Consider the following 56975-nt stretch of genomic DNA (forward strand, 5'->3'; position numbering starts at 1 on the left):
TCACCGTTCACCGTTCACCGTTCACCGTTCACCGTTCACCGTTCACCGTTCACCGCGACACAAGTGGCGCCGGGCACGGGCCATTCGCGTTCACTTTGCCGGTGCCTTAGGCGGCATTGACCATTGACGAGATAGAGCTCGAAATGATCGGGCCGGTCGCGCCAACTGCCCTGAGCCCCTGCCGCCTCCATACTGCGGGGCCGACTGGCGGCGTCGATGATTAGCAGTGGCTCCTGAGTCAGCACTTGCTGCGACAAGGCGACTTCGGTGTTCAGGGCGTTACTGACAATCCCTTTTAATTCTGCCCGAACCTGGTCGTTTGGCTCTAGCAGTAGCGCCGGTTTTGGCGCCACGGAGGTGCTTTGGCAGCCGCCCAGTGCGAGCGCCAGCAGCGCCCCCACACCGAGGCGAGCGCGCAACGTTGCGCTAACCGGATTCGTCATAAAGTGCTCCCGCTGGTAGGTTGGCGCAGCAGCATATCGCCAAGCCCGGGCGGTTGCCGGATGGTCGGCTCGTTGCTACCAATGCTCGACTTTTGCGGGCCCGCCTGAGTTTTGTTGGCACTGCTTGCGGGGCAGCTGCCGGTGTTGCGGTAGTGCAATGCGGCGGCCAGGCGCGCCTCGTTACTGTCGCCTAAGCCGTGTCCGTAATCGTCGGGTACCCAGCAGCCCGGTAGCTCGGCGGGGTTAGCGCTATTGCTGGTGCCGGGGAAGAAACCGTCGCTGTACTCGCCAAACCCTTTGGCGTTAACCGACTTAAACTGTGTCGAAAAATAGCTGGTGCCGCAGTTACCCACCACATAAGCGCCGTAGGGTTTGCCGCAGGTGGCGGCGCCAATTTGTACTACTTCGACATCGATACCAATCAGGCCGTTAATAATAGCCTCGGAGGCCGAGCAAGTGTCGGCACTGGTGAGCACATACACACGGTCCAGATCCAGAGCGGGTAATGCCTGACCGCCAATTTCGGAAAAACCCTGAGTGGAAGTGTGAAATTCCATAGGCTCCAGTGGCTCGCCGGTGAACGGATCGACATTAGGATACTTGTCGTTAAATTCAGTCGAGTTAAAGGTTTTACCGGACGCATTGCTGCCGGCAATCATGTAGGCCAGCTGGTTGGCGATGTCCAGATAGCCGCCCCCGTTGTAGCGTAGATCCAGTACTAAGTCGCTGATGCTCGCGCTGCGCAATTGCTCGACGGCGTTAATCAGGGCTGTCTCTGCGGTGGCGATGTGGGTATTAAATAAGATATAACCCACCTCGCCGGTTGCGGTGCTCAGAGTTTTCACCGTGGGCGCTGGCGCAATAGTGATCTCGATAGAGTTGAGTTCAACCGTGCGCTCATCTGTGGCGTTTAGGTCGCGCACGGTAAAGCTGTGAGTTTTATTGAGCTCGGAGGGGAACAGCCCGGCGTTAAGCGCATCGACACCGGCATTACTGGTGTCGTAAATTGCATCGACGCCGTCAATTTCTAATACCTGTGCACCGCGACTCAGGCCGGCTTCGGCGGCAGGAGAGTTAGGCTGCACGTACGACACCAGAATTTCCCGGGGCGGCACGGGAGACAGTATCGCCCACACGGCGCCAAAGCCGGCTTCAACTCCAGACTCGGTGCGCTGCAGGTATTCGTCGGTGGGCGCACTCCAGTGGAATTGATCTTTGGGCGTTCCGGTGGGCGTTAGCTGCGTGGTTTTCATCAGCTGAAAGTACTCGGTGGTACTGTAAAGCGCGGGGTTACGATCTTCTACCTCGTCATACCAGAGGTAGAGCTCATTGGTCAGCGAGCGTAAAAAGAAGTTTTCTTCGAGGGTGCTACCGGCCATGTCTGGATAGGGCTGATCGTTGTAGGGCGCAATGCCGGTGCGGGGGTTCTCGCAAAGGCTCCAATAGTCGTCCGCCGGCTCGTAACTACCCTCAACCCAGGTAAGGTTTGAGGTGCTGGAAACGCTGCTCGAGCTGCTCGTGACTGTGGCGCTCGAACTTGAGCGGGTCGCAATGGGGTCGGGGCCTCCGCCACTGCTGCCGCCGCCGCAGGCGGTTAAGCTTAAAAGAGCGGTGGCCAGCAGGGTGCCAGTGGCGTGTGGTAGTTGTCGCTTAAAGCTCATAGTTGCACATATCCTTTGTACTGAATGATTGATGATTGCTCGCGCTTTTATTGTGACTCGACGTTTAGCGCCCGGCGATTATGGCTACCGTGGCGGTTGCCAGCAAGACCCAAAGGCCCGCCGGTAATTGGCTTAGCTCAAGGCTCGGCAGCTGCGCATTTGCCTCGCTTAAGGCCAGATACCCGGCACCGCCGAGGCTGAGCAGCGCGGCGAAGTTGGCGTAGCGCCGGCGCCGCCGGGCTTTTTCTTGCCGGGCCAGTTGCGCGCGGGTGAGCGCCAGCTCCTGGCTCCACTCACCGATGTTTTGCACTTGCTGCAAACCGTTAAACACTAAGTGCGGCACCTCGGGGAATTTTTCCAGCCACTCGGGGGCGTAGCGTTTTAACTCGCCCCACAGAGTGCGCGGGTCAAACCTGTTTTTTAACCAGCGCTCTAAAAAGGGGTGCGCGGTTTTCCATAAATCTAAATCGGGGTACAGCTGTCGGCCCAGCCCTTCAATATTGAGCAGGGTTTTTTGCAGCAACACCAGTTGTGGCTGTACCTCCATATTAAAGCGGCGCGCCGTGCGAAACAGGCTTAATAGTACATGACCAAACGATATGTCTTTGAGAGGTTTTTCAAAGATTGGTTCACACACGGTGCGCACGGCGGCCTCTAACTCTTCGATGCGGGTGTCCTCGGGTACCCAGCCGCTTTGAATATGCAGCTCGGCCACCTGGCGGTAGTCGCGGCGGAACATCGCCAGCATATTGCGCGCTAAATAGTACTGATCGGCCCGGGTGAGTGAGCCGACGATGGCCATATCGACGGCGATGTACTGCGGCTGCTCGGGGTGTTCGCGGGAGACAAAAATATTGCCCGGGTGCATATCGGCGTGAAAAAAGTTGTGCTCAAACACCTGGGTAAAAAAGATCTCGACACCGCGCTCGGCGAGCTTTTTCATGTCTGTGTGCTGGGCTTTTAGCGCGTCGATCTGAGTGACCGGAATGCCCGAGATGCGCTCCATAACCAGTACTTTATTGCGGGTGTAATCCCACATGATTTCGGGGATGTACAGCAGTGGCGAGTGTAAAAAATTGCGCCGCAACTGCGAGGCATTGGCCGCTTCGCGCTGTAAGTCCAGCTCGTCGAAAATCGTTGTGCGATAATCCTCGACCACCTCGACCGGGCGCAGGCGTTTACCGTCGGCGCTGTAGCGCTCGAGACCGCGGGCCAGCAGATGTAGCAGGCGGGTGTCCTGGCTGATTACGCGCTCGATACCCGGGCGCACCACTTTGACTACTACCTCGCGGCCGTCGTGAAGCACCGCGGCGTGCACCTGTGCCACCGAGGCCGAGGCCAGTGGCTCGCGATCAAACTGCGCGAATATGGCATCGACGCTGTCGCCCAGCGAGTTCTCTACCAGCTGGCAAAAGGTCTCTTTGGCGAAGGGCGGTACATTGTCTTGCAGGTTGCTCAGGGCTTCGACGATATCTCCGGGAATTAAGTCTGGCCGGGTTGATAACAGTTGGCCAAATTTGACGAAGATGGGCCCCAGTTGTTCGCACGCCAAGCGCAGCCTTTCGCCACGGCTGAGCTTGCCGGCGGGAATCAGCCGCAGCGGGCTCAGCAGCAGTCGCAGCCACCAGGGTATATTGTGGCGCGGCAGCAGCAAGTCGAGCCGAAATCGGGCAAAGGTAAACATGATTCGGCACAGGCGAAGCAGAGAGTACATCAGTAGTCCTTATTATCGTGGCGCGCCTGCAAGCGGGCTATTCGGGCACCGAGTCGGTCCACGGCAAAACGAGTGTCGTCGATATCGGCAACAAAGGCGGCAAACTCGGAGCGGCCCAATACCGCGCCGGACTCTTCGGCCAAATACTCTCGCACCAGCCGCTCGGCGCTTTGCGCGCGATCGCGGCCCCAGCGGCCAGCACCGCGCAACGATTGCGCCAGGGTGTGAGCGGGTAGGGTGCCAATAATATCGGCGAGCGCAAGCTCCCAGTCGATATCTAACTGCCCTGTTAGCCCTTGCAGCTGCGCCAACACCCCGGCGTTGCCGCTAATGCTAACGCCGCTGCCGTACAGGCTGTGTTGATCGCCAAACAGCAACCTGGCCATATCGGCGCCGCTGCCGCTAAGCGTCGCCGAGAGCTCGCCCTCATAATGCCCGCTTAGGGCAAGGCCGTTGGGAGTAAATTGCAGGTAGATTGTTTGCGCCGGCTGCGTGCAGTCGAGCAGCAAAGTCTGGCCCGCCAGCTTGGCCAGCTGCGCCCGGGTGCCGGGATCATATTCAAGCGCTTTTGCAGCGGCTTGTTCCAGTGCCGCGAGCACAGCGGTGATGGCGGTTGGGTCGGCCATTAGGGTTTAACACCCATGTGCAGTGCAACAATGCCGCCGGTCATGTTTTGAAACTCCGTCATCACAAAACCGGCGTTGTCCATCATGCCCTGCAGCGTTTTTTGGTCCGGGTGCATGCGGATCGACTCGGCCAAATAGCGGTAGCTGTCGGCGTCGTTGGTAATTAATTTGCCCATTAACGGCAGCAGCGAGAACGAGTAGGTGTCGTAGGCTTTTTCCAGCAGCGGATTGGCGGGCTTGGAAAACTCCAGAATCAGCAATCGGCCGCCGGGTTTTAGTACCCGCAGCATCGCCGCCAGCGCGAGGTCTTTGTCGGTGACGTTGCGCAGGCCAAAGGCGATGGTGATGCAGTCGAAGGTGTTGTCCGGAAAGGGCAAGTACTGGGCGTCGGCCTGGGCGCAGGTCAGGTTGCCGGCTACCCCGCGATCGGTTAACCGGTCGCGCCCGACATTGAGCATCGAGGCGTTAATGTCGGCCAGCACCACCAAGCCCTCGGGGCCTACTTTTTGCGCAAACTGATAGGATAAATCGCCGGTGCCCCCGGCAATATCCAGCACTTTGTGGCCGGCGCGTACGGCGGATTTTTCGATTGTGTAACGCTTCCATAAGCGGTGCACGCCGCCCGACATTAAGTCGTTCATCAGGTCGTATTTGCCGGCGACCGAGTGAAACACATCGGCGACGCGTTCGGCCTTTTTGTCGACCTCGACCTGCTCAAAACCGAAGTGAGTGGTTTTTTTCTCGCTCATAGCACACCTTGCCTGTCGCCGGATTTCGGGCCGCTATTGTAACCGAGCCGGCTCTGGTGCGCGACCGGCAACGGCGGGCTATTGCGCCGCGGTGCGGATAACGACGGTGTGGGCGAGCTTGTCGTGCCAGCCTTGTTTGCGCGGGTCCCAGAGTATCCATAAAAACCCCAGCCCCAGCGGCAGTAACGAGACGTAGTAGCCAAGGTAGCGCACCAACAGCTGCCACGGGGCCGGCTTCTTGAGGCTAGTGGCGTCGACGATGGTGGCCCGAACCACCAGTTTGCCGGGTGTTGCGGCTTTAATCAGCCAAAACACCAGAGTAAACGCGGCGGGAATACCGTAATTGACCCAGAGGTCGTCGCCCCCGGCCAGCAGCATGTCAAGGCCGCTGCCGAGGTGGCGATAGGCAATGACAATTGCCATAATCAGCAGGGGTAAAAGCACAATAGAGTCGATGACAGAGGCGCCCAGGCGCGGGCCAAAGCCCACATACTCTGGCGCGGGCGGGGTTTGGCTGGCTGTTTTAGCTGATGTAGGCATAGGGTGAATTTACTATGTTAGCGACTGCAAGTATGGGTAAAGATTACTCGCCCGGCGCGGGTGAATGGCTATACTGATGCCCGGTTCGAGCGTTTGCTCGTAGCTTTTGACGTAGCGGCCAGGCCGCAGTTCCAGCCCTATAACAAATAACGAACGGAGTGCCATTATGCATGGTTTTAAACGATTTTTGGCGTCTTGCCTACTGACAGTAACGGCTTTGAGTGGCGCGGCTAACGCGGCAGAGCCCGAGCTTAGCGTTCAGCTATGGTCGGTGAAAGACGATTTAACGCAAGACTTTAAAGGAACACTGGAGTCTCTGGCCGATATGGGCTTCGACGCGGTGGAATTTGCCGGCAACTTTGGCCCCTATGCCAATGACCCGGCGGGGTTAAAGGCGTATTTGGCCAGTATTGGTTTGCAGGCCTCGGGCGCCCACGTGGGGTTTGATCAGCTGAGCGGCGATAAGCTTTATCAAACCGCCGCGTTTTACTTGGCTCTGGGCGCTGATTATTTGGTCGTGCCCTGGGACGAACGCGCCTTTAGCGCCGATGGTGTAAAAGCGCTGGCGGCTGAGTTAAACGAGGTGGCCGGTAAGCTCGCGCCTTACGGCTTGGTGACTGGTTATCACAACCACGCGCCCGAGTTTGAGCCTTATAAAGACACGACTTTTTGGGATTATATCGCCTCTCATACCGATGACCGGGTGGTGATGCAGCTGGACGCGGGCTGGGCGACGGTCGCGGGTAAAGACGCCGCCGCTTACATTCGCAAATACCCGGGGCGCACCCTGGCGACCCATATCAAAGCGGGCCTGCCCGAAGGCACAACCGGTAAAAAGACCATTTTAGGTCAGGACGTAGCCGACTGGGCTGCCGTGGTAACCGCTGCGCGCGAAGTGGGCGGCACCGAGTGGTTGGTGGTCGAGCAGGAGGAATACCCCGAGGGTATGTCGCCGCTGGAGTCAGTGGAGGCCTCGGTAAATGGTCTGCGCGAGATTATGGCCAATATGTAACGCCACCCTGCGACTACCGATTGGGCGCCACAAGGCGCCCTTTTTATTGGTCGGTAGGTTAAGCAGAATGCTAAACTAGCGAAGCTCCACTCCGGCTATAGAGGGGGCGAGCTGGCCTCGTGTTGCAACTTCCGGCAGGGATGGCTTGTCTGAAAGGTTGCTCACATTGATTTTAGTATGGACCTTATGTCGCCAAACACCCCGCGCCTGCTGTTAGTTGGTGCCCTTATTCAGACACCTCTGGCGCTTGCCGTCGAGCCCAAGCTTGAATTAGTGGGCGGCTCCGATGCGCTGCGAGACAATATCCGCGCTTACCTTGATCTGGGCAGCCAGTCTTGCCGGCTGGCACGCTGGCACATGCGCGCGCTGGGGCGCGAGCTTGATACCAAAGTGGATGAAGCCGCGCGCGCGCTGGGTTACTACCACCTCACGAGCCAAAAAGAATTTACCCGCGAAAACGACTGCTGGCGCTTAACCCTGAATATTACGCCGGGGCCGGCGGTTGCCTACGAAGAGGTGAATGTTTATATCAGCGGCGAGGGCAAAGACAATCGCCGTCTGCTTAAGGCGCGCTCCAACAATCCGCTACGCGCCGGCAGCCAACTCGATCACGGCCGCTACGAGGCTTACAAAAACAGCCTGTTAAAAGCCGCCAACACCCAGGGCTACTTTGACGCCGACTTTCGTCGCGCCGAGGTGCTGGTGAGTCAGGAGCGCAACACTGCCCGGGTTAATATCGAACTGGATACAGGTGACCGTTACCGCCTGGGCGATATTAAGATTACCCACGATATTCTGAACGATGACCTTATCGATCGCTACGTCACCTTGGAAGAAGGTGACGAGTACAACGCCGACGATTTAGTGCGCTTAAAAAGCGAGTTGCAAGCCAGTAATTATTTTGGTGGCGTGAACGTCGTGCCGCAAATGCAATCGCTAAACGATGGCACCGTGCCGGTTAATATCGATTTAAATGCCGGCCCCAAACACAGCTATTCGGCGGGTATTGGTTACGCCTCGGATACCGGGCCGCGCATTTTGCTGGGGTATGAAAACCGCTACCTAAACGATCGCGGTCACAAGCTTGACGTTAACATCAACGCCTCGGAAGTGATCACCACTTATATGGTGAGCTACTCCATTCCTATGGGGCGCCCGGCGTATCAGGTGTTGCGCGGCTATACGGGGTTTACGCAAGAAAAAATCAACGACTCTACCAGCAACCGCTTAGCGACCGGGGTAAATTATTCCAGCTGGGAAAACAGTGCCTGGCTGAATAATTATGGCCTCAGCTATGAAAAAGAAGATTACTCTTTTGGGGATGACCCGGCGAAACACTCGGAGTTGATTATCCCGTTGTACAGCACCTCTTATTCAAGCGCTAAAGATGTGAATTATCCCCGTCGCGGTTGGAATGTCACCATGCGCCTAAAAGGCGCCAGCGAATCGCTTATTTCCAGTACCGATTTTTTGCAGGCCTATGGCCGGCTAAAAGTAATTTTGCCGCTAGGCGACGATAGCCGCTTACTGTTGCGTGGCGAAGCCGGGGTTACCGAAATTGATGACTTTGACAAGCTGCCGATCTCGCTGCGCTTTTTTGCCGGCGGCGACTCAAGCGTGCGTGGTTACGGCTATAAAACTCTGGGCCCCACCAACGATGACAATATTGTGATTGGTGGCTCGCGTCTGTTAACCGGCAGTGTCGAGTACGATTACCGCATTTTTGGCGACTTTAGTGTGGCAACCTTTTACGACGAGGGCACCGCCTTTAATAAAGGCTATCTCGATCGCTACCGCGGTGTCGGTGTCGGGGTGCGCTGGATTTCGCCGGTGGGGCCGGTGCGCGCGGATATTGCCCGGGCGCTCGATGGCGATGAAGGCTGGCGCCTGCATTTAAGTGTGGGGCCCGATCTGTGATTAAGCGCGTGCTGCTGCGGGGGCTGTTGTCGGTCGTCGTACTATTGATGACGCTGATCAGCGTGGCAACGCTGGTGCTGGTGACCGAGCCTGGCACGCGCTGGCTGTTAGATCAGGTGCGCGGTGCCACCGCCCTCGAGTATCAGCGCCTGGATGGCAACCTAATGACCGGTGTGCGTCTTGAGCAGGTGCAATATACGATGCCGGGTGGCGAATATCGCGCCGAAGCGCTCGAGTTAAGTTGGCACCCCGCGGGCGTTATCTGGGGCGCGCTGGTGGTGGATACCCTGGCGGTCACGGGCTTAGACATAAACATAACCACCAGTACTGAGGCGCAAAACCCCGAGCCGCAAAAGGCTTTTAGCTGGCCGGAGCTCAACCTGCCCATTGCGATTGTGGTGCGCAACTTAACGCTCGATCGCGGTTACGTGGCGGTTAATGATCAAGCGTATTATGTGGATGCGATTACCGCGAGTGCCCGCTATGGCCCGGGTAGCTTAGTGTTTGACGCTTTGCAGGTGCGCACTGCCGCGAGCGAGGCGAGCTTAAGCGGGAGCGCCGATCTTAGTTACCCCTATCAATTCGATGTGCAGTTAGATTGGGATTTACAGCCCCTGCCGGGCGATGCTCACACGGCCGATGTCATGCACTTTGTGCCCGCTGCAGTGTTAGATCGTGCACCCGCCGGGCAGTTGGCGTTGCAGGGCGATATCGCCGACTTAACGGTAGACGCATCGCTTGCGCGCCCGGTCGAGCTGTCACTGACGGGCCATTACCTTACCGGCCTGGATGAGCGGCCCGCCGCAGTGGATGCCGAGGTGTCCTGGTCGCGCCAACCTCTTGCGGCGCTAGGCGTTGAGCTTGAAGCGCTGTCGGGCAGCGATATCGCAGGCACTTTGACGGTAAAAGGGTGGCTCGATCAGTATCAGGCCAAGCTGCGGGGGGAGTTTATTCACCCCAGTTACCCCAGCTTGTCACTGGCGGCCGATGTGACTGGCGATACCGAGCATCTGGTGTTAAATGAGTCGGCGTTTGGTGCGTCTGGCTCTAGGCTGGAGGCGAGCGGCCGGCTCGATTGGGCGCAGGGGCTGGGCTGGGATTTAGCCATCAGTGCCGAGCATTTAGACCCCCAGATGTTACTTGCCGGTTGGCCGGGAGATATTCAGGCCGAGGTGGTGACTAAGGGTTTTCAGCGCGAAGGTGACCTGGATATAACCGTGGATATCAACACGCTGGCCGGGCAGTTGCGTGGGCTGGCGCTGAATGGTCGGGGCGCGGTGGGCTATAACGGCGAGCGCTGGCAATTTACCGATGTGGCGGCATCACTTGGGGCAAACCGGCTGGCCGTTAGCGGCAATTTGAGCGACCAGTACAATATTGGCTGGGACATTCAGGCGCCCATATTAGCTCAGATCGACCCGAGCCTGGGAGGCAGCCTTACCGCCACGGGCAAGCTAAGCGGTAGTATCGCGACGCCTAAAATTGAGCTAAACGCTACGGGTGAAGCGCTGCATTGGCAGGACTACCAGGTGGGTAACTTGAGCTTGCGCACCAGCTCCGACGATATTAAAAGTGGCCGCCTGACGCTTACCGCCGAGGCGCGTGAGCTACTGTTGGGCGGGGTCGAGCTGGCCGCCACCACCGCTGTGATTGATGGCGGTGCCGAGCAGCACACCTTATCGCTGGACGTGGTGCAGGACGGCCAAAATGATCTGCAGTTGAGCTTGGACGGTGGCTGGGATGGCGAGCAGTGGCGCGGTGATCTTGAGCAGCTGCAAGTGCGCTCGGCCTACGCGCGCACGATGAATTTACGCGAACCGGCCGCCTTGGTATTGGCCGCTAACGCGGCCGAGCTGCAATCGCTTTGTCTTATTAATCAGCGCGGCGCGGCCCGCGCAACAAACAATGACGCCGCCAATACACCCGCTGCGCTGGATGCGCGCAGCGCTCGCCCCGGCGACGTCCCGCAGGATGTAGCCCCGCCGCGTAACGCCGGCACCGATTTGTGTGTTGCGGCGCAGTGGCGCGCCGAGGGGTTAACCGAAGCGACGGTAACGATTAATCGTCTGCCGTTAGCGTTGCTGCGCCGCTGGCTAAAAGATGACGTTGATGTTGAAGGCTTTGTGCAAGGTAAAGGTACGCTGCATTGGCCCGCCGGCGAATCGCAAACGGCAACCCTCGAGTTGGCGGCGCAAGAGGCCGCGTTTACCTATCATGTAGGTGAGGACGATCTCGATCGCTATCCGCTGGATAATTTGCAGCTAACGGCGGATTACCGGGATCAGCAATTAAGCGCTGAGGTGGGCCTGAGGTTTGTCGATTACGGTCAATTGCAGGGGACGCTTAACGCGCGTACCGATGATCGCTCGCTGGGCGGCAAACTCAATATTGCGCTCGATAACCTCTCGCCGCTGGAAGCGCTTGTGCCCGCGATCAGCAATATCCAGGGCTCGCTTAACGGCGCGGTTACGGTTGCCGGCTCGCTCGATGCACCCAGCGCGAGCGTCGATTTAGCGCTGGCCGGCGCGGCACTCGAGCTGCCCTCGCTTGGGGTCGATTTAACCGAGCTCAACGCCACCGTCACGGGCGATCACAACAAGCTGGAGCTTGAGGCACAGGCGGCCGCGGCTGATGGCTCGCTCAATGTATCGGCCCAGGGGCGTGATTTGTTGACGCCCGACTGGAACATTGATGCCGGGGTAAAAGGTGAGCGGGCAAAAGTGATGGCGATTCCCGCGCTGACGCTATGGTTAACCCCCGATATTGACATCAAGGTAAACGCGGGCGCCTTTGATATCTCGGGCAGCGCAACCGTACCCGAGGCACACGCGGTGATCAGTACCCTGCCGGTAACGGCGACCAAAGTGTCTGACGATGTGGTGGTGATCGATGCCGAGCAAGATACAGCGCAGGGCAAAGGCATGGCCATGCACTTGAATTTGGACGTTACCTTGGGCGATAAAGTCACCTTGGATGCGGCTGGTTTTAAAGCGCGTATCGGCGGCAATATGTCGCTCAATAAAGTGCCCGAGCGGGCCATGTACGCGGTGGGCAACATTGAGATTATCGACGGGCGCTATCAATCGTTTGGGCAAAACCTCACGATCGAGCGGGGCATTTTGTCGTTTCAGGGGCCGCTGGATGATCCGGGGTTAAATGTCACCGCCACACGCGAGGTAGAAGAAACCACTGTGGGGCTAATGATTGGCGGTACCCTGCAACAGCCGGTGACTGAAATTTTCTCGCGGCCACAGGTGAGTGACAGTAACGCCATGTCGATGCTGTTTACCGGCAAGCCACTCGACGGCGCCTCGTCGGGCGAGGGGGCTATATTGGTGAGCGCCATCGCTAAGTTGGGTATTAAGCGTGGCCAGTTTTTGGCCGATGATATCGCCGGTCGTTTTGGTTTAGATGAGCTGACCATTAAGGCCGACGATGACGTTAAAGACAGCCGCCTGTGGTTGGGTAAATACATCACCGAAGATTTGTACGTGCACTATGCCATCGGTTTATTCGACAGTTTGTCGAGCGTGGGGTTAACCTACTTTTTAAACGATAACTTCCGCATCGAGGCCGAATCCGGCGAGGTGCAAAGCGCTGATTTGATTTTCCGTATGGAGCGCTAACATCCTCTGACGCTCCATTTCGGTGCGCGCGCACAGGGGTATTCTTTATGGGCTCCATTTCGGTGCGTTAAATTTGCCGCTGGCGCGGGCGCTTTACTTTTGTAAGCACCAATGCGGTGCGCTTTGTTTGCTCGCAATCGTGACTTTTTAAGCTCTCACAACAATAATTATATTGTTTTTCAATGAGTTAGTGCTGTTCGAGCGCGTTGGCATAATGCTTGCCATAGCTCCTTTAACTGTCCTACTACTGTTAAAGGAAAACCCATGGCTTATATCGAACCCTCCGAGTTTGTGACCAAAATGGTCGACGCTGGTGAGCAGAAAGTTTACATGTCCACCAAAGATACCCTTATTCGCGCTTTTATGGCCGGCGCCATTCTGGGCCTGGCGGCCATGTTCGCCATTACCGTAATGGTTAAAACCGGCAGCCCCTTGATTGGTGCGATACTCTTCCCGGTCGGTTTTATCATGTTGTATTTGATGAAGTTTGACCTGTTGACCGGTGTGTTTACGCTGGTGCCTCTGGCGCTATTGGATAAGCGCCCGGGGGTTACCTTTGGTCAGGTGATGCGCAACTGGGGTTTAGTGTTTTGCGGTAACTTTGGTGGGGCCCTTACCGTCGCCTTTTTGATGTCGTTTATTTTGACCTACGGTTACAACGTTGATGGCGGCGCTTTGGCGGCCAAAGTTAGCAGCATTGGCGAGTCGCGTACGGTGGGCTACCAGGCGCACGGCTTAGATGGCTGGTTGACGATTTTCATCCGTGGCATGCTGTGTAACTGGATGGTTTCTATGGGCGTTGTGGGGGCGATGATTTCGACCTCGGCCACCGGCAAAATGGCGGCCATGTGGATGCCCGTGATGCTCTTCTTCTTTATGGGCTTTGAGCACTCGATTGTTAATATGTTCTTGTTCCCGTTCTCAATGATTATGGGTGGTGACTTTACCGTAGCCGATTATTTGGTGTGGAACGAGCTGCCTACCGTTTTGGGTAATTTAGCCGGTGGCTTGTTACTGGTTGGTTTGCCTCTTTATATGACCCATGTTCGCACTAGCCCCGAGCGTAAAGTTGGTCGCTAGTTATCTATCGGGTTGTTCCGCCCGGTAACGGGCGGAGTTTTTTATGGCACAGACATTAAAAGTTCGCGTCGGGCAATGCACCGATAAAGGCCGCAAAGCGGTCAATCAGGATTTTATCGGAGCCTGTATACCCAAAGAGCCACTGCTGAGTAGTAAAGGGGTTGTGTTGGCCCTCGCCGATGGCATCAGCAGCAGCAATGTTAGCCAAATCGCCAGCGAGACGGCGGTATCGAGCTTTGTCGACGATTACTACTGCACGTCTGAGTCCTGGTCGGTAAAAAATGCCGCACGCAAAGTGCTGCAGGCAACCAACTCCTGGCTTTACTCGCAAACCCGCAACAGCCCCTACCGCTATGAGCGCGACAAAGGTTACATCTGCACCTTTTGTGCGCTCATTATTAAATCCCATACCGCGCATTTATTTCACAGTGGCGATAGTCGTATTTACCGGCTGGCCGGGAGCGCGCTTGAGCCACTCACCGAGGATCATCGCACCCGGGTAAGCCCGGAGGTGAGTTATTTGACTCGGGCGCTGGGTGTGCAGCAAGCGTTAGAGGTGGATTACCGCGAGCAGCCGCTGGAAGAGGGCGACCGCTTTATGTTGGCCACCGACGGTGTTTATGAGTTTGTCTCTGGCGCCGAGATTTTTAAGGCGCTTAGTAAGCACAGCGATAACCTGGATCGCGCCGCTCAGGATATTGTCGCTACCGCACTGGCCAATGGCAGTGACGATAACCTCAGCGTTCAGTTGTTGCATATCGAGCAGCTGCCCGCGCAACAAATACATGAAGTGCAGCGGCAGTTGCACAGCTTGCCGTTCCCGCCGCGCTTGCAACCGCGCATGGAGTTTGATGGTTTTACGATTGTGCGCGACATTTATATCAGTAGCCGCAGTCATGTGTTTTTGGCCGAGGATCAACAAACCGGGCAAAAAGTGGTGATTAAAACCCCCTCGGTGGAGGCGCGCGGTAATCAGGATTACCTCGAGCGCTTTTTGATGGAGGAGTGGATTGCCCGGCGTATTGATAACGTGCACGTATTAAAGGCGCCGTTGGTAGAGCGCAAGCGGCGTTACCTGTACGTGGTGACCGAGTACATCGAGGGGCAAACACTGGTGCAGTGGATGCGCGACAACCCTCAGCCAAGTCTTGAGCAAGTGCGCGATATTATCGAGCAACTCGCGCGGGGCTTACAGGCGTTTCACCGCCAGGAGATGATCCATCAGGATTTGCGCCCCAATAACATCATGATTGATGCCAGCGGCACGGTTAAGATTATTGATTTTGGTGCGACCAAAGTGGCGGGTGTGACGGAGATGACGCGGGACGATCGCAGTATTCAAGGCACCGCGCAATTTACCGCGCCGGAGTATTTTAGTGGCGACGAGACGGGCTTTTATTCGGATATTTTTTCGGTGGGGGTAATTGCCTATCAAATGCTCTGTGGCGATTTGCCCTACGGCACTGCTGTGGCAAAGGCCAATAACCGTCGTGCTCAGCAAGCGCTGAGCTATCGCTCGTTATTGCTCAGGCGCAAAGGGTTGCCCGTGTGGGTAGATGAGGCGCTGCGCAAAGCGGTGGCGATAAAACCGCACAAGCGCTATCAGGAGTTAAGTGAGCTGGTGGCCGATTTGCGCAAGCCCAACCGGGCGTTTAGTCAAAAGGCCCGGGCGCCATTAATCGAGCGCAACCCTGTGCAGTTTTGGCAAGGCGTGTCGCTGATTTTATTGTGCCTGTTGGTGTGGCAGCTTTTGCCCTAGCGCCAACTGCTCGCTATTTTCCCTCCTACTTTTATCCCCCAACAACGGCCACTCGCCAGGCGTTAGCGGTGCGCTAGCGCTTTTACGCTAGATTAGTTAGCCTCTATAGGTCGATCGACTGAAGATAGATTTACACTATTGGCCGAATAGACGCAATTGCGTGGAGCTTATTGTTGGGAGTGATTATTATTTACCTGTAGCAACAAACTAATCACTAACCGGAGGCGGTCATGTTAAAAACTCTATCTTTTGCCGTATTGCACTTCACCGTCGCGTTCACGGTGACCTACTTATTAACCGGGGATATTTTAATCGGCAGTGCCGTTGCCCTGATCGAGCCGGCTGTGAACACGGTGGTGTTTTACTTTCACGAGCTTGGCTGGAATCGTTGGAAGGACGGGCGCGGCGCCTTACTGGAGGTGTTCGCGCAAAGGGCTTAAGGCCGGACAAAAGCGCGTTTAGTCGGCGCTTTTGTCACTTTTAGTATCGGTTTGATCGTTTGCGTCTTGCGGCTCGGCCTCGTTACGGCGGCGATACAATATGCGGCCAAAGAAGATACCAACCTCAAACAACAGCCACATGGGTAGGGCCAGTAACGTCTGCGAGATAACGTCGGGCGGAGTGAGCAGCATGCCGATAATAAAGCAGCCAACCACTACATAGGGACGTTTTTTGGCCATACCGTCGGGGGTAATAGCGCCGCCTAAAATCAGCAAAATAGCGGCAATCGGAATCTCAAAGGCGACCCCGAAGGCAAAAAACAGTTTTAGCACAAAGTCTAAATAGCGGCTGATGTCGGTCATGATGGCGACATTGGCGGGCCCCACCGAGGTAAAAAAGCCAAACACCAGCGGGAAAACCACAAAGTACGCGAACGCCATGCCGGCGTAAAACAACACAATACTGGAGGCCAGCAGTGGCAGGGCCAGTTGTTTTTCATGGCGGTACAAACCGGGGGCAATAAACGCCCAGGCCTGATAAAGGATGTAAGGCGCACTCAGCACAAACGCCACAAACAGTGTGAGCTTAAAGGGCGTTAAAAAGGGCGAGGCCACATCGGTGGCAATCATCGAGCTGGACTCTGGCAGGTAAGCTTGCAGAGGCGCCGAGGCCCACTCGTAAATCTCGGCGCTAAAGCCCAGCAATGCCGCGCAAATAACCCCCACCACCAACAGCGCCCGCAGCAGTCGGTTGCGCAGCTCGATCAGGTGTTGCACAAGCGGCAGTTCTTTATCGTTGGATTCGCTCATGATTTACCGGAGTCGCTTGGGGCGGGGTTGCTAGGCTTTTCGGCTTCTGTTGGCTCTGTTTGATCCGCAGAGGGCTTTTGTTTATCCGCTGACGGCTCCTCCGTGTGCGCGTGGTCGGGCAGCTCGTCGGTCTGATCATAACGTTTGGAGTCCATGCGGCTGGCGCGTTCGGGCTCCATAATGTTGTTCATCTCACTTTTTACGTCGTCGAGCTCGCGGCGGGTGGCTTCGAGGTTGCGCATGATTTGCTCATTGTGCAGCTGCCGGCGAATATCGTCGGCCCCGATTTGGCGCTCGATCTCGGTGCGGGTTTCGCTCAGGCTGCGTTTTAAACGGCCGATCCATAAGCCTACGGAGCGCACAGTCTCGGGCAGCCGCTCGGGGCCAATCACCAGCAGTGAGACGATAGCGATCAGCAGCAGCTCAAAAAAGCCCATATCAAACATAGTGGCAGCGGCGCTTAGTGAGTTTCAGTTTTGTCTTTGCTGGTCGCTTTGTCAGCGTCGCCGGCCTCGTCAGTATCTGGTGCCGCGACTTTTTTAGGGTCTTCGGTGTCTTTTTTTTGGTCGTCGTCACCAACTGACTTTTTAAAGCCTTTGATGGCCTCGCCCAGGTCTGAGCCCATGCCGCGCAGCCGTTTGGTGCCAAACAGCATGATAACAATGGCCAAAATAATCAGTAATTGCCAGGGACTAATGCCCATGATGATGTCCTCTTGATTAACTAATTGCGGGTGCGCGAAGCTTTTTCGTCATGCCCGGACACGTTAAAGCGTCGGCCCAGCTCCGCCAGTACGCTGTCGGCATTTTCGCCCAGGTGCGAGAGCATTACCAGCGAGTGAAACCACAGATCGGCGGTTTCGCTAATTAGCTCGCGGGTATCGCCGCTGGTGTCAGCGTCTTTGGCGGCAATAATAGTCTCGGTGCACTCTTCGCCGACCTTTTCTAAAATTTTGTTCAGGCCTTTTTGGTGCAGGCTGGCCACATAAGAGCTGTCGGCGTCGGCGGCGTTTTTGCGCGCTTCGAGTATCTGGCTCAATTCGCTGAGTATATCGCTCATGATCGTTCTTCTGTCGTTAGCGGCGTTTAGCCGTAAATGTCTTTAGGGTCTTTCAGTACCGGCTCGACGCTGCGCCACTCGCCGCCTTCCAGTACCCGGTAAAAGCAGCTTTCGCGACCGGTGTGACAGGCGATGCCGCCGAGTTGTTCCACGCTTAAAATCACCACATCGGCGTCGCAGTCGAGCCGGATCTCGTGCACTTTTTGCACGTGCCCCGAGCTTTCGCCCTTGGGCCAAAGCCGGGCGCGCGAGCGCGAGTAGTATACCGCAGTGTGCTGCCGGGCCGTCAGCGCTAATGCCTCGCGGTCCATCCAGGCCATCATCAGTATGCGGCCGGTTTTGTGATCCTGGGCGATGGCCGGTACCAGCCCGGCGGCATCCCATTTTACGTCGTCGAGCCACGCGGGCGCGGAGTCTGTCATGGCTGTTCTCCTGATTGCGCTTGGGCCAGTGCCGCTAACGCGGCGCGGGCTTGCTGTACATTGTCGTCCAGATGGGCCGGGTTAATGGTGCCAATGATCGCGGCACTAACACCCGGGTGAGCAAAGGCAAACTCTAAGCTGTAGCGCACCGGGTTACTCTGCTCGCCAGTGTGGCATAAATGGCCGCTGGCAAGGGCCTTTTTCAGCAGTACCCCACGATTTAAACGCCGGCACTCATCCAGCACCGGTTGCTCGGTTGTGTGCGCCGGGTTGTAGGTCACCATCACGCAGTCCGACTCGCGGGCGGCCAATATACCCCCCGCAACGGTTTTGGTCGACATGCCAAAGGCGCGAATTTTACCTTCGCGCTTACATTGCTCAAGTGCGCTAAAGACCTCGGTGTTTTCGATGATGTCCACATCGTTGCCATCCGAGTGCACCAGCACCAGATCCAGGTGGTCGGTGCCCAGGCGGGCCAGGCTGCGCTCGATGCTTAGTCGCGTGTGTGGCGCGCTAAAGTCATAGTGGCTTTTGCCAGCGTCAAACTCTTCGCCGACTTTGCTGCAAATAACCCAATTATCACGCTGCCCGGCCAGCAGTGGGCCCAGGCGCTGCTCGCTGGTGCCGTAGGCCGGTGCGGTATCGATCAGGTTTATGCCCAGCGCGTGCGCGCGGTTGATAAGCGTTAAGGCCTCGGCATCGGAGGGCAGCTCAAAGCCGGTGGGGTATTTTACGCCCTGATTGCGCCCGAGCTTAACCGTACCCAGCCCGAGGGCGCTAACATGTAAACCGGTACTGCCTAAGGGCCTTTGGCTAAAGCGCTGAGTGGGTGTTTTAGTGTCTAAATCAGTCACCGTTGGTCTCCCAGGGCAGTGGCGCAATGCCGGGCACGGACAGCTGTTGCTCCAGCGCGGCAAGATCGTGATTACCCGCGCCCGGCGGGGGCAGTTGCGCCAGAATCTGATTGGCCAGGTTGGGCGCCAGAGTCAATTTAGTGGGCCAGCCGACCAGTACGTTGGCAAGGCCGCGGGCGGGCTCGGCAAAGGCGTTGTCGGGTCGGGCAAAATCTTGTTGGCGCGGCTCGGCGCGCTCGATGGGCAGCGTAGAAAACTCCGCGTCGCTAAAGTCGAGCCACGGAAACAGTTCGGCCAGCTCTTGTTTACCGGCGCAAACTAGCTCGGCCGCGCTCATGTTGGCGCCTTTTTCGGCCAGCGAGCCGCCCAGGTACCAGACGGTTTTGTCGCTGGCCGATGGGTGGGTGCTGATGGTCAGGCGCGGGGTTTTGTCGGCACCCAAACAGTGGCCGTAAAACGGGTAGGGGTAGCGGTGACGTACGATCAGCTGCTGCAACGGGCGCAGCTGCATGGCAGGTTCGGGGCACGCGAGTGCCGCCAGCAACCCGGCGTTGCCTTTGCCGGCGCAAAATATCCAGCGCTGCGCGTGCAGCTTGGTGCCATTATCCAGTGTTAGATAGGTGTTTTCATTGGCGTCTTTGTGCAGCCGGCTGGCGATGTTTGGCAGCAGAAACAGGTGCCCCTGATTGTTCGTGGCCAGGTTCGCCAGCAGCGAAGGTACGTCTAGCACCCGGTCTACCAGGCGGTAAAGGCTACCTTTAAATTGGCGGTTTTGCAGCAGTGCCGGCCGCTCGTCCGGAGCTACTTTATCGACCCGTCCGCGCACCGCACGGCTGGCAAAAAAACCGGTGAGTTTGCCCATGGTGGAGTTGGACCACATGTAAAAGTGATCGCTCAGGCAGCGGGTCTGGGTCAGGTCGACATCGCCCTGGCCGCCCAGGCAGCGCTGCCAGTAGTCGGGCATGTCCGCAATGGTTTCTGAGGCTTTGTTAAGGGCGCCGCTTAGGGTGTACTTGATGCCGCCGTGAATCATGCCCTGAGAGGCCAGTGTTTGCCCTTCGCCCAGCGCCCGGTCGGTTAGCAACGCGACGTTATAGCCCGAGTTGCGCAGCCGGTCCAGCGTCCACAGCCCGGCAATACCGCCGCCGATAATGATCGCGTCGAACTGTAGGTCGCCGGATTCGGTCGACGAGGGGCTCGGGTTGTTCATAACTTACTCACTGTGGGTAACGGCTGCGATATACAGGGTTATCGAGGTGATGTGGGCAGAGCGCGTAGTATATCGATTCTGGCAAAAGTTTGCGCTCTGATCGCCGTTTTCTCTACAATCGTTCGCCTTTGGTTGTCACTCACCATGGGGACGCAAGGCCGTAGCCTGAAGAACAAGGAATATCTATGAAGGGAAAATCATTATTGGCCGCCGTGGTTATTGTGCTGTTTTCGCTGCTGGCGATGGCGCTCTACCTGTGGGCTGGGGGCAAGCGGGCCGGATTGCCCAGCTATGGCTTTATGCATCAAGATGGCCAGCAGTTGGCGGTTAATTTAGGCTCGCATCTGGTGTGGTTGGATGCCTCTGGCCGGGAGCGGGCCGCGTTGGATTTGGCCGACTTAGGGTTTCGCCCCGTCGGTGATTTTGGCTTTTTTGCCGATGGCGATTTGCTGTTTTACCACCGCGCCGAGCCCTATTCGGTGCTGGACAATTTGGCCGCTTTTTTCCGCTTGCGCGCCACACGGCAAATCGGTGCTGACAGCGATGACGGTTTTTACCGCTGTGAGTTGGAGCTCGAGCAATGCCGACCGCTCGCTGACAGCGCGCAACACCCGGCGCGAAGTTTTCGGCTATTAGTTTTACCCGGCAGCGATGATATCTTACTGGCCGATACGGCTGATCACGCCCTGTATAAATTGACCGCCGAGGGGCGCGAGCTCGCCAGTAAACGGACGGGGTTTAAATTTCCTAACCAGCTGTTGTGGCATGACGGAGCCGTTTGGCTGGCCGATACCAATCACCACCGGGTGGTGCGTTTGGCAACCGGGGCGCACGAGTTTGGCGGTAAACAGCAGGCCTTTACCACTAAGCTTGGTGGCGAGCATCGCTGGCCCCATCAGTTAGCGGCCAGCGAGGAGGGCTTGTGGGTGCTGGTAGGTGACAGCGCCATGGCCAATGGTGTGTTGCAGCTTTATAACTGGGACGGTACACCCGAGCGACGATTGCCGCTGGCGGATGTAGACGACCCGCTCGCCATTACCTTTTGGCGGGAGCACTTATGGATCAGCGATTTTGCCACGCCAAGACTGTTTAAGCTCGACCCGCGCTCGGGCGCTGCCGAGTCGGTCAGCTCGGCCACCCTGACACGGTTGCACCGTCAAATAGAAAATGACGAGCGCTACTTTCGCCGCTTTGAATGGCTGGCGCTGGGCCTGTTTGGGTTGATATTGCTCGGCGGCTTTGCCGCCGCCTGGGTGCTCGAGAAAAAACAAACCCTGGAGCGCTTTAGCAAACTGCCTAAGCCCGCCGATGCGATTGTCGCTAGTGGTGACATAGAGCCCACGGGGCAGAGTGATATTTTGTGGATTCCCAGCCGAATAAAACCCTACCACTGGTGGTTGGCGAATGCTTGCTGGGTGATGGCCGCATTGATGCTGTTGATGGTCGCGCTTACGTATCAGAGCCTGGCCGATACCCAGGCTATTTTGTGGATGGGTGTAGGAACCTCCGGCTTTATGGTCTTAGCCGGCTGCATGACCCGCGCTTTGTTGGCCAGTATTGCGCACGCCCAACTTGGGGTGATTGGCGAATCGCTGGTGTTGGTGTCGGCCCAGGGCGCGCGTACCGTCGCCCGCGCTCGCGAGTTAGCTTACAGCGCGCAGTTTATTTTTGCCGATGACGTAGCCATAGCGCTGGGCAATACGAACTTGCGGTTTTATGACGAGCAAGCTCTTAAGCGCTGGGTGTATCCGCGCTTAAAAAATGCGCAAAAAATCAGCGGCCGGCAACAGATGCTAAGGCTCTGGCGCTTGCGCCACCCACAGGTGATTTGGCCCACGGTTTTATTGGCGGCGTTAAGCGTTGCCGTGTTGGCTTTAGAATTGTGCGGGTGATTGCATATTGCTCCTGTTGATTGCGGCGCGTACAATGCAGGCTCTCTGGCAAGCTGTTTATCAGAGAGCCTATTGATAGCGTTATTTGCAATAGACGTTTTTACTTTACTGCTGTGATACTTTTTATGAACATTTGGACCCCTTCCAATACTAGCCATCCGCTAGACGCCTCACGCTGCCAGACAATGGTGGTGGGTGTTGTTCGTTGTTCACAGCAGTCTGGATTTATCTGAAAATAATACAGGCCGCGCACCGAACGCGGCCTTAAGTGTTTCTCCTTTGCTATCTTAAGTTCCGCGTTCGTGTTGTGGCGACAACACGGAGTGTTTTGCTGTGGGCTTACGACACAGATTACGGGCCTTGTTTACCCGTAAGAGCAAACAAACAATGGTGGTAACGGATCGTGCGGTGGCGCCTTTGGCGCGAGACGCAGGAGTCCGTGTGACCCGCATTACCCTACCGTCTGGGCGCGTGGTTACTATTGTTCACCAAGACTCAGATCAATAACCCCAGTGCGGCCTTAACGCGTTGCGATCGGCGCCGTACAATGGTGGGTAAATAAACCGACAGGACGAAACCATGATGGGTAAAACGATGCACTATTTGGCATTCGGCGTTTGGCTGCTTTGCAGTGTGGCGGCGCATGGGTTAGACGTGGGGCATGGGTTAGACGCGGCACATGGGTTAGAAGTGGCGCCCGATGACAATGCCATTAGCTATCGCGGCCGAATTGATTTTTCTGACCCCAAGGCGCCGGTGCTCAGCTGGCCGGCGACCCGGGTAGATGTCAATTTTTATGGTCGTTCAGTGGCGGTCACGTTGGACGATGAGCTGGGCAAAAATTTTTACAGTGCGTTTATCGACGGTGACTGGAGCCGGCCGGTGATACTGGGGCTGCACAAGGGCGAACACCGCTACCAGGTCGCCGATAACCTCGATAATGCCCGGCATACCTTGACGCTGGTAAAGCGCACCGAGGGGGAAGAGGGCGCTACCCGCCTAGTGGGGCTTAGCTTTAATAAAGGCGCTAAACTTTTACCCGCCGGCAAGCTGCCCGAGCGACGCATTGAAATTTACGGCGACTCTATTACCAGCGGCATGGGGAACATGGCGCCCCTTAAAGGGGAAGACGGTAGGCTGCTGGATAAAAACAGTTTTATGTCGTACGGGGCCATCACCGCCCGTGCGCTGGGCGCCGACTACCGCAGTATCTCGCAAAGTGGTATTGGCATTATGGTCAGCTGGTTTGACTTTACCATGCCCGATTTTTATGACCAGCTTAACGCCGTGGGTGATAACGACAGCGAGTGGGATTTTAGCCGCTGGACACCCCAGGTGGTGTTGATTAATTTATTTCAAAACGATAGCTGGCTGGTGGAGGATCGCCTCGACCCGGTGCCGGGCGAAGCCGAGCGGGTAAAGGCGTACTACGATTTTATCGATGCGATTCACCGGCGTTACCCCGATGCTTTATTGGTGGGTGCGTTGGGCAGTATGGACGCGACTCAGGAGGGCTCCCCCTGGCCCGGTTATATCACCACGGCTGTGGCCGAGTATCGGCGCGATCACCCCAAGGCCAAGCTGGCGACACTGTTTTTTCCGTTCACCGGGTATGGCCAGCATCCGCGAGTCGAGCACAATCGGGCCAACGCCGCGCGCTTGACCGCGTTTATCCGCGAGCAGATGAATTGGCAGTAAGTCCACGCAAGCAAAAAGAAACGTAAAGTTTTTGCCGGAGGGCTTGTTTTGTTTTGTGGCTGGCCTTATATAGATTGTAAGAGGGCAAAAAGGCCTGTTGTTTTTTTGCCCCGCAACTCTTGAGATGTAACACTCTGATGAGCACGAACCCTATCCAAGCATCTGGCACTGCCGCTCTCAACACCCTGACTCGGGTGCTGGGTTGGCTATCGTTGCCACTGTTGCTGGTTGCGGTCGTTACAGCTGGCCAGCAGACTAAGGTCAGTGATGGTCAGGCGACACTAACCCAGTTAGTCGCCGATCTTAGTGCCATCGATGTTAACCCCGCCGATGGTTCTGACAATCCGGATCATGACGCCTGTGCTCTGTCGGGTACATTGGCGATATCAGACCAAGATTCAGGCACACCGGCTCAATCACCCCGGGCACAGGCGCGTATCGCCGCTCGTGCCTTTGCGCCACGGGCGCCCCCTGTCTCCCTACACATTTAACGTTTCTCGTTTTTACTTAATGTGTTTGTTATTTGTCGTCGCGCCTATGCCGACGACAAAGGAGATGATTATGAAACCCGTACCTAGTATTCCGTTATCCCGTTTAAACCACAGCCTGACTCTGACCAATGTCGAGCCACCGGAAATTCAGATGTCCAGCCCGGCTGACAAAGTGTTTCTTGACTTTGATAGCCGCCAGCCGATGGTGCTGGAGCAGGGTGTTAGCGTTGATGACGCCGCCTATTTAATGCGCATTACCCACGCCAAAATTAAGCTGATTGTCGACCGCGATAAAAAGCTGCTTGGCATTGTTAGCTTGCGCGATATCGACAGCGTTAAGGTGCTCGCCACCGCATCGGCCATGGGCGTTGCCAGAGTTGATTTAACCGTAAAAGATATTATGACCCCTACGGTGCGCTTGCAGGGGATTGACCGCAAGGTGTTAAGTCGCTCCAGTATTTCGGATTTGGTCGAGGCGCTCGAGTTTGAAGGGCAGCGCTTTTTGCTGGTGCTGGATGAGAACGAGCGCATTTGTGGTTTGATCAGCGCCGATGAAATCGCTCATCGCCTGGGGCGGCACTTAGATATTGAGCCCGTCGCCCACAGCTTTAACGAAGTCTTTAGCGCCTTGCGCGTGGGTGCGCTATAGCGGTTGTTGCGGCCCGGGCAATCGGGCCCGGTTACGTTAAATCCCTCCGGCGGCCTTTATCTTAGCCGCCGGCCTCGTTATGCTGATGACCTTTATCCTTGGTAATGGCCATCAGCTACATGCGCGCACTTTATAGCCTTCTGTTTTATCTGCTTTTACCGGTTGTGTTACTGCGAGTGCTGTGGCGCGCGCGACACAATCGTGCTCATCTGGCGCGTTTGCGCGAGCGCTTTGGCTACGTCGCCCCCATTACCGGTAAACGTACCCGCATTTGGGTTCACACGGTGTCGGTGGGTGAGTTTTTGGGGGCACTGCCGCTGATTCGTCAGTTGATTGCGCGTCAGGAAACCGAGGTCATAGTCACCTGTACCACCCTTACTGGCTCGGAGCGTATTGTGCAGACGCTGGGCTCCACCGTGCATCACTTTTATATGCCCTATGATTTGCCCGGGGCGCTGCGGCGCTTTATTAAAATTGTTGCGCCCGATTTACTCGTTATTATGGAAACAGAGTTGTGGCCCAACACTTTAGCCGCCTGTAACGCCCACGGTGTGCCCACGGTATTAATCAACGCGCGTTTGTCTGAGCGCTCGGCCCGGGGTTATCAGCGTATCGCAGGGTTAACCCGGGCCATGTTGTCGCGTTTAACGCTCGCCGCGGTGCAACACCGCGCCGATGCCGAGCGCTTTGTGGGGCTTGGCTTGGCGGACACCCGCCTGAGCGTTACCGGCAATATTAAGTTTGATATCGCCTTTGACGACGAGCAAAAGCAACTAGCGCTGCGCTTGAAAAATGAGTGGTCCAACAGCGGGCCGCGCTTAGTGTGGATTGCCGCCAGCACCCACAGCGGTGAAGACGAAGTCGTGTTAGAGGCGTTGCAGCAACTACGCGAGCAAGGCGTAACAGCCGAGCAGCTGCTGCTGGTGCTGATACCGCGACACCCGGAGCGTTTCGACTCGGTGGCCAGTTTATGCCAGAAGTCGGGTTTTAGTGTTACCCGCCGCAGCTCGGGCACGACTCCCGAATTGTCGAGCGATATTTTGCTGGGCGACACCATGGGCGAGCAACAATTAATGTTTGGCGCTGCCGATATGGTTTTTATGGGCGGCTCACTGGTCGATGTGGGAGGGCATAATTTTATTGAGGCCGCGGCCTGGGGCCAGCCATTAATCAGCGGCCCCACGCTGTATAACTTTGCCGAGGTATCGCGCTTGCTACGCGAGGCCGAGGCGCTGGAAATAGTTAAGGACGCGACACAGATGGCCCGCGCGGTTAAACGTTTTGTTGACGATGAACCTTTGCGCCTGATGACCGGCGCCCGCGCCCAGGAGGTGGCCGAAGCAAACCGCGGCGCGCTGGCCCGTACCCGTGAAGTGATTGAAAGCCTGTTGTAGGGTGATTGTTTACAGGCACAAAAAAAGCAGCCCGCGGGCTGCTTTTTTTGTGCCTGAACTGATGGCTGGTGGTTACAGGCCGTAGTCGCTGCGACGCACCATTTGATCCTGCTTGAGGAAGTCATCAATGCGCTGTACGTCGGCGGGCGTTAGCATACCGGCTGATTCGCGCAGACGAGTGTTTTGAATGATGTAGTCGTACAGAGCGTTTGAGTAATCGCGCTGCGCTTGGTACAGCGAGCGCTGCGCCAACAGCACTTCAACCAGGTTGCGAGTACCTACCTCAAAGCCCGACTGGGTTGCTTTTACCGCGCTCTGGTTAGAGATAATCGCCTGATAGCGCGCTTTAACCCGGGCTACACCAGTTTCTACGGCCAAATGCAGCGAGCGGGTGTCCTGAATGACATTGCGCTGCAGTAAGTTGAACTGCTCGCGTGCCTGCATCGATTGGGCCAGCGCCTGACGGCGCACCCCAGAGGTGCGTAAACCGCTAAACAGCGGAACACTCAACTGAATGCTGGCCGAGTAGCCCTCGCGCTCGTAATCGTCAATGAGCGCATCGGCGCCATTTCTGTTTTCCGAGTCGGTCTCGGTGTAACCGGCCTGCGCGCTTAGGGTAGGGTAGTGACCGGCTTTGGCCGCCGAGGCGCGTTGTTCCGCGGCTACCGCGCCTTCGCCGGCGGCTTTGAGCGAGAAGTTGTTCTCCAGGGCAAACTCTACCCAGGCGTGACGCTCGGCAGGCTCGGGGGCAACAACCGGAAAGTCTTCGTCCAGCGGTGCAATGGTGTCGTGCGTGCGGCCGGTGAGTACTTCAAGCGCCTCAAAACTAATGCCTAGCTGACCGCGGCCCTCCAGTGTTGCGGCGGTGGCGCTGTCGTAAGCGGCCTGTGCGTCATGTACGTCAGTGATTGGCGTTAAGCCCACCTCAAAGCGCTGCTTGGTTTGCTCTAATTGTTGCTCTAAGGCTTTTTCTTCGGCGATGTTGGCTTGCAGATTATCGACCGCACGCAACACGTTAAAGTAGGCCTCGGCGACCCGCACGATTAAGCTTTGCTCATCAGCAGAGTACTGGGCAACGGCTTGTTCGCTGAGCGCGGCGCCTTGCTTGTAGGTGTACCAGGCGCTCATGTCGATCAGCGCCTGAGTCAGGTTTAAGCCCCAGCTGGTTTGCTCGCCATCCACTTCCAGGTCGGCCCCGTCCAGTGGTTGGCCATCGCGGGCGTTGTACACTGTTTCGTTGTTGGAAATGGTGTAGCTGCCGTCGGCGCTGAGTTGCGGCAACAGCGCGGCGCGATTAATGGTGCTGTTTTCCAGACCGGCCTGATAAGCGGCGAAGTCGGCTTTAAGCTGTGGGTCGTTTTCCAGCGCCATTTGGTAAATTTCTAAAATCGAATTTGCCTGCGCACTGCCACTGCATGCGATCAGCGCGGCAAGGAGATAACGTTTCGTATTCTTCATTTGGTCTTCCAGTTCGTCATGCGTCCGTAAAAAGAGCGAGTGGTTTGCCACATTTCCCTGGCCTGCTGATACTGAGATTGTGTAAATCGTTTTAACAGGTCTTTGTGTGACGCGCCAACGGCTGCGTTGGATGCAGTGTCGGGCAAAGCCGATGTTGTACGCGTTATTTCAGGCCTGAGTTTAGCGGTTTGTCGGCGCGAGGTACAGATGAATAATCGTTCATTTTGTCCCGCGCAGGTAAAAAACCGTAAAATCCACCGCTTTACAGGCTCGTGCGACTTCTCTAGACTGCGATTCTTTCTTGTCGGGGTGCAGTTTTGCGTAGGCAAAATTGCTGAGAGAGTCCCGTCGACCTGATCCGGTTAGTACCGGCGTAGGGAACGAGAGCACGTCTAAATGAAAGTCACTTCTATAGTATCTCTGGCACTGTTCGGTGCCGATGTCGCGCAAGCGCTGGGCGTAAATCGTCTGGCGGTGTTTTTGCGTGCCGACTTTAACGGCTCTACTCCTGCGTTTTATCTGTGGAGCCTTAAATGTCGAATTCCCCTCTTAGTGCACGGCTAACACCGGTCGCGCTCACGGTTGCCGGCAGCGACAGTGGCGGCGGCGCGGGTATTCAGGCCGATTTAAAAACCTTTGCCGCCCTGGGTGTCTATGGCGCCTCGGTGCTGAGCGCGTTAACCGCGCAAAACACCCAGGGGGTGCAGGGCGTAATGCCGGTGCCCGCGGATTTTGTCAGTGCGCAGCTTGAGTCGGTGTTGAGCGATATGCCGGTGGCGGCCATAAAAACCGGCATGCTGGCGGATGCGGACAGCATTAACGCCGTGGCTGCGGCACTGCGTCAGCTCGCGCTTCCGCTGGTGGTCGACCCGGTGATGGTCGCCACCAGTGGCGACCGCCTGTTGCCGGCATCGGCGGTGAGCGCCATGCGCGATACCTTACTGCCGCTGGCACATGTGCTCACGCCTAATATCCCCGAGGCGGCGGTGCTGCTGCGCGAGCGTGAGGCAACTTGTGTCGATGACATGGTGCAGCAAGCGCAAGCGTTGCTCGCGCTCGGCGCGCACGCGGTGCTGCTTAAAGGTGGGCATTTAACGACGGACGATGCGGTAGATGTTTACTGCGATGCCCGTGGTTGCCAGCTGCTGCGCGAGCCCCGCGTGACGACCCGCAACACTCACGGCACCGGCTGTACCTTAGCCGCCGCTATCTGCGCCCGCCTGGCACTGGGTGATGGCGCCGAGCGCGCCGCCCGTTATGGCAAATCCTATTTGTATCAAGCGCTGTGCCACGCCGATGAATTGTCCGTTGGCGCGGGCGCGGGCCCCGTTAATCATTTTTACTTTCACTCCCCCCCAAGAGGTTTAGCATGAGTAACCATCAGGATAACAATGCAGTGCTACTAAGCGAGAGCGCCAAAGTCGATAGTGCGTCGGTACAGCCGTTTCCGCGCTCGGAGAAAATCTATGTGACCGGCTCGCGGCCCGACATCCGGGTGCCCATGCGTGAGATCAGTTTGGATGATACCTCGACCGATTTTGGTGGCGAGCAAAATCCGCCGGTGCGCGTTTATGATACCTCGGGCCCCTACACAGACCCGGCGGCGAGTGTGGATGTACGCACCGGCATTAGCGATATTCGCCGTGGCTGGATTGAAGAGCGCGGCGATACCGAGCTACTCGAGGGTACCAGCTCGGCCTTTACCCGCGAGCGCCATGACGACAACTCGTTAAACCACTTGCGCTTTAAACATGTGCGCCAACCGCGCCGGGCCAAAGCGGGCGCCAACGTCAGCCAGATGCACTACGCCCGCCAGGGCATAATCACCCCCGAGATGGAGTACATTGCCATACGTGAAAACATGGCGCTGGCTCAGGCCCGCGAGCAGGGGATTTTGGGCCGGCAGCATAAGGGCAACGATTTTGGTGCGGCCATCCCCGATGAAATTACGCCCGAGTTTGTGCGTGATGAAGTGGCCCGAGGCCGCGCGATTATCCCCGCTAACATCAATCACCCAGAGTTAGAGCCGATGATTATCGGACGCAACTTTTTGGTAAAAATTAACGGCAATATCGGCAACTCGGCGGTGACCAGCTCGATTGAAGAAGAGGTGGAAAAGCTCACCTGGGGCACCCGCTGGGGCGCCGACACTATTATGGACTTGTCGACGGGTAAAAATATTCACGAAACCCGCGAGTGGATTATTCGCAACTCTCACGTGCCCATTGGTACCGTGCCTATTTATCAGGCGCTGGAAAAAGTCGATGGCGTGGCCGAAGACCTAACCTGGGAGATTTTTCGCGATACCTTAATTGAACAGGCCGAGCAGGGCGTGGACTACTTCACCATTCACGCCGGCGTTTTGCTGCGCTATGTGCCACTGACCGCCAAGCGGGTGACGGGCATTGTCAGCCGCGGTGGCTCGATTATGGCTAAGTGGTGTTTGGCCCACCATAAAGAGAGCTTCCTCTATACCCACTTTGAAGACATTTGCGAAATCATGAAGGCCTACGATGTGTCCTTCTCGCTGGGCGATGGTTTGCGCCCCGGCTCGATTGCCGATGCCAACGACGAAGCCCAGTTTGGCGAGCTGGAAACTCTGGGCGAGCTGACCAAAATTGCCTGGCAGCACGACGTGCAGTGTATGATTGAAGGGCCCGGTCACGTGCCTATGCACATGATCAAGGAGAACATGGACAAACAGCTCGAATGCTGCGACGAGGCGCCGTTTTATACTCTGGGGCCGCTCACCACCGATATCGCGCCGGGTTACGATCACATCACCTCGGGCATCGGTGCTGCCATGATCGGTTGGTACGGTTGCGCCATGCTCTGTTACGTAACCCCCAAAGAGCATTTGGGGCTACCTAACAAAGCGGACGTGAAAGAAGGTATCATTACCTACAAGATCGCCGCCCACGCGGCGGATTTGGCCAAAGGTCACCCAGGTGCGCAGCTGCGGGACGACGCCTTGTCTAAGGCGCGCTTTGAGTTTCGCTGGGAGGATCAGTTTAATTTGGGCTTGGATCCCGACACTGCCCGGGCTTATCATGATGAGACCCTGCCCAAGGATTCGGCCAAAGTGGCGCACTTTTGCTCCATGTGTGGCCCCAAATTCTGCTCTATGAAAATCTCCCAAGAAGTGCGGGATTACGCCGCTAAAGAAGGATCTTCGCCGGTTTTGGACGACGGTGAAGAAGTGGTGCGTATGATCGACGTCGAAGCCGAGATGAAAGCCAAGGCCCGCGAGTTTCGCGAGTCGGGCTCGGAGCTGTACCACAAAGTGTAAACCGGCGGGTGAGTTACCCCGCCCGATTTTGGATGAGGTAAATGACACAGCGACCCCAAAGCGATGACAACCCGCTAAACAACACAGACCCGCAAGGTGCGGCGCCCGACTTTGCCCGCGACGATGTCGAGGTGCTGGGCCGGCGCGAGCTGTATCGCGGTTTTTTTCGCGCCGAAGAAGTTCAGCTGCGTCATCGCCTGTTTCGCACGGGCGAGTGGTCGACGGCTATGAAGCGTGAAATTCTCTATCGCGGTGAAGCGGTGGGCGTGGTGCTGTACGACCCCGCACGGGATGAGGTCGCGCTGGTGGAGCAGTTTCGCCTTGGGGCGCTGGACGAGCCCGGTGGCCCTTGGCGCCTGGAGGTGGTGGCGGGGATGGTCGAGCCGGGCGAGACACCGCAGGAGGTAGCCCGCCGCGAGCTGGTAGAAGAGGCCGGTATCGAGCAGGTCGAGCTGAGTTATATCGGCAACTACCTGGCCAGCCCGGGTGGCTGCGACGAAAAGCTGCACCTGTACTGTGGGGTATGCGACTTAGCCGGGGTGGGCGGCATTTACGGCCTGCCCGAAGAGCACGAGGACATCAAAGTTCATGTGCTACCGGCGCAAGAGGTATTTGCCAAGCTTTATACCGGCCGCTGTAATAACCCCGCCGCGATGATTGGCTTACAGTGGTTGCAACTCAATCGTGAGCGCCTGCGCGCCACCTATCAGAAGCAGGCGGGCAAGCTATGAAGCAGGCTCTGAAAAAAGATCGCTACAAGGTTAACTTCCCCCTGCAAATGGCCCAGTGCGAGGCTAACTATTTGCTGTTAAATAAGTTAACGCCCGGCCTGGCCGCGCGCGACGTTTGGAAGTTTGCGGTCGAGCGGGCCGGTAAAAGCTGGGAAATGTCGATCGAGGTTACCGAGCGTATGCGCTACACCACCACGGTGCGAGTCGCGCGTCACGACTCGCGCGATACCAGTTGGCTGCAATCGCCGCAGCTGACAGTGCGAATCTATCACGATGCCGAGCTGGCCGAGGTGCTCGCCTGGGAGGGGCACCGCCGGCTACAGGTGCGCTATAACTACCCCAACCGGGATATGTATCAAGCGGACGAGAAAGCGCAATTTAACCGTTTTTTGGGCGAGTGGCTGACCCACTGTCTGCAGCACGGTCACTCGTTAGCGGATGTCTCGCTGCTGGTTAAATAACCAGACGGCGACTGGCGCTTTTGGGCCTTTACCAAACTGGCACCTCAATTTGCAAAACAAAAGCGCATTAAATCCGGATAAAAATGGGCGGGCGGTCAAACTTTGTCCGGTTGGTGGGGCTTAGGGGCTGGCGCGTACCGGCATAAGCGTTTATCGTAATTGGCGATACGGCGAAAGGTTACGATTTAAGGATTCACACACGCTATGGTGCCGACAGCATCACCGGAAAAAGCCCCTGGCGCACCCGCCCGGCTTATTCAGATAACTGATACTCACCTCGGCCCTGCCGACGGCGAAACCCTGCTGGGGCTAAACACCGATCAAAGCCTGGCCGATGTGCTGGCGTTGATTGAGTTGGAGCAAGCTGAGGTTGATGCCGTGGTGTGTACTGGCGATGTGGCCAGTAACCCCGAGTTAAGTTGTTACCTGCGCTATATCGATACCATACGCAAGTATTTTGATTGCCCGCTGGGTTGGCTGCCGGGCAATCACGATATCCCCTCTGTTATGCAACAAGTTCGTCACCCGCATGTGCCCGCGCTGCGCACGATGAAGGTAGATTGCTGGTTGCTGGTGCTGCTCGACTCCAGCGTTGCCGGCCACGTACACGGTGCGTTTAGCGATACCGAGTTAGCGTTTTTACGCGAGACGCTCGACGCTAACCCCGCGATGCCTACCTTAGTGATGCTGCACCATCAGCCTGTGCGGGTTGGCAGTGACTGGATAGATCAGTATCAGGTGCGCAACCACGAGGCGTTTTTTGCCATTATCGACCAACACCCGCAAGTTAAAGCCATTAGCTGGGGCCATGTACACCAGTCTTTTGAGCTAAATCGTGGCGCGCAAGTGCTGTTTGCCACCCCCTCCACTTGTGTACAATTTAAACCAGGGTGCGACGACTTTACCGTGGATACCTCAATGCCCGGTTACCGTTGGTTTGATCTGTACCCCGATGGTCGCCTGACAACCGGAGTATCCCGGGTGAGTGGCAAAGACTATCGTATTGACTATCGCTCGGCCGGCTATTGATATTGCATGTGCCGGCCTGAACAGGACACGGCACTATGGCAGCGGTTATTTATCTGCACGGTTTTTTAAGCTCGCCCGAGTCGCACAAAGCCCGGCTGGTTAAGCAGTGGTTGGCCGCCAACGAGCCGGAGCTGAGCTATCACTGCCCGCACCTTACCCCATACCCCGACCAAACCCGCCGCGAGCTGGACGCCCTGATGGAATTTTTACAGCCCGAGCCCGTGTGGGTGCTGGGCAGCTCACTGGGTGGCTTTTGGGCGACCTGGCTGGCCGAGCACTACGATGTCCCCGCCGTGCTTGTCAACCCGTCGGTACGCCCCTGGGAGTTTATGCCCGGGTATTTGGGAGTTGACCTTGTCGCTTATCACACCGATGATAGCTACCGGCTAGAGGCGGCCCACGTGGATCAGATCCGCTCGGCTGACTGCTCACCCATTAATCGGCCACACAACTACTGGCTGATGGTGCAAACCGGCGACGAGACATTAGATTATCGTCAGGCGGTGGAAAAATACCGCGGTTGCCGCCAGCTGATCGAGCCCGAAGGCGATCATAGCTTTGTCGGGTTTGAGCATCACATTGGCGATATAATGGATTTTTTTCGCGCTCACCGTGACATACGGTAGCGACTGCCAGAGGCGCTGAGGCGATCTGGCAACCCCAACAACAGATAACAGCGCAAACCACATAAGATACTCTATGGCTAATTATTCTGCGGAAGATATTGAAGTTCTCACGGGGCTCGACCCGGTTAAAAAACGCCCCGGTATGTACACCGATACCACCCGGCCCAACCACCTGGCGCAAGAGATTATCGACAACAGCGTCGATGAGGCGCTGGCCGGCCACGCAAAACAAATTGATGTGATTTTACACAAAGACCAATCCATTACCGTCACCGACGACGGCCGTGGTATGCCGGTGGATATTCACCCGGAACAGGGCAAACCCGGGGTCGAGGTGATTTTGTCTACCCTGCACGCCGGCGGTAAATTCTCTAATAAAAACTACCAGTTTTCGGGCGGTTTGCACGGCGTGGGTGTATCGGTGGTTAACGCCTTGTCCGAGCGGCTTGAGGTGACTATTCGGCGCGATGGCCAGGTGCACCGTATTGTTTTTGCCGACGGCGACAAGATCTCCGACCTGGAGGTAATCGATACCTGTGGCAAGCGTAACACCGGCACCAGCGCGCACTTTTGGCCCAACGCCTCTTATTTTGACAGCTCTAAATTTTCGGTCAGCAAGTTGCGCCATGTGTTGCGCGCCAAAGCGGTGTTATGCCCCGGGTTAACGGTTACCTTTAAAGACGAAACCTCGGGCGAAAAAGACAGCTGGTTTTACGAAGACGGCTTAAAAGATTATTTGCGTGGCAATACCCAGGGCTGGGAGGTGCTGCCCGAAGCGCCGTTTGTGGGCGAGTTCTCGGGTAAAACCGAAGCCGCTAGCTGGGCCGTGCAATGGTTGCCCGAGGGCGGCGAGTTAACTCAAGAGAGTTACGTTAATTTAATTCCCACCGCCCAGGGCGGCACCCACGTTAATGGCTTGCGCACCGGTTTATTAGACGCGCTGCGCGATTACTGCGAGTTTCGTAATTTAGTGCCGCGCGGCGTAAAGCTCGCCCCCGAAGATGTCTGGAGTCAGTGTTGTTACGTGCTGTCATCCAAGCTGGCCGACCCGCAGTTTTCCGGTCAAACCAAAGAGCGTTTAAGCTCGCGCGAGGCGGCAGCGTTTGTCTCGGGTGTGGCAAAAGATGCGTTTGCGTTATGGCTTAATCAACACACCGAAGAGGGCGACAAGCTCGCGGAGCTGTGTGTTAACAACGCGCAAAAAAGGGTCAAATCATCTAAGAAGGTCGCCCGTAAAAAAGTGACTCAGGGGCCGGCGCTGCCCGGTAAACTGGCCGACTGCTCCAACAACGATCCGGCCACCAGTGAATTATTTCTGGTGGAGGGTGACTCGGCCGGCGGCTCGGCCAAGCAAGCGCGCGACCGGGAGTTTCAGGCCATCATGCCGCTGCGCGGTAAAATCCTAAACACCTGGGAGGTAGAGTCGGGGCAAATTCTGGCAAGCCAGGAGGTGCACGATATATCGGTTGCCCTCGGTATCGATCCGGCGGCCGAGTCGTTAGACGGGTTGCGCTACAACAAAATTTGTATTCTTGCCGATGCCGACTCCGACGGCTTGCACATCGCCACGCTGTTGTGTGCGCTGTTTGTGCGCCACTTTCGCCCACTGGTGGCCCAGGGGCATGTGTATGTAGCCATGCCGCCGCTGTACCGTATCGATGTGGGTAAAGATGTTTACTACGCGCTGGACGACAGTGAAAAAGCCGGTGTGCTAGAGCGCATTGAAGCCGAAAACAAAAAGGGCAAAGTCAACGTACAGCGCTTTAAAGGCCTGGGTGAAATGAACCCGCTGCAATTACGCGAGACCACCATGGCCCGCGATACACGCCGGCTGGTGCAGCTGCGGATAGAAGACGGCGACGACACCATGCAAATTATGGATATGTTACTGGCCAAAAAACGCGCCTCTGATCGTAAAGCGTGGCTGGAAGAAAAAGGCAACCTCGCGGAAATCGTCGCGTAATTGTTTTTTAGCTTATACGCGCGTTTATATTTTTGACATTGGGAAATGGCTATGCGAGAAGTTAGCGGAATGTATCAGTGGGTGCGGTTGCAGCGCACTATTTTTCAGCTGGTAGGGGCGTTGCTATTGGGTGCTTGTGTAGTGGCTTGCGAGCGTGGCGAGCAAGACGCTGAAAGTGACGCCCCTGTCGCGTCTGCGCCGCCACAACCCTATGTTGCACCAGACGCCGGGCTGATTAAAAACCCCTCGTTTAGCAAGGTGGGGGAAAAGATCGCAAGTTGGTCCACGTTGCAGCATGCCGGTGAGGCGTCTTTTGCATTCGCGGCCGAGGGCGGTGTGCTTACCATTAGCCGTACCGGTGCTCAGCCTTGGGGGATGGTACGCCAGCGCTTGAGTCGCGATGATACTAAGCCTCTGCAGGGTAAAACGCTGGAGTTTTCGGCTGAGCTATCGGCGTCGTTAACCGGTGAGTTTGGGGCCGCGCTAGACCCGACTGGATTACGAGTTATGGTAAAAGGTGTAAAGCGCGGGGCACCGGCGATGCTGGGGACGGCAATTTTGGCCACCAGCGAGCAAGCTATTGCGGGCACCGAGGGCGAGATCCCCTGGCAGCGTTACGCGCTGCGCTTTAAGGTGCCGGCTGATACTGAGGCCAGCCACGTGTTCGTAGAGTTAGGCATAATGCTCGCCTCGGGTGGTTCGCTCTCGGTGCGCGGCCCGGTACTGCAGGAAGTGGCGACGAGCGACACTGCAAACGAGATTCAGTAATCGCTTTAAAATATTACACTGGCGATTGATGGGCATGCGTTCTTACAAAACCGCCATGCCCGCGTGCAAAGTTTACATGGCGGTTTGTTACATCTCCTGGGCTCGCACGGCTTCCCGCGCCAGCAGTTTGGCGTTGCTTTGTTCAATGTTTAGCAGTTCACTCAAGGTGTTTCTGCTTGAGTCGCTTTCGGCACGTTCGTGTAAATGTGTGTACAAATCGATAAGCTGCTGGTGAGCATTGGTAATTTCAGTGCAAATTTGCTCACAGTCGAGGTTTTTAAAGTCCGTCTCACGCGGGTCGCGCAGTGTAATAGGGTGCCGGTCGGTATAGGCATAAAACCACGTATTTAATGAGTTTAGGCTTTCTTTCTGACGAAAAACACCTAATGTAGCGGCAAGCTTTTGCTCTTGCTGTGCCAGATAACTCAGCAATAATTGCTCGCGCTCTGGCGAACCATCATCAGCACAATCGGTTAGATGGTCGGCCAGGCCTTTGTGAAACTGCTCAATGGTGGATAGTAGTTCATCCATTGTTTTGGGTAGCATTGCCATCGTATCTCCTTAGTCTTTGCTGAGCTGTTTGGGTGTATCGCTCCGTTTTTATTTCGGAGAGAAAGAGTGCGTTAAGATTAAGCAGGATCGATGCCAGTAACAGGGGGCTATTTTTTAGGCGGCTTTGAATGTATGTGTGAATAATTTTTGATCAGGAGTGGTTGTGTTTGAGCTCAGCTTGTTTGACCGTGGCCTACCTCATTTAAGTGCGCGACATATTAAAATCAGCTCGCGCTATGATTTTTTTTACGCGCTGAACGATTTGGTGGCCGGCATTTTATTTGTAGTTGGTAGCGTATTATTTTTTAAGTCTAGTACTGAGTATGCTGCCACGTGGTTATTTCTTATTGGCTCGATTTTATTTACCGCGCGCCCTGCGATTCGGGTGATACGCAATATTCATTTGCAGCGAGTGAGTAAAGAAGGGCATTAGCGTATCTGGTAAAAATCTTTCTCGTATTAAAAACAGCCCCGCCGCGAGAGTGTTGCGGCGGGGCTGTTTTTTTGGTTTAAGGGTTAGGAGCTACTAAGATGTCCTTCTCTGGCCCCCAGGTTCCCTGCCCGCGGTTGTATACCCCAAACGAGCCGTTATCGTCCCACACGGTGGCGGCAACGCCGTACTGAGTGGCAAAATTTACGTGGGCGCGCAAGTACTCCAGTCGGTCGGCTTGGTTACAGATGTTTTCGGGGTTTTCGTAATCCTCGTGGGCCGCGCCAAATTCATTCACGGTGACGGGTACGCCGTTGCTTTGCGCCCATTGGCTGGCGGTTTGATATACGCCCTCGAGTTCATCGTGATCGGCTGCGGTGCCCCAGCCGCGGGTGCACTGCCCGGCAAAGGCCCACGGGTCGTAAGAGTGAAAATTGCCGATCAAGTAGGGGTCGTTTGGCAGCTCGATATCGGCCAGCGTATTTACCGGGGTAAAGCCGCTGCCGGCAATTACCACCAGTCGGGTCGGGTTTTTAGCGCGGATAATATCCAGTATGCGCGGGTTTAAATCGTTGCTTTGGGCCGCGGACATACCGTTTGGCTCGTTGAGAATTTCAAACAATAACCGCGCTGATTTATGCTGAAAGCGCTCGGCAATTTGCGTCCAGATGGCGTCAAACCGCTCCCGGTTGGCGTCGTTGTAATCTTGCTTTAACCATATCTCGTGATGCGCGTTGAGAATTACCGGGTAACCCTGCGCCAGCGCCCAGTCGACCACTTGCTCGGTGCGCGCCATGCGCGCTTCGTCAATGCGGTAGGGGGCGCTGTTGGCCGTGTGATTGTCCCATGTGGCGGGAATACGCACGTGGTTAAAACCCGCCTCGGCAAAAGCGGCGAAGTAAGACTCTTGCGCCGCCGGTGCCCAGTCGCCCTCGTTGGGGTAGGCGTCGAGGGTGTTGCCAAGGTTAATGCCAATACCCATTTGCGCCACGACGTCGTGGGGCGTGTATTGCGTGGGTTCGGCGTAGTGCAGCTCCAGATAATCCAGTGCGGCGCCGGGGGCGGAAAAGTTAAGGGTTAGCGTCTGTGGGCCATCCGAGAGATAAACCTCGGTAGCGGTCGTGTCCTGCCAGTCGCCCGAATCCCCGGCGGTAAGCTCTGTGTCGCTGTTGGCTAGTGCTGCGCCGTCGGCTGCTAGCGACCAGCGGCTGGTGTCGCTGCCGGCGCGCGCGCGATAATTGATGGCGTAGAGGCCAGAGGTTTGTACCTCGATGCGGTAGTTAAGTGCAGCGCCTGTGTCAGTGATGGCGAGCCCGCCCGATAGCTCCTCGTCGGCCTCGGTGGTTTTGTTTTGCCCGGTGCAGCTGACGTAGTGTTCGGCTTCCAGGCGAGTCGTCGCGGTATTTACCATTGTGGGCGTGTCCGATGTGCACTCGCCAGAGCTGGAGCTACTGGACATGGAGCTAGTGCTGGATGCCTCACTCGAGACTGAACTGCTCGAGTCGGAGCTGCTGGCGCTGGCGGTGCTGGATGAGTTAACCGGCGGCGAGGAGCTGGTGCCCCCGCTGCTGCCACAGGCGGTTAACACGCTGATGCTTAGCGCCAGAGTGGCGGGTAAAAACCAAGCGGACTTAACGTACATAGGGTGACCTTTTTAGTGTTATATAAGAGCGCAGTAACCCGCGGGGTGATTACCGCAGGTTGCTGCGTGTACAGTGTTTAGTGAGGGACGTACTCCAGATAATCATAGTAAGCCCAGGTGTTTTCCCAGTAGTACTCGCCGGGAAAGTAAAGCCCCGAAGCCGAGTTATCGCCATGCCAGTGGTTGAGCATAATGCGGGTTGGGTCCTGCGGCCAGGCGTACTGCGGGATCTCATTGTTGGCGACATAGCCGTCGCCGTTGTCTTTGTAGAGTGTGCGTATTATCTGCTGGTTGCCCCAGGCGTCGTAAACGAACCACTCAATTTTCCAGCTCGACCAGTCAAAGCCAATAGTGACCAGATTTTGGGTGATGTTAAGGCCGTATTGACCGAGGTCTATATCTTGCTCCCAGCTCTCGTAGGTGCCGCCCTGAGGCTGATAAATGACGTTGGTGTGTACGACATTGCCCAAACTTGGCAGAAACTCGATATCAATTTCTTGCCATGGGCGGCCCGGCGCGTCATACCACGAGGTATAGGTGAAAATGGATGACACCGTGCCGGCGGTGTTGCCCGTTTTTAAGCTGCCTTGAACTCTGCCGTAACCCACCGTTTGGTTGGTGCGTATCTCGGCGCACTGACCGGCCGTTACCCCGAGGGTAATGCCATGGGAGCTGGGCGTAATCATGCTCGGTGCAAAGGTGCAGCCAAAGGGGGTGCCGTTGCTGCCGCTGCGGGCTTGCCAGATGCCGCTGTTAAAACCCCAGCTAAAGTCATCTTTAAAGTAGCCCGATTGGGCGTTGGTGGAGGCGCTGACCAGCAGGGCCACGGCAGCGCCGGTAAGCGTGATCGTACGAACAATACTCTGTATCATCTTTTGACCTCTCGTTATTATTTGTCTTAGTCTTACGGGCACCGCTGTGACCGCGCAGTTTGCTCCGGCACGATAGGTCGCCCGGCAGCCGTGAGGTTAATGCAACGGCCGCACAGTAAGGATAATCACGCTGGTGCGAGGGGGCGACCGAATGGCCTGCTAAGCGTGAGTTTGGCCTGTCCGAAGTTCCGTATAAAAACTCGTACCCCGCGTCATTAGGCGTCTGGCGGCAGGTATCATGACAATAAAGAGAAGCCAACTTGAACACCCTGAGCCACGACTCCCTACTGTTTAATATCCACGATTTAGTCTTGCTGTTGGCGGCGAGCCAGTACCTGATGCTCGCTACCTTGTTATTGCTCACCCGCCGCAAAGGTGATGTCAGTGCGTATTTACTGGCTGCCATGCTGATAACAACCGCGCTGCAAGAGTTAGATACCCTTTTTATCTGGAGTGATGCCCTGCGCGGCGTTATGCTCGCTTGGCACCCCAACCTGATGTTTTTGGGCAGCTTTAGCTACTGGCTGCAGGGGCCGCTTCTGTATGGTTTTGTCGCCAGTGTGCTGTATCGGCGGGTGCGCTGGCACGCGGGGCATGTGTTGCATTTGGTTCCGGCGTTGCTCGCGGGTGTCATGCTGCTGACGCACTACTACCTGCTGCCGCGGGCAGAAAAGGTGGCCGCTATGAGCGATCTGGCGTTTATGTGGACACCGCTAATGACCCACTTTATTACCGGCTGGCACATAAGTGTGCTGGCCTATGGTGTTGCCAGCTTGTGGCTGCTATGGCGCTATCGGCGACAACTGTTGGAGCGCTACGCGAATGTGGAGGTCAGTGAGCGGCGCTGGCTTATGTGGGTGGTGTTGGGCTTTATGCTGATTGCCCTGTGGAAGCTTAGTGTGCATTTGCTGGGCGAGCGGGTCGGCGAAGGGGTGTCGAATATACTGGGTATTGCCAGTCACTATATGGCGTTTATTTTTGTTACGGCGCTGGTGTTTATCAGCATTCGCTACACTCACTTATTTGGCGGGCTGGGGGCCGAAACCGGCGGTGGCGAAGCAGACCACTACAAGCCTGAGCAAGTGGCCCGGGTAAGCGAGTGCATGCGCGCCGATAAGCCTTACCTGTCACCCGAGATTTCACTGGAGCGCCTAGCCCGGCGCCTGTCGCTGCCAGAGCGCACTTTGTCGCGTATTTTAAACCAGCACTTCGGCAAAAACTTTTTTGAGTTTATTAACAGTTATCGGGTCGAGCAGGCCAAACACCTGTTGCGTGACACCGACAAGCAGCACTGGACGATGCTGCAGGTGTTAGCCGAGTCGGGCTTTACCAGTAAATCAACCTTTAACGCGATATTTAAAAAGCAGGTGGGTAAAACCCCGTCGCAATATCGCAAAGAGCAGAGCCAGTAAACACGCGTGCGCTGCTGACACTATCAACGGAGTTATTGTGGCAAAAACCAAAACAGCTTTTGTGTGCAACGAATGCGGCGCCGATTTTGGCAAGTGGCAGGGCCAGTGCAGCGAGTGTGGCACCTGGAACTCGGTCGTCGAGATGAAGTTAGGCCCGGCCCCTAAAGGCGGCGCGCGCGGCGCCGAGTTCTCGGGCTATGCCGGCAGCACTCAGGCGCAGGTACAAACACTGGCCGATATTAGTCTGGAGGATTTACCGCGACTGCCCAGCGGCACCGGTGAGTTTGACCGGGTGCTGGGGGGCGGCCTGGTACCGGGCTCGGTAGTATTAATTGGCGGTCACCCGGGCGCCGGTAAAAGTACCTTACTGCTGCAAACCTTGTGCAAGCTGGCCGAGACGATGCCGGCGCTGTACATCACCGGCGAGGAGTCGCTGCAGCAAGTCGCTATGCGTGCAAAGCGTTTAGGCTTGCCTACCGACAAACTGCAAATGCTGAGCGAAACCAGCGTTGAGTTAATTTGTATGAGTGCCGAAAAGGTCCGGCCCAAAGTTATGGTGGTGGACTCGATTCAGGTGGTGCACTTAAGCGATATTCAATCGGCGCCGGGATCGGTATCGCAAGTGCGCGAAGCCGCCGCGTTTTTAACCCGCTTTGCCAAACAAACCGGCACCGTGGTTATTTTAGTGGGGCATGTAACCAAAGATGGCTCGCTGGCCGGCCCCAAAGTGCTGGAGCATATGATTGACTGTTCGATTTTGCTCGAGGGCTCGCACGACTCGCGCTTTAGAACCTTGCGCGGCAGCAAAAACCGTTTTGGCGCGGTGAACGAGCTGGGCGTATTCGCCATGACCGAGCAGGGCATGAAAGAGGTCAGCAACCCCTCGGCGATATTTTTGCAGCGTGGCGAAGATGTCTCGTCGGGCTCGGTGGTTATGGTGATGTGGGAGGGCACCCGCCCGTTATTGGTTGAAATTCAGGCGCTGGTGGACGATAGCCACCTGGGTAACCCGCGCCGGGTGGCGGTGGGGCTGGATCAAAACCGATTGTCGATGTTGCTCGCGGTGCTGCACCGCCACGGTGGCATTATGGTGGGTGATCAGGATGTGTTTGTGAACGTGGTAGGCGGTGTGCGTGTCGCCGAGACCAGCGCCGACTTGGCATTACTGCTGGCGATTGTGTCGAGCTTTCGCGATCGTCCGCTGCCGCGCGATTTAATGGTGTTTGGTGAGGTGGGGCTGGCCGGTGAGATCCGCCCTGTGCCCAGCGGCCAGGAGCGTTTGCGCGAGGCCTCTAAACACGGTTTTAAGCGCGCTATTGTGCCGGCGGGTAACGCACCGCAAAAAAGTGTCGCGGGGTTTGAGGTGGTGGCGGTGCATAATTTAGCCGAGGCGTTAGCGGCGATTGATTAATGGTTACGGTTAATAATGGGCTGTTTACGGGCTTAATAAGGCGGATTAACGCTGCATTTGACTACGAAAGGACTGCAGTCATGACAAAAATATCGATGACAAACATGTGTAGCTTATTCCCGGCAGCCATTGTGCTTGGCGTACTTTCCGGCTGCGGCGGCGATGGCGGTAGCGACGCTGACGAGTCCGCCCGAGATTTATCCTTTACCGTATTGGACTGCCCGGCGGTGGCATCGAACAGCACGATATCCTCCGCGGTCTCCGAGGTGATTGACGACCCTCACTATTATCGCGAGCGCTACCTCAGCGCCGATTTAGACGCTCAAGAGCCGCCAACTGAGGTCGACTTTGACTCTGAGACCGTATTGGCCGTGTACTTGGGGTTTATAACCGCCGGCGCAGGCATTGCGGAAATTACCCGTGTTGCCGAAACCGATGACGCGGTGATCGCTCATTTTAGGGTGAAAAAAAACGGAGATGACTGTAACTCCCCCAGTGTGATGGGGTACCCCTACTGTTTTGTCCGCACAGAAAAAATTACCAAGCCGGTATTGTTTACCAGCGACGTTTATCGAAGCTGTGAGTAAAGGTACGGCGGTTGTACTAGCTGGGAGCTACGCACTCTATTTGGATAATTGGGTGCCCGGCTCTTCAGCGGGCCAGTAGACGTCCGGTAGTTGCTCGAATCCCGGGCGGGCAAATAAATATCCCTGAAACAGGTTAAAGCCGGCACGACGCAGGTAGTAATATTCCGCCAGGGTTTCGACGCCCTCCGCCAGCGGCGTGAGATTTAGCTCGCGACACAGGGCAAGCGTGTGGCGAATAATGGTTTGCTTAACCGGCGATGCGTCAATATCGCTCAGTAACTCCCGGTCAATTTTAATAATGTCGGGCTGAAACGAGGCGAGCATATTGAGCCCCGCGTAGCCTGCGCCAAAATCATCGAGGGCCGTGCGAAAGCCGCTATTTTGATAATACCGGATGATATCGCGCAAATGCGCTTTGTCGACCACGTGCTCTGCCTCTGTGATCTCAAACAGAATCCGCTCGACGGGAAAGTTATAGCGGGCCGCCGCTGCTAAGGTGGTGCGGATGCACAGCTCGGGCCGGTAAACCGCGTTGGGTAAAAAGTTAATACTGACATAACCCGTTATGCCAAGCTCTGCCGCCAGAGCGATGGCTTTAACGCGACAGGTTTGGTCAAAGCGGTAGAGGTTTTGCGCATTCACCTGAGACATCACCTGCGCCGCCGATTCCCCGTTAAGGCCGCGGGCCAGTGCCTCGTAACCCACAATACGCTGCTGCGCGACATCGACAATAGGCTGAAACGCCATTGAAAAATCAAACCCTAACGCCTGGCCTTTTGTGCATGCTGCGCAGGGCAGCTCTTGGTAATCGCTGGGGGCTGTGGTGCTTTCGGGCATAGGGGAAACCTGCCTTCTGATTAAGTGAGTCAATTAGGCCAACACCTTGAATCGCGTTTTGAGTTGCCTGCATCCGCCGGGCTTAAGGCGGTAAATGTAGCGGTTAGTGGAGTAACTGGCTCAGATGTAATGACAGTTGGCGCATATTTTAACATTTATGGCGCATTTGAGGATAGCACTGACACCCCAGCTGTGGCCATAGGTTATGGCAGGGTTACAGTAAATCGTGCAGTTCCCGTTCGGCTGCCTCGGCGCCAATGTTGAGCTCGACTAAGCGGCGCAGGTGCCGAATGCTGGTAATGTCGATTGAGGTGCAATGAAAGCCGGTGTAATGATGTTCGCGATGCGCGACTTGGGTTTGCATGCAGATCTCTTGCTGCTCTGAAAGCGCTATTTCGGCGCGTACTGGCAGTTGGGGGTTTACCTCGGTGGGCAGTCCTCCCTCTACCAGCAAACCTTTTAATGAAATATCCAGCAGCTGCGCGTGCCAGTGAAACCCCGCCTGAGACAAAATAACCTCGGTATGAAACGGAATGCGCTGAAAGTGGCGGCGGTCTGAATTGATCATGGCGTGGGCCTGTTATTGTCGTTGTGGTGTTTGGTGAAATGCTTTTGCCTTCATTGTAGTTGACCTGTATCCCGTCTGCTGGCTGTTATAATGGCGCCTTTTGCGCACCTGAATTCCCAAGTGAGACAACCATGACACAACTGAGAGTAGGTATTGATCTGGGCGGCACTAAAACCGAGATCATCGTGTTAAATAACGCCAGTGAAGAGCTGTACCGCAAGCGAATTCCCACCTACCGCGATGACTATCAACGTACTCTGGATGATTTGACGCTATTGGTCTCTCAGGCCGAAGACGCAGTAGGCGCCAGCAATATACCGGTGGGCTTGGGGATTCCCGGTACGGTATCGCGCAAAACCGGGCTGGTTAAAAACGCTAACTCTACCTGGCTTAATGGCCGCCCTTTGGCGGTGGATATCTCGGCGCAGTTACAGCGCGAGGTTAAAGTCACCAACGATGCCAACTGCCTTGCCGTGTCGGAGGCAACCGATGGTGCCGGCGCGGGCTACGATTTGGTATTTGCGGCCATTTTAGGCACTGGCTGCGGTGGCGGGGTATGTTATCGCGCCGCACCGTTGGCGGGCCCGAATGGCGTGGGAGGGGAGTGGGGCCACAATCCGCTGCCCTGGACGAGCGAGCCACAGCTTAATGCGCGCCCCTGTTACTGCGGCCGCTTTGGCTGCCAAGAGACGTTTATATCGGGCACCGGCCTGGGCGAGACTTACCGTTTGGCGACCGGTGCGAGTCTGTCTGGTGCCGAGGTATTGGCGGCTCGCGAGAGCGGTGATGTTACAGCGTCGCAGGTTATCGAAGCTTATATGGAGCATTTGACCCGCGCGTTTGCCGGGGTGATTAACCTGCTGGACCCGGATGCCATAGTGATTGGCGGTGGCGCCTCTAATATGACCGAAATCTACGATGAGTTGCCGCAACGCCTACCCAAATACGTATTTGGCGGAGAGTGCGAGACGCCTATTTTACAGGCACAACACGGGGACTCGAGCGGCGTGCGCGGCGCGGCCTGGTTGCATCCGCTTTAGCGTGCATAAGTGGTGATAGCATTTTTTATAAAAAGGCCCGGCCGTAGAATACGGCCGGGCTTAGTTGTGCGGGAGCCGTAACGAAGGTTAAAAAAGGCTGGCGTTAAGCCACATATGGGTGACGATACTGCCAATGTACCCCAGCGCAATAACCGGTGCCCACTTTAGGTGGCCGGCAAAGGTGTAGTGGCCACGGGCTTGCCCCATCAGTGCCACACCGGCGGCCGAGCCCACCGAGAGCAAGCTACCGCCGACACCCGCCGTTAGGGTAATCAGCAACCATTGGCCGTGAGACATATCGGGCTCCATGCTCAATACCGCAAACATCACCGGGATATTGTCCACGACCGACGACAGCAGGCCTAAAAAGACGTTGGCGTAGGTTGGGTCCCAGCTGGAATAAAGTGTGTCAGACAGCATGGCCAAATACCCCATAAAGCCCAAACCGCCAACACACATCACCACGCCGTAAAAAAACAGTAGCGTATCCCACTCGGCGCGAGCCACCTTGCTGAAGACATCAAACGGTATCACACCGCCCAGGCGTTCGAGCGCCCGCTGGTCGCCAGCACGCTCGGCACGGGCCCGCTTGCGCGCGAGCGAACCGGGCAGAGTGCGACGTAAAAAATAACCAAAAAACTGTAAATAACCCAGCCCCGTCATCATGCCCAGTACCGGCGGTAAATTAAGCAGCAAGTGGCACAATACGGCGGTAATGATGGTTAGAATAAAGAGCGACAGGATACGCAGTGCGCCGCGCTTGAGCTCGACATCCTCATTGACCGTGTGTGGCTTACGGTTGGCAACAAAGAAGCTCATAATCAATGCGGGTATGCCGTAGTTAACCAGCGACGGCACAAACAGCGCTAAAAATTCGTGAAAATCTACCAGGCCTGCCTGCCACACCATAAGGGTGGTGATATCGCCGAATGGGCTGAACGAGCCCCCGGCATTAGAGGCGACCACAACGTTGATACAGCACAGGCTGATAAAGCGCGAGTCGTCTCCGGCGACTTTTAAAATCACGGCGCACATCAGCATGGCGGTGGTGAGGTTGTTGGCGAACGATGAGATAAAAAATGCCAAAATACCGGTTAACCAAAACAATGTGCGCAGCTTAAACCCTTTGCGTACCATCCAGGCGCGCAGCACATCAAACAGGCGGCGCTCTTCCAGAGCATTGATGTAGGTCATCGCCACCAGCAAAAACAGCAGCAGCTCGGCGTACTCTAGCAGAGTGTGGCGGAACGCCTCTTCCGACTCATGGGGTATTCCCGCCTGGGTGTAGACCCAGCCGATAAGCATCCAGATAATCCCCGCGGCTACCAGTACCGGCTTGGATTTACGCAGATGCAGCTTTTCTTCTAGCATCACAACAATGTAAGCAATAACAAACAAGAATATTGCGATATAACCCACGGCAGAGTGGGTCAGGTCGATCTCACCTGTGGCGGCAAGAGTTGCAGGCGATATGACACACAAACATATCCCCAAAAACGCCAATGCGCGGGAGTGTAGGTTAGACATTAGTGGCTACCAGGTTTTTAGTTTTTGACGGGGGTGCGCGGGCAGGGGTCTAGGCCTCCGGATGCACCAAGAACGCGCGCGCATATTACCATAGTGTTGCAGTGACGGCAGCTGGTAAAGCGGCTCCTGGGGGCCCTATAGCGGCATATTTACGCCCACAGGAGCAATGAAAGCGCTACCATCCACATTTTTTTTCTTTGCCGTCGCGTCAGGCCGCATTTGATGGCTGACCGCGCAGACAGTGTTGGCTGAATCACACTTTGCAAAAATCGCTGGTGCTAAGGTGCGTGTATACAAACATAACTTCTGTACCGGAGCTCGCTATGTTGTTTAATCGCAAAAGTCCACAAGCTGCCACCGAAACTCAGCGTCATGCTGGTGCCAGTGCCGCCCGTGTGGCTCCAGCTTCCGCTAGCCCCGCCGTCGGAAAGTTTGCGACCAAACGCGATAAGCGCATTGCCGATGTTCCCGTCTCACGCCTTAGCACCCACGCTAGCTGGCAGCCGGCGGGTAGCTGGAGTGGAATCTTCGAGCTGGCGGTATGGTTGCGTTTGCCTCAGGGCACCGATCACCCGTTACAGCTAGCGCTGCGCTATACCGACCAAAAGGGCGAAAAAACCGTCTTGGTGGATATCTGCAAGCCGGGCAGCTACAAAAGTGCTTTGCTTAACGGCAGTGTCACCATCGAGGCTCAGGGTCGTGTGCGCGATATGGGCCTGTTCTTGCTGGGTTTACCTGGCGATATCCCGATGGGGCTCGAGGAGTGGCACTTTTTGCCACAAATCAAGCGGGCGGTATAACCGTTCACCCCGCCTAACCCCGCTAACCTTAAATCAGCGCTTACTCTGGCGCCGCCCAGGCCATGATGTCTGGCGTGTATTTCTTTATGCTCCTGCTATACTCCGAGCAAGGTTGCGCACATCAACTCGGCTAAGTTTTGTGTAGCGAGCTTAACACCGGCGCTAGATGCGTGCATGATGGTTAACCTTGCTCCTCTTAGGCCATTCAAACAATAAATGCGCGCCGGTATAAAAGGATCTGGCCGGATGATTGTTCGCTGTAAGCAACTCTGTAAGGTATTACTGTTATTGCTGTTGTCGGGCTCTTGGTGTTTCGCCGAGGTTGCTGACCCCGCCGTGCGGGTGGTGTTGGGGACCAATACGCCCTCGGCATATGGCGCAGAGAAAAACTCCCGCAGTTTGGGGCACTCGGCCGATTTAGTACGCTGTGTGATGGCGCAGCTGCCCTACGAGCTCAGTTTGCATGTACAGCCCTGGCGACGGGTGCAGCAAGAGGTGTTAACGGGCGCATCTGATGGCTTTTTTACCGCCATGTCCGATCCTCAGGTAGATCAGTACGCGCGCCTTACCGACCCCCTGGTGCTGGAAAAATGGTACTGGTTTACCCGCTCGAAGACCCCCGCCAGTACCGACCCCCGCAGTTTGCGTACCGGCACTATCCTGGGTAGTCAGCAGCAACTGTGGTATGAGCTTAACGGCTACACCAGCGCACTCTCGGCGCAGGATTTACCGCAGCTGATTAAACTGCTGTTGGCCAAACGCATTGATGTGATTTTGGCCGATCGCGAACACTTTACCGAGGCGGCCAATGCCTTGGGCGTTGCCGCTGATCGCTATCAATCGGACTTTTTTCGCTATGTACCTTTAGGGGTGTACCTGGGCCGCGACTTTCTCGCCGAGAATAAAGATTTTATGGCGCGTTTTAACCAAAAAATCCCTCAATGTGTTCCCGAAGGGTTTGCGCTTAGCCCCCGTGAAGAGACGCTTATTCGCGAACGAATTGAACCGATGGTCAATCGCTGGGCGCAGTCGCCAGTGTTGCAACAAGTACTGGCTGAGTACAATAAAAAGCGCGCTGAGTTAACTGACTCGCACATCCAGCAGAGCGACCTGCAGTGGCGTGTGGCGTACCAAAAAGCGGACACGGACACCCTGGATAAGATGTTGGCGTCCGCGCTGATGGAGGAGCTCGCCGGCTGGGTTAAGGCTGATCGTTCGGGCTATATTAGTGAGATTATCGTCACCGGTGTGCGCGGTATTAATCTGGCGGCCGCGCCCTACAGCTCGGATTACTGGCAGGGCGATGAGGCTAAGTTTCGCCGGGCCATTACCTTGCCGTCGGGGCAGTGGTTTTTTTCCGAGGTGGTGTTTGACAGTTCTAGTCGCCATTTCCAGGTGCAGGTGAGTTTACCGCTTTTACCTGAAGGCGAGAGCGCTGGGGTATTAACCGTGGGTGTAGATATTGAGCGAGTGTTACACGCCGCTGAAGGACAACCCTAAACCCTACAAAGTTCGCACGCTTTTTGTAAACTTTGCATAAGATACCCCATGATCCGGGTGTTTTTCCGCGTAAATGACCGATTTGGCGCTGTGTTAAACCGGCCCCGTTTTTGCTCTGAGAAGTGCAGGTACTGATGGATTCAACCTCACTCTGCAGAGGTTACTATGACGGATAAACCCCACAAGCCCATCGTAATTATCACCGGCTGCGCCGGCAATCTTGGCAGCAGCTTGGTTAAGACCTTAAACAACGATTACACCGTGGTCGGTCTCGATCGCGACGAGTCGCCCTTGGCTGATGCTAGTTATCTGGTTGACCTTACCTCCTCAGATTCTGTGCAGCTCGCGCTAGAGCGCTTTGCGGGTGACTACGGAAAGTCGGTGGCGGCGGTTATACATTTGGCGGCGTATTTTGATTTTTCGGGCGAGCACTCGCCCTTGTACGACGCCGTTAATGTCCAGGGCACCAAACACCTGTTGCAAGCGCTTGCCGAGTTCACCGTCGAGCGTTTTATTTACTCGGGTACCATGCTCGTGCACAAGCCCGGTGTGCCCGGGCAAAGAATTACCGAACAAACCCCTATCGAACCGGGCTGGGCGTATCCCGAGTCGAAGGCTGCCACCGAGGCGGTCATCCACGAGCACGCCAAGATGCCGTTTAGTTTGCTGCATTTGGCGGGCCTGTACGATGAGCAAACCGCTGTGCCCACTTTGTCGCATCAAATTGCCCGCATCTATGAAGACAGTTTAAAAAGCCACGTGTACGCTGGTAACGTGGGCGCGGGGCAGGCGTTTATTCACCGCGATGACTTAATGGCGCTGTTTGCGAAGGTGGTTGCCAAGCGTAATGATTTGCCCCGCGAGCATGTGGTGCTGGCCGGCGAGGAGCACACCTTGAGCTACGAGGCGCTGCAAAACCGTATTGGCGCGCTGCTACACGGTGAAGACAACTGGTACACCCGCTCGGTGCCGGAGGGGGTGGCAAAAGCCGGGGCCTGGCTGGAGGAGCGCACGGAGCCGGTTGTGCCAGACGATTTTGATAAAGGCGAGAAGCCGTTTATTCGCGCGTTTATGATCGACATGGCCTCTGATCACTACGAGCTCGATTGCACGCAGGCACACCAAGAGCTGGATTGGCGGGCCGAAAAAAATGTTTACGATGAGCTTGAAACACTGATTAAAAACTTAAGATCAGAGCCGCTTAACTGGTATAAAGCTAACGGTATTACCCCGCCGGACTGGATGACCTCGGCGGCACAAAAGCAAAAAAATCCCGATAAATTACTGCGTGACTATCAAGCGCAAACCCAGCGGGCGCACTACCGTAATTTATGGGCGCCGTTTCTAACCATCGTTTTGGGTACATGGTTGTTAACCTCGCCCGAGGCGATGGGGTATGGCGATACCCTAATGGCGCTAAGTGATCGTATCAGTGGTGGTTTACTGGCACTGTTTGGCGCTATGGCAATTAGTTGGCGAATGCGCGCTGTGCGCTGGGCAAGTGTGTTGGTGGGCTTGTGGCTAATGTTTGCGCCGCTGGTGTTTTGGACGCCCAGCGCTGCCGCCTATTTAAACGGCACGGTCATTGGCATGTTGGCGATTGGTTTTGCGGCGCTGGTGCCGCCTATTGTCGGGGTATCTCCGGCGGCAGCTATGAGTGGGCCGACTGTGCCACCGGGCTGGAGTGTTAACCCTTCAAGCTGGTTTCAGCGAGCTCCTATTATTGCGTTGGCGTTGGTGGGCTTTTTTATCTCCCGCTATTTAACCGCATACCAGCTGGGGCATATCGACGGTGTGTGGGAGCCGTTTTTTAGCGGGCCTAACTCGCCCGTTAAAAACGGTACCGAAGAAATTATCACCTCCAGTGTATCCGAAGCCTGGCCGGTGCCCGACGCCGGCCTTGGGGCGCTAACCTACGCACTGGAAATTTTAACCGGGTTGCTCGGCTCCACCCGACGCTGGCGCACTATGCCGTGGTTGGTGGTGCTGTTTGGTTTTATGATTGTGCCGCTCGGGATTGTCTCGATTACCTTTATTATTATTCAGCCCATTGTGATTGGCACCTGGTGCACCTTGTGTTTGCTGGGGGCTTTGGCGATGTTGGTACAAATACCTTACTCGCTGGATGAGTTAATCGCCACCGGGCAGTTTTTAAAACGCTGTAAAAGGGCCGGTAAGCCGGTGCTTAAAATCTTCTTTGTCGGCGATACCGATGTAGGCGATAACCGCAAAGAGCCTGATGACTTTACCCGCAACCCCTGGGTGGTTATTAAAGACATGTTCGCTGGTGGTGTTACCATTCCGTTGAGCATGGTGGGCGCTATCATGGTTGGCTTGTGGTTGATGTTTACCCGGATAACGCTGGGGCACAGTGACCAGTTGGCCAACTGGGAGCATCTTATCGGCGCGTTAGTGGTGACCGTGAGTGTCTGTGTTTTTGCCGAAGTCGTCAGGCCTTTGCGCTACGGTTTAATTGTATTGGCCCTGATGTTATTGCCGGCGCCGTTTTTTGCCGGTGCGGGCTTAGTGGCTTATCTAAGCTCAGGTGTTTGTGCTGCCGCGCTTATCGGTTTGGCGTTAGTGCCTTTATCGGTGAAAGGAGAGTACGGGCAGTGGAATCAATTGTTAACGCGAGAAAAATTGCTTGGCGACGCCTCGTTAAAGTGAGTCGAGTGCGCCAAGCAGTAACCACTGGTACAGCTTTTCTTTAAGGTTTTTGGGCCGCTCCAGCTGCATCCGCTGCAGTTCGGGTGCGTAGACTTGCCGGTGAGCTTTAAAGCCGCGCTGTATGAGCTGCAAGCTTGCCCGGTTGGCCCCGACCCGTTCAGACAGCAGCGTCAAGGCGCGGCTAAGGTTTTGCTCCGCCGGCGTGAAGTCGCTACCAAGCGGAAAATGCCGTAACGATTTTTCCTCAAACGCGTTTTTAAGGCAGACGCGCAAACGCTCTGGGGTGTTTTCACGGTAGGCGCCTGGAACCTCGTAGTGTGCGGGCAGCTTGCCGTTTTCTTTTGCCTCGTTAACCAGCTGTGTCTGAAAGCGCGAGTCGGCGATTTCGATCATGGCGGCAATGGTGTCGGCATCGCTTTTGCCGCGCAAGTCCGCCACGCCATACTCGGTAACCACGATATCGCGCAAATGTCGTGGGATTGTCGTATGGCCGTAATGGCTGACAATATTGGATGAGAGTTTACCCGCCCGCTGGCGAGTGGCGCGCACGGTAATGATAGAGCGTGCGTCTTTAAGTGCGTGCGCCTGTGCGACAAAATTATATTGCCCGCCAACGCCGCTAATGACCTGACCGTTTTCCAGCGCGTCTGACGTGGCGGCGCCTGCGGTACTAACCATCATGGCGCAATTAATAAAGCGCGCTTGTTGCCGGCCCTGGCGTTTATCCACCTCGCTGGCCAGTGGGTGACCGTAAAGGTCGTTAATAAAGTTGATGGGCATCATGGCAATCTGTTCGCGCTTAGAGTGCGGTAAGCTTTGCAGTTGCCGGTAAAACAGCGGGCTTCCCATAATAAAGCCCGCGTGCAGGCAGTAGCCATTAACGGTGCGAGTTAAAATGCCTTGCTCAATCAACTCGATAAAACCCTCTACCAGCATCTCGCTAAGGCCGTACAGCCCCTCACGGAACGGCTCGTGTTCGCCATCGGGCCAACTGGCGGCACACGCTAGTTGCCTGGTAATCGCCTGAAATTTGGCGGGCGATTTATGGCGTAATACCAGTGCCGAGGCAATGGCGTCACCAATAGAGCCGATACCGATTTGCAAGGTGCCGCCGTCGGGAATTAATCGTGCGCAGTGAATGGCGATGGCGTGGTCGGCGTGACTTACGGGCTGATGCGGCGGCATAAAAAGCAAAAAATCGTACGCCGGGTCATCCAGCACTACATCTAGCTCGGCGCTTGGGCGAATAGCCGCGCCACCTAAATAGGGCAGTTGCCGGTTAACCTGCGCGGCCATTAAAAAATCGGCTTCGCCCCGGCTGCGCTTTTCCAGTAAGTCGACGGTAATGTCGGGGTTACAGCTTAAGCTGTAGTGTTCGCCCAGAGGGCCACCGACTTGCTGGGGTGCAATTTGCTGAGTAATCACATTGACGCCGGCGCTTAATAGGTAATCGAGTGCCTCGGTGTAGTTGATCGAGGTATAGTTTTGTTGCGCCACTTTGCAACCGAGCCAAGCCGCCGGTTGTAAAAAAAATTCTGTTACCGAAATATTTTTAGGTAGCTCGCCGTTTTTAAGTGCCTGAGCGTATTCCAGACGTGGATAACCATCAAAAAAACGCGGGGCGATGGGCTGTAAAAAACGCCGGCCCAATTCGTTGGGGGCAGTGGGTGGCTCGAGGGTTAAGGCGGTAAAAATATCGAGGGTGATACTGCTGTCGTTACACGCACTGCGGTAAAGCGCATTCACCAAATGGTTGGCTTTACCCAAACCGAGCGGTAGGCCCAGCACTATGTGCTTGCCTACCCGCCCGATTATGTATTCGGCTACGGTCTCCGGTGTGGGGTAGTGCTTCATTGCCCCTCGTTAGACCAGCCCGGGTCGGGGGTGTAGCGCTCACCGTGTTGCTCAGCCAGTTTTTCTAGCTCGGCTTTAATGGCGGCGTAACCGCGGGTTTGGCTGTAGTGCATAGGGCCACCGCGAAACGGCGCAAAGCCGGTGCCAAAAATCATGGCGCCATCGAGTAAGTCGGCATCGTCAATCACGCCCTCGCGCAAGCATGCCATACACATATTCAGCATGGGCATCAGCAATCGGTCGGTTAAGTTGTCGGGGCCGCTGGCAGGGCTATCGGCTTTTTTGGGTTTGCCTTTTTCCCAAACGTATAAGCCTTTGCCGGTTTTTTTGCCCAAGTCACCTTTGGCTACTTTATCGGCAAGCCATTTAGGCACCGCCGGCATGGGCTGGCTTAGCCCACTGCCGAGCATCTCGGCAACGCCCATACAAATATCCAGGCCAACCACATCGGCGAGCTCGACCGGCCCCATAGGCATACCAAATTTTGTGGCGGCGCGGTCGATGGTCTCGGGGGCAACGCCCTCATCCATTAACACCATGGCCTCGAGCAAATAGGGCGTTAGGGCGCGGTTGACCAAAAAGCCAGGCGTACCGGTAACCGGTGTTGGCAGGCGTTTTATCTGGCCGGCAAACGCCAGCGCTTTTTGGTAGGTGTCGTCGCTTAGTTTACTGTGGCGCACAATCTCGAGCAGTTGCATTTGCGAGACGGGGTTAAAAAAGTGCAGCCCGACTAACCTGCCAGGGTCTTGCAGCTCTTGCTGCAAATCGTCCAGCGGAATGCTTGAGGTATTGGTGGCAAGGATAGCACCGGGTTTTAACAGCGGCTCGATCTGATTGTACACCTGCCGTTTGATGTCGATTTTTTCCGGTACGGCCTCAATCACAATGTCGGCGTGGCGTGCGCCGTCGTGGGTTAAATCGGGAATTAAACGATCCAGTACAGCGCGCTTGGCGGCGGCCCCCATGCGCTTTTTATCGCACAGAGCGGCGGTGCGGGCTACCGCTTTGCCGATGATCTCCGCTTTCATATCAAACAGAGTGACGGTTAACCCTTGCAATGCACACCAACCGGCAATGTCGCCACCCATGGCGCCAGCGCCAATCACGTGTATGTGTTTGGCTTTTGCTACGCCCTGTACGCTGCTGGCGAGTTTTTTCATTTTCTCTTGTAAAAAGAAAACCCGTACCAGATTACGCGACGTATCGGTAAGCAGTAACTCAGAAAATGAATCGACTTCGGCCGCCAGCATTTGCTCGGGGTTGCCGTCGGCGCCTTGCCATAAGTCGATGAGCTTGCCCGGCGCCGGGTAGTGTTGTGGCGGCGCTTTGGCGGCGGCTTTTTCGCGCATTTTTTTGGCGATAAAGTTGCGCGCCGGGCCGGTTGCCATAACTTTTGCCTTTAGCCCCGGCTGCTTGTGTTTTAGCTTGCCGGCCATAGCCGCATCAATCGCGCCGTACACATGACGCTCGGGCACCAGGGCATTGATAAGGCCTAAGCTTTTAGCGCGCTTGTCGCGCACAGTTTTACCGGTGAGCATCATGGTCATGGCCTCGACCGGGTCGATCAGCTTAACACTGCGCCCGGTGCCGCCAAGGCCTGGGTGTAAGCCCAATAATATTTCCGGAAAGCCAAAGCTTGCGCCAAACACGCCAATGCGATAATCGCACACCAGAGCAAGCTCTAAGCCGCCGCCAAAACAATGGCCGTGTACCACCGCAACCTTAGTAAAAGGCAGGGCGGCAAAGCGGTTGGCAACGGCATGGGCGGCGTGAAGTTTATCGCGCGCGGCATCGATGGTGTCGATTTGACGAAACTCTTTAATGTCGGCGCCGACGCAAAAGCTGTTGGCTTTTGCCGAGCGCAATACCAGCGCTTTGGGTTTGTCGGACTCAAGCGCCATAACGACTTCGTTGAGCTCTTCCAGCGCCGCTTGCGATAACACATTTACCTCGGCATCGGCGCAGTCAAACATTAACCATGCCACGCCGTCGTCGGCTATACGTAACTGCCAGTGCTGCCAAGGGTTGGTGACATCAGTGCTGGCGTTGCTAAAGGGGCCAATGGCTTTTGCCCGATCGCTTAGGGTTTTAAGGACTAATCCGTTCATAGTGATCTCCTGGCTTAGAGCAGTTCGATGAGCATGGCGCCGGCCTGGCCGCCGCCGATGCACTGAGTGGCGATGCCGCGCTTGAGGCCTTTTCGCTCGAGCGCGTTAACAAGGTGCAGCACAATACGGTTGCCGCTGGTGCCCACCGGGTGACCAAGGCTAACGGCGCCGCCGTCAATGTTAAGCCGCTCCTGATCAAACTCGCCCAACACATGGTCGATACCAAATATGCTCTGGCAAAAATCTTTGTCGTTCCAGGCGGCCAGACAGCCCAGCACCTGCGCGGCAAAGGCTTCGTTTAGCTCTAGTAGGTCAATGTCATCGAGCGATAACTGGTTGCGCAGTGCCAGCCGGCCGGCGCTAACAGCGGGGCCAAGGCCCATAATTTCGGGCTCGAGCCCAGACCACTCGCTGTCGCGGATGACGGCTTTGGGCTTTAAGTTGTATTTGTTAACGGCTTCTTCAGAGGCGAGAATCACCCACGAGGCGCCGTCGGTAATTTGCGAGCTATTGCCCGCCGTTACTTTGCCGTAGGGCCGCTCGAACACCGGCTTTAATTTGGCCAAATGTTCTACCGAGCTGTCCGGGCGCACGCCATCATCAAAGCTGTAAACGCTGCCGTCATCGGCCACCATGGGCATGACTTCGTTATCGAGCCAGCCGGCTTTTTGGGCCTCGGCAAGGCGCAAGTGACTGCGCACCGCGTACTCGTCGGCCTCTTGGCGGCTAATGTTAAACAAGTTGGCGACCACCTCGGCGGTTTGCCCCATGTTGAGCTCTACCACCGGATCGGTAAG

Annotated in this window: 52 protein-coding genes and 1 riboswitch (1 of these 53 running past the window's edge); of the genes, 29 read left to right on the plus strand and 23 right to left on the minus strand. The window is 56.1% G+C overall.

The features are described 5' to 3' along the window. Nucleotides 1-35: 35 nt before the first annotated feature. The 6 genes from AAC019_RS12060 to AAC019_RS12085 form a co-directional block, all read right to left on the minus strand. On the minus strand, nt 36-443 hold the full coding sequence (locus AAC019_RS12060; protein ID WP_339899181.1) for a hypothetical protein: 408 nt from the start codon (nt 441-443) through the stop codon (nt 36-38). Then, nucleotides 440-2104 (minus strand): S41 family peptidase, encoded by a 1665-nt coding sequence (locus AAC019_RS12065; RefSeq protein WP_339899182.1) that lies wholly within the window; start codon nt 2102-2104, stop codon nt 440-442. Before AAC019_RS12065 ends, AAC019_RS12060 begins: the two co-directional genes overlap by 4 nt. Before the next feature lie 64 nt (nt 2105-2168). After that, complete coding sequence (gene ubiB / locus AAC019_RS12070; RefSeq protein WP_339899183.1) at nt 2169-3818, minus strand: ubiquinone biosynthesis regulatory protein kinase UbiB; 1650 nt, start codon at nt 3816-3818, stop codon at nt 2169-2171. Beyond that, complete coding sequence (locus tag AAC019_RS12075) at nt 3818-4444, minus strand: SCP2 sterol-binding domain-containing protein (protein WP_339899184.1); 627 nt, start codon at nt 4442-4444, stop codon at nt 3818-3820. The genes ubiB and AAC019_RS12075 overlap by 1 nt, the downstream gene beginning before the upstream one ends. Then, nucleotides 4444-5193: a bifunctional demethylmenaquinone methyltransferase/2-methoxy-6-polyprenyl-1,4-benzoquinol methylase UbiE gene (gene ubiE / locus AAC019_RS12080; protein ID WP_339899185.1), complete on the minus strand. Its 750-nt coding sequence runs from the start codon at nt 5191-5193 to the stop codon at nt 4444-4446. Before ubiE ends, AAC019_RS12075 begins: the two co-directional genes overlap by 1 nt. A 78-nt stretch (nt 5194-5271) precedes the next feature. Beyond that, nucleotides 5272-5733, minus strand: coding sequence for an RDD family protein (locus tag AAC019_RS12085; protein WP_339899186.1), 462 nt, complete (start codon nt 5731-5733; stop codon nt 5272-5274). A gap of 166 nt (nt 5734-5899) precedes the next feature. Between AAC019_RS12085 and AAC019_RS12090 the strand changes: the two genes are divergently transcribed. The 6 genes from AAC019_RS12090 to AAC019_RS12115 all read left to right on the plus strand — a co-directional run bounded on the left by AAC019_RS12090 (nt 5900) and on the right by AAC019_RS12115 (nt 15567). Further along, nucleotides 5900-6745, plus strand: coding sequence for a sugar phosphate isomerase/epimerase (locus AAC019_RS12090; protein ID WP_339899187.1), 846 nt, complete (start codon nt 5900-5902; stop codon nt 6743-6745). Between the two features lie 177 nt (nt 6746-6922). After that, nucleotides 6923-8662 carry an autotransporter assembly complex family protein gene (locus AAC019_RS12095; protein WP_339899189.1) on the plus strand — a complete coding sequence of 580 codons (1740 nt, stop codon included), beginning with the start codon at nt 6923-6925 and terminating at the stop codon, nt 8660-8662. Beyond that, complete coding sequence (locus AAC019_RS12100) at nt 8659-12288, plus strand: translocation/assembly module TamB domain-containing protein (protein ID WP_339899191.1); 3630 nt, start codon at nt 8659-8661, stop codon at nt 12286-12288. Before AAC019_RS12095 ends, AAC019_RS12100 begins: the two co-directional genes overlap by 4 nt. Nucleotides 12289-12552: 264 nt before the next feature. Further along, complete coding sequence (locus tag AAC019_RS12105; RefSeq protein ID WP_339899193.1) at nt 12553-13368, plus strand: formate/nitrite transporter family protein; 816 nt, start codon at nt 12553-12555, stop codon at nt 13366-13368. Between the two features lie 43 nt (nt 13369-13411). Then, a complete protein-coding gene (locus AAC019_RS12110; protein WP_339899194.1) occupies nt 13412-15127 on the plus strand; it encodes a protein kinase in 1716 nt (571 codons plus the stop codon). Nucleotides 15128-15357: 230 nt separating this feature from the next. After that, a complete protein-coding gene (locus AAC019_RS12115) occupies nt 15358-15567 on the plus strand; it encodes a DUF2061 domain-containing protein (protein WP_339899196.1) in 210 nt (69 codons plus the stop codon). Between the two features lie 18 nt (nt 15568-15585). Here the strand turns inward: AAC019_RS12115 and tatC are convergent, their stop codons facing one another. Genes tatC through AAC019_RS12150 form a run of 7 tightly spaced genes read right to left on the minus strand, consistent with a single transcriptional unit; the run spans nt 15586 to nt 19922 of the window. Beyond that, a complete protein-coding gene (gene tatC, locus AAC019_RS12120) occupies nt 15586-16377 on the minus strand; it encodes a twin-arginine translocase subunit TatC (protein ID WP_339899197.1) in 792 nt (263 codons plus the stop codon). Continuing rightward, nucleotides 16374-16823, minus strand: coding sequence for a Sec-independent protein translocase protein TatB (tatB, locus tag AAC019_RS12125; protein WP_339899198.1), 450 nt, complete (start codon nt 16821-16823; stop codon nt 16374-16376). The genes tatC and tatB overlap by 4 nt, the downstream gene beginning before the upstream one ends. A 14-nt stretch (nt 16824-16837) precedes the next feature. Next, the gene (gene tatA / locus AAC019_RS12130; RefSeq protein ID WP_339899261.1) at nt 16838-17083 is read right to left on the minus strand and encodes a twin-arginine translocase TatA/TatE family subunit; all 246 of its coding nucleotides are present in this window, start codon (nt 17081-17083) and stop codon (nt 16838-16840) included. Nucleotides 17084-17100: 17 nt separating this feature from the next. Further along, nucleotides 17101-17436 (minus strand): phosphoribosyl-ATP diphosphatase, encoded by a 336-nt coding sequence (locus tag AAC019_RS12135; protein WP_339899199.1) that lies wholly within the window; start codon nt 17434-17436, stop codon nt 17101-17103. A 26-nt stretch (nt 17437-17462) separates the two neighbouring features. Beyond that, nucleotides 17463-17858, minus strand: a complete 396-nt coding sequence (gene hisI, locus AAC019_RS12140; RefSeq protein ID WP_339899200.1) for a phosphoribosyl-AMP cyclohydrolase — start codon at nt 17856-17858, stop codon at nt 17463-17465. After that, entirely contained in the window at nt 17855-18712 is an 858-nt protein-coding gene (locus AAC019_RS12145; protein WP_339899201.1) for an aldo/keto reductase, read from the minus strand. Before AAC019_RS12145 ends, hisI begins: the two co-directional genes overlap by 4 nt. Beyond that, the gene (locus AAC019_RS12150) at nt 18705-19922 is read right to left on the minus strand and encodes an FAD-dependent oxidoreductase (protein WP_339899203.1); all 1218 of its coding nucleotides are present in this window, start codon (nt 19920-19922) and stop codon (nt 18705-18707) included. The genes AAC019_RS12145 and AAC019_RS12150 overlap by 8 nt, the downstream gene beginning before the upstream one ends. A gap of 185 nt (nt 19923-20107) precedes the next feature. On the opposite strand from AAC019_RS12150, the gene AAC019_RS12155 reads away from it, so the two are divergent. The 5 genes from AAC019_RS12155 (at nt 20108) to waaA (ending at nt 26046) form a co-directional block, all read left to right on the plus strand. Beyond that, nucleotides 20108-21814 (plus strand): hypothetical protein, encoded by a 1707-nt coding sequence (locus AAC019_RS12155; RefSeq protein ID WP_339899204.1) that lies wholly within the window; start codon nt 20108-20110, stop codon nt 21812-21814. 579 nt (nt 21815-22393) lie between these two features. Beyond that, nucleotides 22394-23512 carry an electron transporter RnfD gene (locus AAC019_RS12160; RefSeq protein ID WP_339899205.1) on the plus strand — a complete coding sequence of 373 codons (1119 nt, stop codon included), beginning with the start codon at nt 22394-22396 and terminating at the stop codon, nt 23510-23512. Between the two features lie 137 nt (nt 23513-23649). Further along, a complete protein-coding gene (locus AAC019_RS12165; RefSeq protein ID WP_339899206.1) occupies nt 23650-24003 on the plus strand; it encodes a hypothetical protein in 354 nt (117 codons plus the stop codon). A gap of 70 nt (nt 24004-24073) precedes the next feature. Continuing rightward, nucleotides 24074-24652, plus strand: coding sequence for a CBS domain-containing protein (locus AAC019_RS12170; RefSeq protein WP_339899207.1), 579 nt, complete (start codon nt 24074-24076; stop codon nt 24650-24652). Between the two features lie 119 nt (nt 24653-24771). After that, the gene (waaA, locus tag AAC019_RS12175; protein ID WP_339899209.1) at nt 24772-26046 is read left to right on the plus strand and encodes a lipid IV(A) 3-deoxy-D-manno-octulosonic acid transferase; all 1275 of its coding nucleotides are present in this window, start codon (nt 24772-24774) and stop codon (nt 26044-26046) included. A 72-nt stretch (nt 26047-26118) separates the two neighbouring features. On the opposite strand, the gene AAC019_RS12180 is transcribed toward waaA, so the two are convergent. Next, the gene (locus AAC019_RS12180; protein ID WP_339899210.1) at nt 26119-27504 is read right to left on the minus strand and encodes a TolC family outer membrane protein; all 1386 of its coding nucleotides are present in this window, start codon (nt 27502-27504) and stop codon (nt 26119-26121) included. A 295-nt stretch (nt 27505-27799) separates the two neighbouring features. Continuing rightward, nucleotides 27800-27901, plus strand: a riboswitch (TPP riboswitch). Here AAC019_RS12180 and AAC019_RS12185 point away from each other — a divergent pair. From AAC019_RS12185 to AAC019_RS12225, 9 genes are all read left to right on the plus strand, one after another. Then, nucleotides 27901-28068 (plus strand): hypothetical protein, encoded by a 168-nt coding sequence (locus AAC019_RS12185; RefSeq protein ID WP_339899212.1) that lies wholly within the window; start codon nt 27901-27903, stop codon nt 28066-28068. (Overlaps the previous riboswitch by 1 nt.) Then, entirely contained in the window at nt 28038-28877 is an 840-nt protein-coding gene (thiD, locus tag AAC019_RS12190) for a bifunctional hydroxymethylpyrimidine kinase/phosphomethylpyrimidine kinase (protein WP_339899213.1), read from the plus strand. Before AAC019_RS12185 ends, thiD begins: the two co-directional genes overlap by 31 nt. After that, nucleotides 28874-30793 (plus strand): phosphomethylpyrimidine synthase ThiC, encoded by a 1920-nt coding sequence (thiC, locus tag AAC019_RS12195; protein ID WP_339899214.1) that lies wholly within the window; start codon nt 28874-28876, stop codon nt 30791-30793. Before thiD ends, thiC begins: the two co-directional genes overlap by 4 nt. Nucleotides 30794-30834: 41 nt before the next feature. Beyond that, nucleotides 30835-31524, plus strand: a complete 690-nt coding sequence (locus tag AAC019_RS12200) for an NUDIX domain-containing protein (RefSeq protein ID WP_339899215.1) — start codon at nt 30835-30837, stop codon at nt 31522-31524. Continuing rightward, on the plus strand, nt 31521-31985 hold the full coding sequence (locus AAC019_RS12205) for a DUF1249 domain-containing protein (RefSeq protein WP_339899217.1): 465 nt from the start codon (nt 31521-31523) through the stop codon (nt 31983-31985). Before AAC019_RS12200 ends, AAC019_RS12205 begins: the two co-directional genes overlap by 4 nt. 204 nt (nt 31986-32189) lie before the next feature. After that, on the plus strand, nt 32190-33014 hold the full coding sequence (gene cpdA / locus AAC019_RS12210) for a 3',5'-cyclic-AMP phosphodiesterase (protein ID WP_339899219.1): 825 nt from the start codon (nt 32190-32192) through the stop codon (nt 33012-33014). 35 nt (nt 33015-33049) lie between these two features. After that, nucleotides 33050-33640 (plus strand): YqiA/YcfP family alpha/beta fold hydrolase, encoded by a 591-nt coding sequence (locus tag AAC019_RS12215; protein WP_339899220.1) that lies wholly within the window; start codon nt 33050-33052, stop codon nt 33638-33640. Nucleotides 33641-33713: 73 nt separating this feature from the next. After that, a complete protein-coding gene (gene parE / locus AAC019_RS12220; protein ID WP_339899221.1) occupies nt 33714-35603 on the plus strand; it encodes a DNA topoisomerase IV subunit B in 1890 nt (629 codons plus the stop codon). A gap of 51 nt (nt 35604-35654) precedes the next feature. Continuing rightward, nucleotides 35655-36371: a hypothetical protein gene (locus tag AAC019_RS12225; RefSeq protein ID WP_339899222.1), complete on the plus strand. Its 717-nt coding sequence runs from the start codon at nt 35655-35657 to the stop codon at nt 36369-36371. An 87-nt stretch (nt 36372-36458) separates the two neighbouring features. On the opposite strand, the gene AAC019_RS12230 is transcribed toward AAC019_RS12225, so the two are convergent. Further along, on the minus strand, nt 36459-36917 hold the full coding sequence (locus AAC019_RS12230) for a hypothetical protein (protein ID WP_339899223.1): 459 nt from the start codon (nt 36915-36917) through the stop codon (nt 36459-36461). A 169-nt stretch (nt 36918-37086) separates the two neighbouring features. Between AAC019_RS12230 and AAC019_RS12235 the strand changes: the two genes are divergently transcribed. Next, a complete protein-coding gene (locus tag AAC019_RS12235; protein WP_339899224.1) occupies nt 37087-37356 on the plus strand; it encodes a YrhK family protein in 270 nt (89 codons plus the stop codon). 76 nt (nt 37357-37432) lie between these two features. Here AAC019_RS12235 and AAC019_RS12240 read toward each other — a convergent pair whose 3' ends face one another. After that, on the minus strand, nt 37433-38764 hold the full coding sequence (locus AAC019_RS12240; RefSeq protein ID WP_339899225.1) for a cellulase family glycosylhydrolase: 1332 nt from the start codon (nt 38762-38764) through the stop codon (nt 37433-37435). Nucleotide 38765: 1 nt separating this feature from the next. On the opposite strand from AAC019_RS12240, the gene AAC019_RS12245 reads away from it, so the two are divergent. Continuing rightward, complete coding sequence (locus AAC019_RS12245) at nt 38766-39002, plus strand: hypothetical protein (protein ID WP_339899226.1); 237 nt, start codon at nt 38766-38768, stop codon at nt 39000-39002. Nucleotides 39003-39072: 70 nt separating this feature from the next. Here the strand turns inward: AAC019_RS12245 and AAC019_RS12250 are convergent, their stop codons facing one another. Beyond that, a complete protein-coding gene (locus tag AAC019_RS12250; protein WP_339899227.1) occupies nt 39073-39867 on the minus strand; it encodes a family 16 glycosylhydrolase in 795 nt (264 codons plus the stop codon). A 260-nt stretch (nt 39868-40127) separates the two neighbouring features. On the opposite strand from AAC019_RS12250, the gene AAC019_RS12255 reads away from it, so the two are divergent. From AAC019_RS12255 to AAC019_RS12265, 3 genes are all read left to right on the plus strand, one after another. Further along, a complete protein-coding gene (locus tag AAC019_RS12255) occupies nt 40128-41279 on the plus strand; it encodes a helix-turn-helix transcriptional regulator (protein WP_339899228.1) in 1152 nt (383 codons plus the stop codon). A 37-nt stretch (nt 41280-41316) separates the two neighbouring features. Next, nucleotides 41317-42690, plus strand: coding sequence for a DNA repair protein RadA (gene radA, locus AAC019_RS12260; RefSeq protein ID WP_339899229.1), 1374 nt, complete (start codon nt 41317-41319; stop codon nt 42688-42690). Between the two features lie 80 nt (nt 42691-42770). Further along, nucleotides 42771-43277: a hypothetical protein gene (locus tag AAC019_RS12265; RefSeq protein WP_339899230.1), complete on the plus strand. Its 507-nt coding sequence runs from the start codon at nt 42771-42773 to the stop codon at nt 43275-43277. A gap of 36 nt (nt 43278-43313) precedes the next feature. On the opposite strand, the gene AAC019_RS12270 is transcribed toward AAC019_RS12265, so the two are convergent. Then, on the minus strand, nt 43314-44114 hold the full coding sequence (locus tag AAC019_RS12270; protein ID WP_339899231.1) for an EAL domain-containing protein: 801 nt from the start codon (nt 44112-44114) through the stop codon (nt 43314-43316). Nucleotides 44115-44328: 214 nt separating this feature from the next. Beyond that, nucleotides 44329-44682: a PilZ domain-containing protein gene (locus AAC019_RS12275; RefSeq protein WP_339899233.1), complete on the minus strand. Its 354-nt coding sequence runs from the start codon at nt 44680-44682 to the stop codon at nt 44329-44331. A gap of 131 nt (nt 44683-44813) precedes the next feature. Here AAC019_RS12275 and AAC019_RS12280 point away from each other — a divergent pair, with 131 nt between their 5' ends. Next, entirely contained in the window at nt 44814-45722 is a 909-nt protein-coding gene (locus tag AAC019_RS12280; protein ID WP_339899234.1) for an ROK family protein, read from the plus strand. An 87-nt stretch (nt 45723-45809) separates the two neighbouring features. Here the strand turns inward: AAC019_RS12280 and nhaD are convergent, their stop codons facing one another. Next, nucleotides 45810-47249 (minus strand): sodium:proton antiporter NhaD, encoded by a 1440-nt coding sequence (nhaD, locus tag AAC019_RS12285; protein WP_339899236.1) that lies wholly within the window; start codon nt 47247-47249, stop codon nt 45810-45812. 323 nt (nt 47250-47572) lie between these two features. On the opposite strand from nhaD, the gene AAC019_RS12290 reads away from it, so the two are divergent. The 3 genes from AAC019_RS12290 (at nt 47573) to AAC019_RS12300 (ending at nt 52216) form a co-directional block, all read left to right on the plus strand. Then, nucleotides 47573-48049, plus strand: coding sequence for a hypothetical protein (locus AAC019_RS12290; RefSeq protein WP_339899237.1), 477 nt, complete (start codon nt 47573-47575; stop codon nt 48047-48049). A 246-nt stretch (nt 48050-48295) separates the two neighbouring features. Continuing rightward, a complete protein-coding gene (locus tag AAC019_RS12295; RefSeq protein ID WP_339899238.1) occupies nt 48296-49549 on the plus strand; it encodes a transporter substrate-binding domain-containing protein in 1254 nt (417 codons plus the stop codon). A 165-nt stretch (nt 49550-49714) separates the two neighbouring features. Beyond that, nucleotides 49715-52216: a vitamin K epoxide reductase family protein gene (locus AAC019_RS12300; protein WP_339899239.1), complete on the plus strand. Its 2502-nt coding sequence runs from the start codon at nt 49715-49717 to the stop codon at nt 52214-52216. Here AAC019_RS12300 and AAC019_RS12305 read toward each other — a convergent pair. The 3 genes in view from AAC019_RS12305 to AAC019_RS12315 are tightly spaced (at most 14 nt apart) and all read right to left on the minus strand, a layout consistent with a single transcriptional unit that may run on beyond the window. Continuing rightward, a complete protein-coding gene (locus AAC019_RS12305; RefSeq protein ID WP_339899240.1) occupies nt 52208-54070 on the minus strand; it encodes an acetyl-CoA hydrolase/transferase C-terminal domain-containing protein in 1863 nt (620 codons plus the stop codon). The two genes, AAC019_RS12300 and AAC019_RS12305, sit on opposite strands and share 9 nt — an antisense overlap. Then, nucleotides 54067-56178 (minus strand): 3-hydroxyacyl-CoA dehydrogenase NAD-binding domain-containing protein, encoded by a 2112-nt coding sequence (locus tag AAC019_RS12310; protein WP_339899241.1) that lies wholly within the window; start codon nt 56176-56178, stop codon nt 54067-54069. The genes AAC019_RS12305 and AAC019_RS12310 overlap by 4 nt, the downstream gene beginning before the upstream one ends. Before the next feature lie 14 nt (nt 56179-56192). Next, on the minus strand, nt 56193-56975 hold the 3' portion of the coding sequence (locus AAC019_RS12315; protein ID WP_339899242.1) for an acetyl-CoA C-acetyltransferase. Its footprint extends 531 nt past the window's final position; only the last 783 of its 1314 coding nucleotides appear in the window; the start codon falls outside the window, past its right edge — the gene reads right to left on this strand; the stop codon is at nt 56193-56195.

Source organism: uncultured Gilvimarinus sp., assembly GCF_963975215.1.
Lineage (GTDB): Bacteria > Pseudomonadota > Gammaproteobacteria > Pseudomonadales > Cellvibrionaceae > Gilvimarinus.

Excerpts from the sequence above, each read along its gene's own strand:
- AAC019_RS12305 (WP_339899240.1), bottom strand. The coding sequence starts at position 54,070 with ATGAAGCACTACCCCACACCGGAGACCGTAGCCGAATACATAATCGGG.
- cpdA (WP_339899219.1), top strand. The coding sequence starts at position 32,190 with ATGGTGCCGACAGCATCACCGGAAAAAGCCCCTGGCGCACCCGCCCGG.
- AAC019_RS12225 (WP_339899222.1), top strand. The coding sequence starts at position 35,655 with ATGCGAGAAGTTAGCGGAATGTATCAGTGGGTGCGGTTGCAGCGCACT.
- AAC019_RS12165 (WP_339899206.1), top strand. The coding sequence starts at position 23,650 with ATGAGCACGAACCCTATCCAAGCATCTGGCACTGCCGCTCTCAACACC.
- AAC019_RS12105 (WP_339899193.1), top strand. The coding sequence starts at position 12,553 with ATGGCTTATATCGAACCCTCCGAGTTTGTGACCAAAATGGTCGACGCT.
- AAC019_RS12065 (WP_339899182.1), bottom strand. The coding sequence starts at position 2,104 with ATGAGCTTTAAGCGACAACTACCACACGCCACTGGCACCCTGCTGGCC.
- AAC019_RS12185 (WP_339899212.1), top strand. The coding sequence starts at position 27,901 with ATGAAAGTCACTTCTATAGTATCTCTGGCACTGTTCGGTGCCGATGTC.
- thiC (WP_339899214.1), top strand. The coding sequence starts at position 28,874 with ATGAGTAACCATCAGGATAACAATGCAGTGCTACTAAGCGAGAGCGCC.
- AAC019_RS12115 (WP_339899196.1), top strand. The coding sequence starts at position 15,358 with ATGTTAAAAACTCTATCTTTTGCCGTATTGCACTTCACCGTCGCGTTC.
- nhaD (WP_339899236.1), bottom strand. The coding sequence starts at position 47,249 with ATGTCTAACCTACACTCCCGCGCATTGGCGTTTTTGGGGATATGTTTG.
- waaA (WP_339899209.1), top strand. The coding sequence starts at position 24,772 with ATGCGCGCACTTTATAGCCTTCTGTTTTATCTGCTTTTACCGGTTGTG.
- AAC019_RS12280 (WP_339899234.1), top strand. The coding sequence starts at position 44,814 with ATGACACAACTGAGAGTAGGTATTGATCTGGGCGGCACTAAAACCGAG.
- thiD (WP_339899213.1), top strand. The coding sequence starts at position 28,038 with ATGTCGAATTCCCCTCTTAGTGCACGGCTAACACCGGTCGCGCTCACG.
- AAC019_RS12295 (WP_339899238.1), top strand. The coding sequence starts at position 48,296 with ATGATTGTTCGCTGTAAGCAACTCTGTAAGGTATTACTGTTATTGCTG.
- parE (WP_339899221.1), top strand. The coding sequence starts at position 33,714 with ATGGCTAATTATTCTGCGGAAGATATTGAAGTTCTCACGGGGCTCGAC.
- AAC019_RS12085 (WP_339899186.1), bottom strand. The coding sequence starts at position 5,733 with ATGCCTACATCAGCTAAAACAGCCAGCCAAACCCCGCCCGCGCCAGAG.
- AAC019_RS12215 (WP_339899220.1), top strand. The coding sequence starts at position 33,050 with ATGGCAGCGGTTATTTATCTGCACGGTTTTTTAAGCTCGCCCGAGTCG.
- AAC019_RS12135 (WP_339899199.1), bottom strand. The coding sequence starts at position 17,436 with ATGAGCGATATACTCAGCGAATTGAGCCAGATACTCGAAGCGCGCAAA.
- AAC019_RS12300 (WP_339899239.1), top strand. The coding sequence starts at position 49,715 with ATGACGGATAAACCCCACAAGCCCATCGTAATTATCACCGGCTGCGCC.
- AAC019_RS12160 (WP_339899205.1), top strand. The coding sequence starts at position 22,394 with ATGATGGGTAAAACGATGCACTATTTGGCATTCGGCGTTTGGCTGCTT.
- ubiB (WP_339899183.1), bottom strand. The coding sequence starts at position 3,818 with ATGTACTCTCTGCTTCGCCTGTGCCGAATCATGTTTACCTTTGCCCGA.
- AAC019_RS12110 (WP_339899194.1), top strand. The coding sequence starts at position 13,412 with ATGGCACAGACATTAAAAGTTCGCGTCGGGCAATGCACCGATAAAGGC.
- tatC (WP_339899197.1), bottom strand. The coding sequence starts at position 16,377 with ATGAGCGAATCCAACGATAAAGAACTGCCGCTTGTGCAACACCTGATC.
- AAC019_RS12270 (WP_339899231.1), bottom strand. The coding sequence starts at position 44,114 with ATGCCCGAAAGCACCACAGCCCCCAGCGATTACCAAGAGCTGCCCTGC.
- hisI (WP_339899200.1), bottom strand. The coding sequence starts at position 17,858 with ATGACAGACTCCGCGCCCGCGTGGCTCGACGACGTAAAATGGGATGCC.
- AAC019_RS12075 (WP_339899184.1), bottom strand. The coding sequence starts at position 4,444 with ATGGCCGACCCAACCGCCATCACCGCTGTGCTCGCGGCACTGGAACAA.
- AAC019_RS12200 (WP_339899215.1), top strand. The coding sequence starts at position 30,835 with ATGACACAGCGACCCCAAAGCGATGACAACCCGCTAAACAACACAGAC.
- AAC019_RS12095 (WP_339899189.1), top strand. The coding sequence starts at position 6,923 with ATGGACCTTATGTCGCCAAACACCCCGCGCCTGCTGTTAGTTGGTGCC.
- AAC019_RS12250 (WP_339899227.1), bottom strand. The coding sequence starts at position 39,867 with ATGATACAGAGTATTGTTCGTACGATCACGCTTACCGGCGCTGCCGTG.
- tatB (WP_339899198.1), bottom strand. The coding sequence starts at position 16,823 with ATGTTTGATATGGGCTTTTTTGAGCTGCTGCTGATCGCTATCGTCTCA.
- AAC019_RS12150 (WP_339899203.1), bottom strand. The coding sequence starts at position 19,922 with ATGAACAACCCGAGCCCCTCGTCGACCGAATCCGGCGACCTACAGTTC.
- AAC019_RS12290 (WP_339899237.1), top strand. The coding sequence starts at position 47,573 with ATGTTGTTTAATCGCAAAAGTCCACAAGCTGCCACCGAAACTCAGCGT.
- AAC019_RS12275 (WP_339899233.1), bottom strand. The coding sequence starts at position 44,682 with ATGATCAATTCAGACCGCCGCCACTTTCAGCGCATTCCGTTTCATACC.
- AAC019_RS12205 (WP_339899217.1), top strand. The coding sequence starts at position 31,521 with ATGAAGCAGGCTCTGAAAAAAGATCGCTACAAGGTTAACTTCCCCCTG.
- AAC019_RS12265 (WP_339899230.1), top strand. The coding sequence starts at position 42,771 with ATGACAAAAATATCGATGACAAACATGTGTAGCTTATTCCCGGCAGCC.
- AAC019_RS12155 (WP_339899204.1), top strand. The coding sequence starts at position 20,108 with ATGAAGGGAAAATCATTATTGGCCGCCGTGGTTATTGTGCTGTTTTCG.
- AAC019_RS12230 (WP_339899223.1), bottom strand. The coding sequence starts at position 36,917 with ATGCTACCCAAAACAATGGATGAACTACTATCCACCATTGAGCAGTTT.
- ubiE (WP_339899185.1), bottom strand. The coding sequence starts at position 5,193 with ATGAGCGAGAAAAAAACCACTCACTTCGGTTTTGAGCAGGTCGAGGTC.
- AAC019_RS12240 (WP_339899225.1), bottom strand. The coding sequence starts at position 38,764 with ATGGTAAATACCGCGACGACTCGCCTGGAAGCCGAACACTACGTCAGC.
- AAC019_RS12170 (WP_339899207.1), top strand. The coding sequence starts at position 24,074 with ATGAAACCCGTACCTAGTATTCCGTTATCCCGTTTAAACCACAGCCTG.
- AAC019_RS12090 (WP_339899187.1), top strand. The coding sequence starts at position 5,900 with ATGCATGGTTTTAAACGATTTTTGGCGTCTTGCCTACTGACAGTAACG.
- AAC019_RS12060 (WP_339899181.1), bottom strand. The coding sequence starts at position 443 with ATGACGAATCCGGTTAGCGCAACGTTGCGCGCTCGCCTCGGTGTGGGG.
- AAC019_RS12180 (WP_339899210.1), bottom strand. The coding sequence starts at position 27,504 with ATGAAGAATACGAAACGTTATCTCCTTGCCGCGCTGATCGCATGCAGT.
- AAC019_RS12310 (WP_339899241.1), bottom strand. The coding sequence starts at position 56,178 with ATGAACGGATTAGTCCTTAAAACCCTAAGCGATCGGGCAAAAGCCATT.